This is a genomic window from Enterococcus sp. DIV1682a (assembly GCF_051711005.1).
Classification (GTDB): Bacteria; Bacillota; Bacilli; order Lactobacillales; family Enterococcaceae; genus Enterococcus_B; species Enterococcus_B hirae.
The window spans coordinates 1,571,717-1,629,387 of sequence record NZ_JBIOLT010000001.1 but is presented as its reverse complement, the minus strand read 5'-3'; the positions used below and the strand labels follow the sequence as shown (position 1 = coordinate 1,629,387).

General features: G+C 36.5%; 55 protein-coding genes, 1 tRNA gene, 2 pseudogenes and 1 riboswitch (2 of these 59 running past the window's edge). Of the genes and pseudogenes, 46 read left to right on the top strand and 12 right to left on the bottom strand.

Annotated features, from left to right (window positions below):
- From IGJ23_RS07425 to clpB, 29 genes are all read left to right on the top strand, one after another.
- Nucleotides 1-224 carry the 3' portion of a hypothetical protein gene (locus IGJ23_RS07425; RefSeq protein ID WP_010719021.1) on the top strand. It extends 214 nt beyond the left edge of the window, so the window shows 224 of its 438 coding nt (coding positions 215-438); its start codon lies beyond the left edge, outside the window; its stop codon occupies nucleotides 222-224.
- A 9-nt stretch (nucleotides 225-233) separates the two neighbouring features.
- The gene (locus IGJ23_RS07420) at nucleotides 234-902 is read left to right on the top strand and encodes a 2,3-bisphosphoglycerate-dependent phosphoglycerate mutase (RefSeq protein WP_438774787.1); all 669 of its coding nucleotides are present in this window, start codon (nucleotides 234-236) and stop codon (nucleotides 900-902) included.
- Between the two features lie 54 nt (nucleotides 903-956).
- On the top strand, nucleotides 957-1,580 hold the full coding sequence (locus IGJ23_RS07415; RefSeq protein ID WP_438775074.1) for an HAD-IA family hydrolase: 624 nt from the start codon (nucleotides 957-959) through the stop codon (nucleotides 1,578-1,580).
- Between the two features lie 50 nt (nucleotides 1,581-1,630).
- Nucleotides 1,631-2,026, top strand: a complete 396-nt coding sequence (locus IGJ23_RS07410; RefSeq protein ID WP_010719024.1) for a DUF1149 family protein — start codon at nucleotides 1,631-1,633, stop codon at nucleotides 2,024-2,026.
- 215 nt (nucleotides 2,027-2,241) lie between these two features.
- A complete protein-coding gene (locus IGJ23_RS07405) occupies nucleotides 2,242-3,633 on the top strand; it encodes an L-cystine transporter (RefSeq protein ID WP_010719025.1) in 1,392 nt (463 codons plus the stop codon).
- A gap of 239 nt (nucleotides 3,634-3,872) precedes the next feature.
- Nucleotides 3,873-4,244: a VOC family protein gene (locus tag IGJ23_RS07400; protein ID WP_010719026.1), complete on the top strand. Its 372-nt coding sequence runs from the start codon at nucleotides 3,873-3,875 to the stop codon at nucleotides 4,242-4,244.
- Nucleotides 4,245-4,545: 301 nt separating this feature from the next.
- Entirely contained in the window at nucleotides 4,546-5,487 is a 942-nt protein-coding gene (trhO, locus tag IGJ23_RS07395; RefSeq protein ID WP_367010319.1) for an oxygen-dependent tRNA uridine(34) hydroxylase TrhO, read from the top strand.
- 230 nt (nucleotides 5,488-5,717) lie between these two features.
- A complete protein-coding gene (locus IGJ23_RS07390) occupies nucleotides 5,718-6,449 on the top strand; it encodes a metallophosphoesterase family protein (RefSeq protein WP_010719028.1) in 732 nt (243 codons plus the stop codon).
- Between the two features lie 225 nt (nucleotides 6,450-6,674).
- Nucleotides 6,675-8,858 carry a Tex family protein gene (locus tag IGJ23_RS07385; protein WP_438774786.1) on the top strand — a complete coding sequence of 728 codons (2,184 nt, stop codon included), beginning with the start codon at nucleotides 6,675-6,677 and terminating at the stop codon, nucleotides 8,856-8,858.
- 1 nt (nucleotide 8,859) lies between these two features.
- Nucleotides 8,860-9,345 carry a SprT family protein gene (locus IGJ23_RS07380; protein WP_063627188.1) on the top strand — a complete coding sequence of 162 codons (486 nt, stop codon included), beginning with the start codon at nucleotides 8,860-8,862 and terminating at the stop codon, nucleotides 9,343-9,345.
- A 27-nt stretch (nucleotides 9,346-9,372) separates the two neighbouring features.
- Complete coding sequence (locus IGJ23_RS07375; RefSeq protein WP_438774785.1) at nucleotides 9,373-10,128, top strand: YdcF family protein; 756 nt, start codon at nucleotides 9,373-9,375, stop codon at nucleotides 10,126-10,128.
- Between the two features lie 181 nt (nucleotides 10,129-10,309).
- Nucleotides 10,310-11,644, top strand: a complete 1,335-nt coding sequence (gene murC / locus IGJ23_RS07370; RefSeq protein ID WP_010737682.1) for a UDP-N-acetylmuramate--L-alanine ligase — start codon at nucleotides 10,310-10,312, stop codon at nucleotides 11,642-11,644.
- Between the two features lie 224 nt (nucleotides 11,645-11,868).
- The gene (locus IGJ23_RS07365; RefSeq protein WP_010737681.1) at nucleotides 11,869-12,354 is read left to right on the top strand and encodes a MaoC/PaaZ C-terminal domain-containing protein; all 486 of its coding nucleotides are present in this window, start codon (nucleotides 11,869-11,871) and stop codon (nucleotides 12,352-12,354) included.
- Nucleotides 12,347-13,030 (top strand): Bax inhibitor-1/YccA family protein, encoded by a 684-nt coding sequence (locus tag IGJ23_RS07360; RefSeq protein WP_010737680.1) that lies wholly within the window; start codon nucleotides 12,347-12,349, stop codon nucleotides 13,028-13,030. The genes IGJ23_RS07365 and IGJ23_RS07360 overlap by 8 nt, the downstream gene beginning before the upstream one ends.
- Before the next feature lie 166 nt (nucleotides 13,031-13,196).
- The gene (polA, locus tag IGJ23_RS07355) at nucleotides 13,197-15,842 is read left to right on the top strand and encodes a DNA polymerase I (protein ID WP_438774784.1); all 2,646 of its coding nucleotides are present in this window, start codon (nucleotides 13,197-13,199) and stop codon (nucleotides 15,840-15,842) included.
- 69 nt (nucleotides 15,843-15,911) lie between these two features.
- Nucleotides 15,912-16,748, top strand: coding sequence for a DNA-formamidopyrimidine glycosylase (gene mutM, locus IGJ23_RS07350; protein WP_088775527.1), 837 nt, complete (start codon nucleotides 15,912-15,914; stop codon nucleotides 16,746-16,748).
- A complete protein-coding gene (gene coaE / locus IGJ23_RS07345) occupies nucleotides 16,712-17,347 on the top strand; it encodes a dephospho-CoA kinase (RefSeq protein WP_438774783.1) in 636 nt (211 codons plus the stop codon). Before mutM ends, coaE begins: the two co-directional genes overlap by 37 nt.
- Before the next feature lie 52 nt (nucleotides 17,348-17,399).
- A complete protein-coding gene (locus IGJ23_RS07340; RefSeq protein WP_010719038.1) occupies nucleotides 17,400-17,732 on the top strand; it encodes a hypothetical protein in 333 nt (110 codons plus the stop codon).
- A 444-nt stretch (nucleotides 17,733-18,176) separates the two neighbouring features.
- A complete protein-coding gene (gene nrdR, locus IGJ23_RS07335) occupies nucleotides 18,177-18,671 on the top strand; it encodes a transcriptional regulator NrdR (protein ID WP_010719039.1) in 495 nt (164 codons plus the stop codon).
- Nucleotides 18,672-18,711: 40 nt separating this feature from the next.
- Nucleotides 18,712-20,100 (top strand): replication initiation and membrane attachment family protein, encoded by a 1,389-nt coding sequence (locus IGJ23_RS07330; protein ID WP_438774782.1) that lies wholly within the window; start codon nucleotides 18,712-18,714, stop codon nucleotides 20,098-20,100.
- Nucleotides 20,100-21,026, top strand: a complete 927-nt coding sequence (gene dnaI / locus IGJ23_RS07325; RefSeq protein ID WP_081127514.1) for a primosomal protein DnaI — start codon at nucleotides 20,100-20,102, stop codon at nucleotides 21,024-21,026. Before IGJ23_RS07330 ends, dnaI begins: the two co-directional genes overlap by 1 nt.
- 497 nt (nucleotides 21,027-21,523) lie before the next feature.
- The gene (locus tag IGJ23_RS07320) at nucleotides 21,524-21,958 is read left to right on the top strand and encodes an LptM family lipoprotein (RefSeq protein WP_010737674.1); all 435 of its coding nucleotides are present in this window, start codon (nucleotides 21,524-21,526) and stop codon (nucleotides 21,956-21,958) included.
- Nucleotides 21,959-22,074: 116 nt separating this feature from the next.
- Nucleotides 22,075-22,773, top strand: a complete 699-nt coding sequence (locus IGJ23_RS07315) for a tRNA (adenine(22)-N(1))-methyltransferase (protein WP_063627171.1) — start codon at nucleotides 22,075-22,077, stop codon at nucleotides 22,771-22,773.
- Complete coding sequence (locus IGJ23_RS07310) at nucleotides 22,773-23,894, top strand: Nif3-like dinuclear metal center hexameric protein (protein WP_438774781.1); 1,122 nt, start codon at nucleotides 22,773-22,775, stop codon at nucleotides 23,892-23,894. The genes IGJ23_RS07315 and IGJ23_RS07310 overlap by 1 nt, the downstream gene beginning before the upstream one ends.
- A gap of 14 nt (nucleotides 23,895-23,908) precedes the next feature.
- Nucleotides 23,909-25,141, top strand: a complete 1,233-nt coding sequence (gene pepT / locus IGJ23_RS07305) for a peptidase T (RefSeq protein WP_438774780.1) — start codon at nucleotides 23,909-23,911, stop codon at nucleotides 25,139-25,141.
- Between the two features lie 132 nt (nucleotides 25,142-25,273).
- A complete protein-coding gene (locus tag IGJ23_RS07300; protein WP_025480176.1) occupies nucleotides 25,274-26,179 on the top strand; it encodes a diacylglycerol/lipid kinase family protein in 906 nt (301 codons plus the stop codon).
- Nucleotides 26,180-26,205: 26 nt separating this feature from the next.
- Nucleotides 26,206-26,478, top strand: a complete 273-nt coding sequence (locus IGJ23_RS07295) for a DUF1294 domain-containing protein (protein ID WP_438774779.1) — start codon at nucleotides 26,206-26,208, stop codon at nucleotides 26,476-26,478.
- A 10-nt stretch (nucleotides 26,479-26,488) separates the two neighbouring features.
- Complete coding sequence (locus IGJ23_RS07290) at nucleotides 26,489-27,532, top strand: lysylphosphatidylglycerol synthase transmembrane domain-containing protein (protein WP_053766821.1); 1,044 nt, start codon at nucleotides 26,489-26,491, stop codon at nucleotides 27,530-27,532.
- 215 nt (nucleotides 27,533-27,747) lie between these two features.
- Entirely contained in the window at nucleotides 27,748-30,360 is a 2,613-nt protein-coding gene (gene clpB, locus IGJ23_RS07285) for an ATP-dependent chaperone ClpB (RefSeq protein WP_438774778.1), read from the top strand.
- Between the two features lie 476 nt (nucleotides 30,361-30,836).
- Here clpB and IGJ23_RS07280 read toward each other — a convergent pair whose 3' ends face one another.
- Genes IGJ23_RS07280 through IGJ23_RS07270 form a run of 3 tightly spaced genes read right to left on the bottom strand, consistent with a single transcriptional unit; the run spans nucleotide 30,837 to nucleotide 33,226 of the window.
- The gene (locus IGJ23_RS07280) at nucleotides 30,837-31,502 is read right to left on the bottom strand and encodes a hypothetical protein (protein ID WP_010719050.1); all 666 of its coding nucleotides are present in this window, start codon (nucleotides 31,500-31,502) and stop codon (nucleotides 30,837-30,839) included.
- Nucleotides 31,495-31,989 (bottom strand): nucleoside 2-deoxyribosyltransferase, encoded by a 495-nt coding sequence (locus IGJ23_RS07275; protein ID WP_438774777.1) that lies wholly within the window; start codon nucleotides 31,987-31,989, stop codon nucleotides 31,495-31,497. The genes IGJ23_RS07280 and IGJ23_RS07275 overlap by 8 nt, the downstream gene beginning before the upstream one ends.
- A gap of 16 nt (nucleotides 31,990-32,005) precedes the next feature.
- A complete protein-coding gene (locus IGJ23_RS07270) occupies nucleotides 32,006-33,226 on the bottom strand; it encodes a GNAT family N-acetyltransferase (protein ID WP_010719052.1) in 1,221 nt (406 codons plus the stop codon).
- Between the two features lie 146 nt (nucleotides 33,227-33,372).
- Here IGJ23_RS07270 and lepA point away from each other — a divergent pair, with 146 nt between their 5' ends.
- Complete coding sequence (lepA, locus tag IGJ23_RS07265) at nucleotides 33,373-35,208, top strand: translation elongation factor 4 (protein ID WP_010737667.1); 1,836 nt, start codon at nucleotides 33,373-33,375, stop codon at nucleotides 35,206-35,208.
- A 140-nt stretch (nucleotides 35,209-35,348) separates the two neighbouring features.
- Here the strand turns inward: lepA and IGJ23_RS07260 are convergent.
- Nucleotides 35,349-35,594, bottom strand: a pseudogene (locus IGJ23_RS07260) (transposase); the annotation flags it as partial.
- 373 nt (nucleotides 35,595-35,967) lie between these two features.
- On the opposite strand from IGJ23_RS07260, the gene IGJ23_RS07255 reads away from it, so the two are divergent.
- Together IGJ23_RS07255 and IGJ23_RS07250 are read left to right on the top strand one after the other, a co-directional pair.
- Nucleotides 35,968-36,162, top strand: a complete 195-nt coding sequence (locus IGJ23_RS07255) for a hypothetical protein (RefSeq protein ID WP_010719054.1) — start codon at nucleotides 35,968-35,970, stop codon at nucleotides 36,160-36,162.
- 293 nt (nucleotides 36,163-36,455) lie between these two features.
- Nucleotides 36,456-36,653, top strand: coding sequence for a cold-shock protein (locus IGJ23_RS07250; protein WP_010718754.1), 198 nt, complete (start codon nucleotides 36,456-36,458; stop codon nucleotides 36,651-36,653).
- Between the two features lie 465 nt (nucleotides 36,654-37,118).
- Here the strand turns inward: IGJ23_RS07250 and IGJ23_RS07245 are convergent.
- Both IGJ23_RS07245 and IGJ23_RS07240 read right to left on the bottom strand, forming a co-directional pair.
- A pseudogene (locus IGJ23_RS07245) lies at nucleotides 37,119-37,310 on the bottom strand (tyrosine-type recombinase/integrase); the annotation flags it as partial.
- Nucleotides 37,311-37,403: 93 nt separating this feature from the next.
- On the bottom strand, nucleotides 37,404-38,453 hold the full coding sequence (locus tag IGJ23_RS07240) for a helix-turn-helix domain-containing protein (protein WP_438774776.1): 1,050 nt from the start codon (nucleotides 38,451-38,453) through the stop codon (nucleotides 37,404-37,406).
- Between the two features lie 153 nt (nucleotides 38,454-38,606).
- Between IGJ23_RS07240 and IGJ23_RS07235 the strand changes: the two genes are divergently transcribed.
- From IGJ23_RS07235 to IGJ23_RS07185, 11 genes are all read left to right on the top strand, one after another.
- Nucleotides 38,607-39,899 (top strand): PTS sugar transporter subunit IIC, encoded by a 1,293-nt coding sequence (locus IGJ23_RS07235; RefSeq protein ID WP_010737665.1) that lies wholly within the window; start codon nucleotides 38,607-38,609, stop codon nucleotides 39,897-39,899.
- 18 nt (nucleotides 39,900-39,917) lie between these two features.
- On the top strand, nucleotides 39,918-41,021 hold the full coding sequence (locus IGJ23_RS07230) for a DUF871 domain-containing protein (RefSeq protein WP_034698148.1): 1,104 nt from the start codon (nucleotides 39,918-39,920) through the stop codon (nucleotides 41,019-41,021).
- Entirely contained in the window at nucleotides 41,014-41,931 is a 918-nt protein-coding gene (locus IGJ23_RS07225; RefSeq protein ID WP_034698145.1) for an ROK family protein, read from the top strand. Before IGJ23_RS07230 ends, IGJ23_RS07225 begins: the two co-directional genes overlap by 8 nt.
- Nucleotides 41,928-42,767, top strand: coding sequence for an alpha/beta hydrolase (locus tag IGJ23_RS07220; RefSeq protein ID WP_438774774.1), 840 nt, complete (start codon nucleotides 41,928-41,930; stop codon nucleotides 42,765-42,767). Before IGJ23_RS07225 ends, IGJ23_RS07220 begins: the two co-directional genes overlap by 4 nt.
- A complete protein-coding gene (locus IGJ23_RS07215; protein WP_438774773.1) occupies nucleotides 42,745-44,190 on the top strand; it encodes a glycoside hydrolase family 1 protein in 1,446 nt (481 codons plus the stop codon). Before IGJ23_RS07220 ends, IGJ23_RS07215 begins: the two co-directional genes overlap by 23 nt.
- Nucleotides 44,191-44,192: 2 nt before the next feature.
- Nucleotides 44,193-45,062 (top strand): ROK family protein, encoded by an 870-nt coding sequence (locus tag IGJ23_RS07210; protein ID WP_438774772.1) that lies wholly within the window; start codon nucleotides 44,193-44,195, stop codon nucleotides 45,060-45,062.
- A 553-nt stretch (nucleotides 45,063-45,615) separates the two neighbouring features.
- The gene (locus IGJ23_RS07205) at nucleotides 45,616-46,920 is read left to right on the top strand and encodes a helix-turn-helix domain-containing protein (protein ID WP_438774771.1); all 1,305 of its coding nucleotides are present in this window, start codon (nucleotides 45,616-45,618) and stop codon (nucleotides 46,918-46,920) included.
- A 630-nt stretch (nucleotides 46,921-47,550) separates the two neighbouring features.
- Nucleotides 47,551-48,237: a WxL domain-containing protein gene (locus IGJ23_RS07200; protein ID WP_438774770.1), complete on the top strand. Its 687-nt coding sequence runs from the start codon at nucleotides 47,551-47,553 to the stop codon at nucleotides 48,235-48,237.
- The gene (locus tag IGJ23_RS07195) at nucleotides 48,224-49,258 is read left to right on the top strand and encodes a DUF916 and DUF3324 domain-containing protein (RefSeq protein ID WP_438774769.1); all 1,035 of its coding nucleotides are present in this window, start codon (nucleotides 48,224-48,226) and stop codon (nucleotides 49,256-49,258) included. The genes IGJ23_RS07200 and IGJ23_RS07195 overlap by 14 nt, the downstream gene beginning before the upstream one ends.
- Nucleotides 49,259-49,274: 16 nt before the next feature.
- A complete protein-coding gene (locus IGJ23_RS07190; protein WP_438774768.1) occupies nucleotides 49,275-50,399 on the top strand; it encodes an LPXTG cell wall anchor domain-containing protein in 1,125 nt (374 codons plus the stop codon).
- A complete protein-coding gene (locus tag IGJ23_RS07185) occupies nucleotides 50,324-51,682 on the top strand; it encodes a MucBP domain-containing protein (RefSeq protein WP_438774767.1) in 1,359 nt (452 codons plus the stop codon). Before IGJ23_RS07190 ends, IGJ23_RS07185 begins: the two co-directional genes overlap by 76 nt.
- A 477-nt stretch (nucleotides 51,683-52,159) precedes the next feature.
- On the opposite strand, the gene IGJ23_RS07180 is transcribed toward IGJ23_RS07185, so the two are convergent.
- The gene (locus IGJ23_RS07180; RefSeq protein ID WP_096709071.1) at nucleotides 52,160-52,762 is read right to left on the bottom strand and encodes a DUF4352 domain-containing protein; all 603 of its coding nucleotides are present in this window, start codon (nucleotides 52,760-52,762) and stop codon (nucleotides 52,160-52,162) included.
- A gap of 442 nt (nucleotides 52,763-53,204) precedes the next feature.
- Here IGJ23_RS07180 and IGJ23_RS07175 point away from each other — a divergent pair, with 442 nt between their 5' ends.
- Nucleotides 53,205-53,591, top strand: a complete 387-nt coding sequence (locus IGJ23_RS07175) for a DUF1093 domain-containing protein (RefSeq protein WP_010719069.1) — start codon at nucleotides 53,205-53,207, stop codon at nucleotides 53,589-53,591.
- A gap of 367 nt (nucleotides 53,592-53,958) precedes the next feature.
- Nucleotides 53,959-54,127, top strand: a riboswitch (M-box (ykoK) riboswitch).
- Between the two features lie 806 nt (nucleotides 54,128-54,933).
- Here IGJ23_RS07175 and IGJ23_RS07170 read toward each other — a convergent pair.
- A complete protein-coding gene (locus IGJ23_RS07170) occupies nucleotides 54,934-55,083 on the bottom strand; it encodes a hypothetical protein (protein ID WP_010719071.1) in 150 nt (49 codons plus the stop codon).
- Nucleotides 55,084-55,428: 345 nt separating this feature from the next.
- Here IGJ23_RS07170 and IGJ23_RS07165 point away from each other — a divergent pair, with 345 nt between their 5' ends.
- A complete protein-coding gene (locus IGJ23_RS07165) occupies nucleotides 55,429-55,629 on the top strand; it encodes a cold-shock protein (protein WP_010719072.1) in 201 nt (66 codons plus the stop codon).
- A 276-nt stretch (nucleotides 55,630-55,905) separates the two neighbouring features.
- Here the strand turns inward: IGJ23_RS07165 and IGJ23_RS07160 are convergent, their stop codons facing one another.
- The 3 genes from IGJ23_RS07160 to IGJ23_RS07150 are packed head-to-tail and all read right to left on the bottom strand — an operon-like array spanning nucleotide 55,906 to nucleotide 56,862.
- Nucleotides 55,906-56,292 (bottom strand): TIGR02328 family protein, encoded by a 387-nt coding sequence (locus tag IGJ23_RS07160; protein WP_053766832.1) that lies wholly within the window; start codon nucleotides 56,290-56,292, stop codon nucleotides 55,906-55,908.
- Between the two features lie 32 nt (nucleotides 56,293-56,324).
- Nucleotides 56,325-56,570 (bottom strand): helix-turn-helix domain-containing protein, encoded by a 246-nt coding sequence (locus IGJ23_RS07155; RefSeq protein WP_010719074.1) that lies wholly within the window; start codon nucleotides 56,568-56,570, stop codon nucleotides 56,325-56,327.
- Nucleotides 56,571-56,607: 37 nt separating this feature from the next.
- The gene (locus tag IGJ23_RS07150) at nucleotides 56,608-56,862 is read right to left on the bottom strand and encodes a hypothetical protein (protein ID WP_438774766.1); all 255 of its coding nucleotides are present in this window, start codon (nucleotides 56,860-56,862) and stop codon (nucleotides 56,608-56,610) included.
- Between the two features lie 406 nt (nucleotides 56,863-57,268).
- On the opposite strand from IGJ23_RS07150, the gene IGJ23_RS07145 reads away from it, so the two are divergent.
- Nucleotides 57,269-57,342: transfer RNA gene (locus tag IGJ23_RS07145), tRNA-Ile, on the top strand.
- 317 nt (nucleotides 57,343-57,659) lie between these two features.
- Here IGJ23_RS07145 and IGJ23_RS07140 read toward each other — a convergent pair.
- Nucleotides 57,660-57,671, bottom strand: partial view of an isochorismatase family protein gene (locus IGJ23_RS07140; RefSeq protein ID WP_010719076.1) — the 3' portion only. Its footprint extends 480 nt past the window's final position; only the last 12 of its 492 coding nucleotides appear in the window; its start codon lies off the right edge, out of view; its stop codon occupies nucleotides 57,660-57,662.

Genomic DNA, 57,671 nt, shown 5'->3' with positions numbered 1-57,671 from the left:
AAATCTATGTAAGAATAAATGAAAATCGTAAATTCATCGAAAAATCGAATCAAATAAAATTATGGTTTTCTCAGTTGAGAAAGCCAAAAAATTCAAAGAAAGTGATGGAGTACACGTTTTTTTCTTGTCCTACTTGTCACCAAAAGCAAAGAGCGCCACGAGGTAAAGGACGAATTCGAGTGACTTGTAAAAAATGCGGTACCCAATTTGAAACGAAAGTCTAGGTGAAGAGGATGAAGTTAGTCTTATTACGACATGGTGAAAGTGAAGCCAATTTTCAAAATTATTGGACTGGCTGGTTAGATGTTGCGCTAACTGAAAAGGGGATGCAACAAGCAACGGAAGCTGGACGAAAAATGAATGAGCAAGGATTGGTTTTTGATATCGTTTATACATCTGTACTAAAAAGAGCAATCAAAACGTCACAGTTAGCTTTAGAAGAAATGAATCAATTGTATCTTCCCGTCCAAAAAACTTGGCGGTTAAATGAACGACATTATGGGGCATTAGTTGGTAAAAATAAAACGGAGATGAAAAAAGAATATGGCGAAGAACAAGTCAAAAAATGGCGTCGTGGCTATCGAGAAGTTCCGCCACTCGTATCAGAAAACCATTTTGATCGACGCTATGATTCTTTAGATCCACGTTTGCTCTCCCATGGTGAAAGCTTAGAGATGACAGTTGAGCGCGTGGTTCCTTTATGGCAAGATGAACTTGCACCACACTTATTAGCTGGTAAAAATGTCTTAGTGGTTGGACATGGGAATAGCTTACGTGCGTTAACGAAATACTTAGAAGATGTACCAGAAAATCAGTTGGATACGATTGATATCCCGAATGCGCAACCGATCCAATACACTTTAAATAAAGAGTTAGAAATCCTCAGAAAAGAATTGTTATAAGAGGGACATGTTTTGTGGGAATATGAATAGATTTAAAGGAAAGAAGTTACGATGATAAAAAATTATGTTTGGGATTTTGATGGAACATTATTTGATACTTATCCAGCCATGGTCGATGGAGCGCTTCAAGCAATGGCTGCGTTAGGCATCTTAGCGGATCAAGAAACGATTTATCCGATCATGAAGAAATTTTCCACTCGTCAACTAATCAAAGAATACCAATTACCAGAAGAACAATTTACACCCTTGTTTCATCGTTATGAAGCAGCGAGTCAGAAAATTTCCAAGCCTTTTGTAGGCACCCAAGAAGTGTTACGATCATTGAAAAGCCAAGGTGCAAAGCATTTTATTTTGACCCATCGACTCTCATCCTCAACTTGGGGATTACTTGAGCAGTTTGATCTAGCTGATTTAATTGAAGAAGTCATCGGAATTGATCGGAATTTTCCTCGTAAGCCAGCGCCCGACTCATTAAATGATTTGATCCAAAGACATCAATTGAAAAAGTCGGAAACGATCATGATTGGTGATCGTCGTTTAGATATAGAAGCTGGTAAGAACGCAGGAGTCTTGACTTGTTTGTATGATATTGATCATTTTTTACAAGATATTCCTGCCGATTATGTTGTAGATGATCTCTTAAAAATCCTTGATATCAAGGAGAAAGCAATAAAATAGTATCCTCTTTCAAAGTGAGGTATGTTATAATTTGAATAAGGAGTGATCAAATGGAAATCAAAAGACAAAAAGAAGTAGTAGAGGCATTTCACTATGATTTTAAAAGGCCTGATCAAGAAGTTGAAACAGATTTAAAAGTAGGATTTTCTCCTCTGAAAGAGACGATTGAGAACTATCCGAAAGAACACAGTATCGTAGGGGCACGTTTAGAATTTCGCTTAGTCTTTGATACATATGTTTTATCAGGAAGCGTGAGTCAAATTAACCATATCCTTAATCGAAAGATTGAAGGACAAAATGATGTCACACAAGAAGAAGTGGATGAGCTAGTTGCGCCATTATTTGACATCGTCAAACGAATGGCCTATGAAATAACTGAGATTGCATTGGATCAACCAGGCGTGAAACTAAATTTTCAATCTGAAAAAGAAGAAAATGAAGCATAAAACGTGCTTAAAACCAGTAGTGATAGTCAAAGGCTATCACTACTGGTTTTTTTCTATTACTAATTGTAAGCAAAACGAATGTATTTTTTACATAAATAGTCTAGAATGAACGAGTCGCTGAAAAAAATATTTTCAGGAAAATGATTGAAGAATCATTTTCGGGAACCTTTACTTCCTTAGATGGACTTGTCATTAAAAATTAGAGGAGGAGTAAAATGACAACACTCATCACAGTTTTAGTGGTTCTAGTTTTTGCGGTATTATTATATGTTTTCTATCGCATGCAAAAGCGCCATGCAAAATTTTCAACAAGGGTTTATACAGCTCTAGCTATCGGAATCGTATTTGGTGGCTTATTACAATTGATTTTTGGAGTAGATAACCAAGTCATCAGTCAATCAATGGAATGGATCAATATCGTAGGTGAAGGCTATGTCGGCTTCTTACAAATGCTGATTATGCCATTAGTATTCGTCTCGATCGTTGGCGCATTTACAAAAATGAAAGTTTCTGAAAAATTAGGTAAAATCAGTGCAACAGTATTAACCTCACTGCTTGCAACAACAGCAATTGCTGCATTGATTGGAATTGGTACAACCATATTATTCGGTCTTCAAGGAGCGAAGTTTACCGAGGGCGCAGCAGAAACAGCTCGAATCTCGGAATTAGCCACTCGCCAAGAGAGTATCCAAGGATTAACGATTCCGCAACAAATATTATCATTCATCCCTAAAAATGTTTTTGCTGATCTAGCTGGTACACGTGCAACAAGTACGATCGGTGTTGTGATTTTTGCTGCATTTGTCGGGATTGCTTATCTAGGAGTCAAAAGAAAAGCACCGAAAGAAGCAGAATTTTTTGCCAATTTGATTGATAGTTTATATAAAATCGTTATGCGTATCGTTACCTTAGTTTTACGTTTGACTCCATATGGCGTCTTTGCGTTGATGACGAATGTGATGGCTACTAGTGATTTTGTTGCCATTATCAATTTAGGAAAATTCGTACTTGCTTCGTATGTTGCTTTACTAGCAGTCTTGATTGTTCATTCATTGATCTTGCTTTCAGTGAAAGTCAATCCGTTTGACTACTTTAAAAAAGCTTTTCCAGTATTGAGCTTTGCTTTTACTTCACGTTCAAGTGCAGGGGCATTGCCATTGAATATCGAAACACAGACCAAAGCGTTAGGTGTGGATGAAGCAACAGCGAATTTTTCAGCCAGCTTTGGTTTATCAATTGGGCAAAACGGCTGTGCAGGTGTGTATCCAGCGATGCTAGCCACGATCGTTGCTCCAGCTGCTGGAATTGATGTTTTTAGTATTGGCTTTATCTTGATGTTAGTTGCAATCGTCACGATCAGCTCATTTGGTGTAGCCGGTGTTGGTGGCGGCGCAACGTTTGCTTCATTGATCGTCTTAGGGGCGATGAATTTGCCAGTTGCCATCGTTGGCTTAGTTATCTCAGTAGAACCATTGATTGATATGGCTCGAACAGCAACGAACGTCAGTGGCAGTATGGTTGCCGGGATTGTCACAAGTGCTAGAATTAAGGACTTGGATCGTGAAGCAATCAAAGATGATTCAAAAGTCATTGATGTCAATGCTTAGTTATAAGCCAAAAACAGATTTCGTCTTTGAGACGGGATCTGTTTTTTTTATAAGCGATTGATACAGGGAATCTATTTTATTCCGAAAAGTGAAAACGAAATTCCATCCACTCCAAAAACTATGACAATAAGGGCAAGTATAAGAGTATAAAGATGGAGTGAAGATAGCTTTTCCGATCTTCGTATGCTAAAATAGTTAAGCTTATGACTTCTAAAACGAAGAAATGTAGGAGGATTTACATGTTTACCAATGAAATGAAAATCATGTTATATGTTGATGATGTGAAAAAAAACGTTGATTTTTGGACTGCGGTTGGATTCAAAGAATTAGATCGTCAAGAAATGGATGGCACATTGGTTGTAGAAATCGCCCAATCAGAGAAGGCGACTACTTCACTTGTCTTATACGATCGGGAATTCATTGAACAACATTCCCCAGAAGTTGCTGGAAGTTCCCCATCCTTGATGTTTTATAGCGATGATATTTTTGATTTATATAAGAAAATGCAAGCACAAGGTACGGTATTAGGCGAATTAGTCCAGTTAGGTGAAGAATACGTATTTAATTTTGCCGATCCTGATGGTAATTATTTTGCAGTAACAGGGAAATAAAGGAATGATTTGAAGGTAGTCTTCAGACACTCATTCTACTAGTAGTTAAACAGGTCATGTTTAGAGACTAGTAGAGTGGGTGTTTTTCACTTGGTAGAACCTAGTTTATGTAAATGGTCATTCCATCGTTGAGGTCATCTTATTCCATCTTTTATGTAGTAAAGTTTGCCTAAATAAAAAAACGATAATTATATTATGTTAACTGAAGAGTTTGAACATAAATACACAAGCATAAATATCGTCAAACGAACCTTACTTTTTTTATACTATTCTGGAGAGAAGAGAAGGAAGGAAAGAAAACATGGATTACCAAGTATTACTTTATTACAACTACACAACCATTGAAGACCCAGAGCAATTTGCGAAGGAACATTTAGCCTTTTGTAAATCGTTGAATTTAAAAGGAAGAATCTTAGTTGCCAAAGAGGGAATCAACGGCACATTGTCTGGAACGATCGAAGAAACTGAAAAATATATGGCGATGATGCATCAAGACGAGCGTTTTGCTGATACATTTTTTAAAATTGATCCAAGTGAAGGCCACGCATTTAAGAAAATGTTTGTTCGTGCACGACCAGAACTTGTTTCTTTGAAATTAGAAGACGATATCGATCCTCGCGAATTGACAGGAGATTATCTCTCACCAAAAGAATTCAAAGAGGCAATTTTAGATGAAGATACTGTTGTCATTGATGCCAGAAATGATTATGAGTATGATCTAGGACATTTTCGTGGGGCTGTTCGTCCTGATATTAGAAGCTTTAGGGAACTCCCTAAATGGATCCGTGATCATAAAGAAGAATTTATGGAAAAACGAGTGGTTACTTATTGTACTGGCGGGATTCGTTGCGAAAAATTTTCTGGTTGGTTAGTCCGTGAAGGCTTCAAAGATGTTGGTCAACTACACGGCGGGATCGCAACTTATGGAAAAGACCCTGAAGTTCAAGGAGAATTGTGGGACGGTAAGATGTATGTGTTTGATGAACGTATTGCAGTTGATATCAATCAAGTGGATAAACGAATCGTAGGCAAAGATTGGTTCGACGGTACGCCTTGCGAACGCTACATCAATTGTGGCAATCCTGAATGCAATCGTCAGATGTTGACTTCTGTTGAAAATGAAGAAAAACATTTAGGTTCTTGTTCGATCGAATGCGCAAAACATCCACAAAACCGCTACATCAAAGAGCATCAACTGTCTGAAAAAGAAGTAGAAGAAAAATTAGCTGCTTTTTTTAACTAGCATTTAGTGACAAGCTGAAAAATAAACATAGCAGGAGAAGCTGTTCTCCAATCAGCTAGCTCTAGTTGAGCGCTGAGTGAACAAGGGATTTCCTTTGCTATCTTTATTTTTGGCTTGTCTTTTTTTCTTTTTATTGAGAAAATCAGTATAGGAAAGGGAAAAACCTTTTCGATAAGTGTAAATCTATGCGAAAGATACGTTATACTACAATGGAAAGGGAGAGTTTCATCATGAAAAAGTGGGTGTATGCGATTGGCGATGTTCATGGAAAATACGATCTCTTTAAAAAATTGGTCAACGAATTTGATCCATTAAATCATCAATTAGTATTGATGGGGGATTTGAATGATAGAGGCCCTAACACGAAAGAATGTTTTTTACTAGGTATGCAACTAGTCAAAGAAAATAACGCGATTTATCTTCGAGGAAACCACGAAGAGTACTTTTTGCAGTTCCTCCAAAGTCCTGAAGACTGGTATGAGCCCTATTTACGGAATGGTGGCAAAGAAACATTTGACAGTCTTTTACACCCTGGGTCAACTGAAGAGTATTCGCCCACAGAGATTGCGTTGATGATTCGCTCACGATATGGCGAACTGATTGATTTTTTATGTGAGCGGCCGCTTTATTATGAATGGCATAATTATCTCTTTGTCCATGCAGGGGTTGACTTAACTAAAAAAGATTGGCATGATACAAACCCTCATGATTTCATCTGGATCCGCGAACCTTTCCATGAAGGTAAAAATAATACAGGAAAAACAATCGTTTTTGGTCATACCATTACTCCTATGCTACACGGAGATATGGAAACGACAGATTTATGGATTCACGATAAGAAAATCGGAATTGACGGTGGAGCAGTCTTCGGTGGATCGATGCATGGTGTGGTTTTTGATGAAACTGGTATCGTTCAAGACATTGAGTATCAAAACACTGAAGGACCGTGGCAAGGAAATTAATGGATCAGGATAACAGTACATGATTCTTTATAAAAGTATTGAGGAAACTCAAATTCCTCAACTATTATAGGGGATTTTTAGTGTGATTGATTTGTTTTGCTGAGAGCTGCTATAAGTACTGTTATCAAATATGATAAAATAAATAAGTATGTGAGAAAATCCACCATTTTTATTTAGAAACAGGGAATAATGAAAATGGCTTTAACTTAAAAAGGGAGTATATTGATGGCAGAGAATTTAAATCAAACAATTGTCCAGTTAGTTCAAAAAGAACTAACGATGTATCATTCAAAACAACTTACCACCGTATTGAATTTATTGAACGAAGGAAATACTGTCCCATTTATTGCACGTTACCGAAAAGAAATGACCGGTAGCTTAGATGAGGTACAAATTCGAGAAATTGAAGAGCGCTATGCTTATTTAGAAAACTTAGAGAAACGAAAACAAGAAGTGATTCGTTTAATCGATGAACAAGGTAAGCTAACGCCAGAATTGAAAAAAGACATTACTTTAGCAGTTAAAATGCAACAAGTAGAAGACTTGTATCGTCCTTATAAACAAAAACGCAGAACGAAAGCGACAATCGCAAAAGAAAAAGGATTAGAGCCTTTTGCCCAGTGGCTTCGTCAATTGCTCAATGAAGATGTCTATGCAGAAGCAAAAAAATACCTCAATGATGAAAAAGAAGTTCATACGGTCGAGGAAGTATTGCAAGGCGCTCACGAAATCATTGCTGAAGAAGTCAGTGATAATGCAACTTACAGAACGTGGGTACGCTCCTATACCTACAATAAAGGTTCTTATGTCAGTGTCGTTAAAAAGAAGGAGCTAGATGAAAAAGCGGTATATGAAATGTATTATGATTATGCCGAACCCATTCATAAAATCGTCTCTCATCGTATTTTAGCGACGAATCGTGGTGAAAAAGAAGGCATTTTGAAAGTCGGACTCCAAGTGGAAGAGGAACCTATTTTGTCTTATCTGGAGCGGCAATTGATCAACAACCCAGCTTCTCCCGCAACTATGTTTGTTAGGAATGCATATCAAGATAGTTACAAACGATTTATCCAACCTGCGATTGAGCGGGAAGTGCGCAATGAATTAACTGAAAAAGCTGATGAGCAAGCAATTGCGATCTTTGGAGAAAACCTCCGTAATCTATTGTTACAACCTCCTTTAAAAGGAAAAGTCGTTTTAGGATTCGATCCAGCCTATCGTACAGGATGTAAGTTAGCTGTAGTAGATGCGACAGGTAAAGTTTTGGCAATTGAAGTCATCTATCCGCATAAACCTGCTTCTCAAGCGAAACGTGAAGCTGCAGGACCTGCTTTTGTTCAATTGATCAACCAATACCAAGTAGATATGGTCGCAATAGGAAATGGTACTGCTAGCCGTGAATCAGAACAATTTGTTGCTGAACAATTAAAATCAGCTGATCATAAAGCGTACTATGCGATCGTGAATGAGGCGGGAGCTTCTGTTTATTCTGCAAGTGATATTGCCCGCAAAGAATTTCCTGACCTCCAAGTGGAAGAGCGAAGTGCAGTGTCGATCGCTCGACGTTTGCAAGATCCATTAGCTGAATTAGTGAAGATTGACCCTAAAGCTGTAGGAGTTGGACAATACCAACATGATGTTTCTCAAAAACGTTTAGCGGAACAATTAGATTTTGTAGTAGAAACTGTGGTCAATCAAGTGGGTGTGGATGTTAATACTGCAAGCCCTCAATTATTGCAACACATCTCTGGTTTGAATAAAACAACTGCTCAAAATATTGTGACTTATCGAGAAGAAAATGGTGCGTTTGAGACGCGAGCGCAATTGAAAAAAGTTCCTCGCTTAGGACCAAAGGCTTATGAGCAAGCGATCGGGTTTATCCGTGTACCAGGTGGGAAAAACATTCTTGATAATACAGGCATTCACCCAGAAAGCTATCCAATTGCAAAAGAAATTCTAAAAAGCAATGGGTTATCAGAGAAAACATTAGGTAAAAAAGAAGCAATCGAAACCCTATCTCAACTTTCTTCCACTCATTTATCCAAAACATTATCTGTAGGAGAAGAAACGTTAGCTGATATTCTTGAAGGGTTAACCCGACCTGGTAGAGATATGCGGGATGAAATGCCAGCCCCACTCTTGCGTTCAGATGTTTTAAGTATGGAAGATTTGAAACCAGGGATGGAGTTGAAAGGGACTGTACGGAATGTAATCGACTTTGGCGCGTTTGTTGATATCGGTGTAAAGCAAGACGGATTAGTTCATCTTTCTAAATTAAGTAAAAAATTTGTTAAACATCCTACTGATGTCGTTTCTGTAGGCGATGTTGTAACAGTTTGGATTGAAGCTGTTGATGTCAATAAAGGAAGAATCAGTTTAACGATGCTTTCCCCTTATGAGGCGAAATAAAGTGACAGAAATCGAATTGCAGCAACTCGTTGAAAAAATCTCGCTAGATAGTTTTTCATTGCCCTTTAAGCATCAAGCAAAATTCAATTCTCGTTTGCGATCTACAGGGGGACGTTATCACTTAAACGACCATCATTTAGATTTTAATTGGAAGATGTTTCAAGAAGTGGATGAAGCGACAAAAGTTGCAATCATTAAACATGAATTATGTCATTATCATTTGCATTTAGCTAATAAAGGTTATCGTCATCGAGATGCTGATTTTAAGGCTTTACTAAAAAAAACGGGTGGTTTAAGATACGCTCCTGCTCTTTCTGCTAAGAAAACGACTAAAATTGAATGGTATCAGTGTGCTAGTTGTACAACCGATATTTACCGCAAGCGAAAAATCGATACAAAACGCTATGTTTGCGGGAAATGTCGAGGGCATTTGATTTGGAAGGAAACACTGGATAAAGTGCCAAATGAACAGATTTCTAGTAAGTAAAAAATCTTAAAAAGGAGAAAAAAGCTCATGACGAATCAAGGGGAACAATTGAAAGATTGGAATTGTTTGCTATCCTTTTTGGCTGATGCAAGTGATCAAAGAACAAATGATTCGGCACCAATAGTGATTCTAGCAGGCAATGGCTTACCGATTCTTGCTGATAAGGCAGCTGAACTGTATTTGCAAGGACAAGTGCAGCAAATCTTTCTAGTCGGAGGAATCGGACATGCTACTAAGGTGCTTCGCCAAAATTTTGCAAAGCAAGGGGTTTTATTTGAGGATGGACTCAGTGAAAGTGAGATGTGTTTTCGTTACTTAACAGAAAAATACCACATTCCAACTGAAAGATTCATTTTAGAAACAACCTCGACGAACTCTGGGGAAAATGCACAACATGCCTTGACGATCCTTCAAAAAAAGGGCGCTTTACCTGAACGGATTTTTCTTATGAATGATCCAACATTACAGCGACGTACCAGAGCAACTTTTGAGAAGGTCTGGAAAGGCACAGGAGTAGAATGGTGTAACTATGTCCCATTTGTTCCCCAATTAATTGAACTAGCGGAAGAGTTACATTTTTCTCAGCCAGAGTTGAACGATCAATGGTCGAAAGATTATTTCTATGCGTTAGTTTTAGGAGAAATGGTTCGTTTGAAGGATGATGAACAGGGCTATGGACCAAATGGGAAAAATTATATGAATCATGTGGACATCCCTCAAAAAGTTTGGTCAGCCTATCAACGGATCCGTTCTTCTGTTTTAGGAACTTTCTTGCGTTCATGAGAAAATCATCCCTAGTAGACCAAACGAGAGCGTTAGCCAGTTTTTAAATTTGAACGATTTTTCAAGTAAGTAACCTCTTCAAATATATTTGGTTGAAATTTTTTTAGGTTTATATGATAATGAGGAACGTGTTGTAATAGAAAACAAAATAATGGATGATATTTAAGAGAAGAGGATTCAAATGGAAAATCAAAACAAATTATACCATTTTGTTGGTATTAAAGGATCAGGAATGAGCTCATTGGCACTTGTCCTACACGAGCAAGGGCTACCAGTACAAGGATCAGATATCGAAAAATATTTCTTTACACAAAGGGATTTAGAAAAAGCAAATATCAAAATTTTGCCTTTTGATGCAGAGAATGTTCAACCTGGAATGACGATCATTGCTGGTAATGCTTTCCCAGATACGCATGAGGAGATTCAAAGAGCGAAAGAGTTGGGATTAGAAGTTGTTCGTTATCATGACTTTATCGGCGACTTTATCCAAAACTACACGAGTATTGCAGTGACTGGTTCACATGGTAAAACGAGTACGACAGGATTACTTTCACATATGTTGACTGGCATTCGTCCAACAAGTTATTTAATTGGTGATGGCACAGGACATGGCGATCCTCAAGCAGAATTTTTTGCATTTGAAGCTTGTGAATATCGTCGCCATTTCTTAGCATATTCGCCTGATTATGTTATCATGACAAATATTGATTTTGATCATCCAGATTATTATACAAGTATTGATGATGTGTTTACCGCATTTCAATCAATGGCAAATCAAGTGAAAAAAGCGATCTTTGCCTATGGAGACGATGCTTACTTAAGAAAATTAGAAGCAGATGTTCCGATCTATTATTATGGTGTTTCTGAAGATGATGATATCCAAGCTCGGAATATCGAACGCACAACGACGGGGTCAGCTTTCGATGTGTACCACAAAGATGAATTTGTGGGACATTTCACTGTTCCTGCTTTTGGCAAACATAATATATTAAACGCATTAGGCGTGATCGCAGTTGCTTATTTTGAAAAACTAGACCAAGAAGAAGTAGCGAAAGAATTGTTAACATTCCCAGGTGTAAAACGTCGCTTCAGCGAAAAAATCGTAGCTGATATGACAGTTGTAGATGATTATGCCCATCATCCAGCTGAAATCAAAGCAACAATCGATGGGGCTCGACAAAAGTACCCTGATAAAGAAATCATTGCAGTTTTCCAACCTCATACATTTACCCGCACAATTGCTTTGATGGATGAGTTTGCAGAAGCACTAGATCTTGCAGATAAAGTTTATCTATGTGATATATTTGGCTCTGCTCGTGAAGAACAGGGCGATGTCAAAATTGAAGATCTTGGCAATAAAATCAAAAAAGGTGGTCAAGTGATCAAAGAAGACAATGTTTCTCCTTTACTTGATTTCCACGATGCTGTCATTATCTTTATGGGTGCAGGGGACGTTCAAAAATTTGAACAAGCGTATGAAAAATTATTAAGTAGTACGACAAAGAATGTATTGTAATCTATTTTTTAAGTAGTCGATTGTAAAGCAGTCTCTATCTGTTAAAGAATGAAACTTAACAGGTAGAGACTTTTTGTTCTTTCTGGTTTTCAAAAGAGGAATCAACATCGCTGTCTTCTTTCAGTTTCGTTAATAATTTCTTGTTTTAATCAGTGTAACTTGCCTTTTTGGACTGTTTTGATACAATAAGAAGTGATCAATATATAAACTGGAGGGTTACTAACTTGAACATAAGTAAACCACGTAAATTAGGAAAAACCATCAATGAACTGGAGGAAGGGGACTCGTTGTCTTTAACTGAATCGATTGAAGACAATCAGCTGTTATTGTATTTAGGACTAACAAATGATGCGAATCCACTCTACATCCAACATGATTTTGCGAAACAAACGGAGTACCAACAACCGATTGTGCCTTCTGTCATGTTGATGGGCATCATCACCAGTGCAATTTCAAAACATTTACCAGGTCCTGGGTCTCATGTAGTCAATTTTTCTGTCAATTTTATTGAGCCAGTTTTCCATTATCAAACATTGACTTTTCAGTTTGATATTATCAAAGTAGACAAAATGAAAAATGTCGTGACAATCTCTGTCGAAGCAAACAATAGCGAAGAAAATCGGGTATTGGATGCAGTAGTGATGGTTCAGCCACCGGTCGAACCAGAATTAGAGATTACTCTTGAAAGTGAAGGTGAAACATATGAATAATCAAGGTACTATTTCAACAGGACTGAATCGCTTCTATGCTAAGGTCTATGGTTATCTAGGAGGAGGTCTAGCATTAAGTGCGATTATCTCTTATCTCGCATTACAAGTATATCCTCAACAAGTTTTCTCGTTCATCAACAATTTCCCATTAGGCTTTATGGGTCTCTGGATCGTAGAGTTGATTTTAGTAGTTGTATTGGGCGTTAAAGCAGCTAAAAACCCAAGTTTAGCTATTGGTGGTTTTATTGCGTATTCGCTCTTGAATGGACTGACGTTAGCTGTCACATTAGCGATGTATGATATCGGTAGCATTACCAGAGCGTTTATTACAGCAACTGGAATGTTTTTAGGGATGTCCGTTGTAGGCTTGGTTACTAAAAAAGATTTGACAGGTGTCGGCCGTGCCGGAATGGCCGCATTGATCGGTGTCATTATTGCCATGGTCTTAAATGTCTTTATCTTACGAAGTAGCGCAGTAGAGTTGTTTATTTCTCTTCTTTTAGTCGTGATCTTCGCAGGAATTACCGCATATGACAACCAAAAGATCCGGTCAATCTATATAGAATCAAATGGGACAGCACACAGTGGAATTGCCGTTTTCTTGGCATTGCAACTATACCTTGATTTTATCAACTTGTTCTTAGCATTCTTAAGAATTTTCGGACGTAACAATTAAGCGATTGAATGGATCGTTCAGTTGAACAATAATTATGAGAGTGAAAAGCATTGAGTCTTTTCACTCTTTTTTGTCCAGTAAAGTGGTTAATTTGCGTTTTTCTTTTCGCTTTCCTCAGTATTCTTTGTTAGAATAAATAAGAACTTTACAGTAAGGAGTTAGGCAGATGACAAAAAATAAATTATTACTTGTAGATGGAAATAGTGTTGCTTTTCGCGCATTTTTTGCTTTACACAATTCATTAGAACGGTTTAAAAATAGAAATGGGTTGCATACAAATGCGATCTATGCTTTTAACACGATGTTTGAAAATGTGATGCAAAAAGAGCAACCTACTCATGTATTAGTTGCATTCGATGCAGGAAAGACGACGTTTAGAACCGAGATGTATGCAGAATACAAAGGTGGCCGTTCAAAAACTCCTGGAGAATTTAAAGAACAGATGCCTTACATTCGTGAATTACTCACAGGACTAGGTGTCCAATACTATGAATTACCTAATTATGAAGCGGATGACATCATTGGGACATTAGCCGAAAAAGTCAATAAAGAAGAATTTGATGTCGTTGTTTTATCTGGTGATCGAGATCTGACTCAATTAGCTAGTAATGAAATCAAAGTAGACATTACGGTGAAAGGTGTGAGTGATATCGAAAGTTACACACCTGAACATGTGGCTGAAAAATATGATGGGTTGACGCCAAATCAAATCATTGATATGAAAGGTTTGGCAGGAGACGCTTCAGACAATATTCCTGGTGTGACGAAAATCGGCGAAAAAACAGCAATCAAATTGTTAAAACAATATGGATCCGTTGAAGGGATCTATGAGCATATTGATGAAATGAAACAAAGCAAAATGAAAGAAAATTTGATCAATGATAAAGAACAAGCTTTCTTATCCAAACAATTAGCGACGATCAATACAGATGCACCAGTTGAAGTCTCAATTGATTCATTGAAATATGAAGGGAAAAACTTAGAGAAATTGGTGCCATTTTATAAAGAAATGGAATTTAAACAATTTCTGGCAAAGCTGGACCTTGTTGAGGAAGAAGTCGAACTTGAAGATATCCTATTTGAAGTAGTCCATGAATACCATGAGGACATGTTCACGACTGACATGGCTTTATATGTGGAGATGATGGGAGACAATTACCATACAGAAGATATCGTGGGTGTAGCTTGGGGGACGAAACAAAAAATTTATGTTACGAATGATCTAGCGTTATTTGAGAACGAAGCTTTTTGTGCTTGGTTAGCTGATCCAACACGGTTGAAAAAAGTCTATGATGCCAAACGGACCTATGTGGCTTTAAATCGGTATGCCATGAAAACAAAAGGGATCGATTTTGATGTATTGCTTGGTGCCTACTTGCTTGATACAAATGAGAAAAGTACGGATATTGAAGGAATCGCTGCCCATTATGGCTATCATGAAGTGCAGTCAGATGAAGCAATTTATGGAAAAGGGGCAAAAAAAGGATTACCGGAAGAGGAAGAAGTATTTTTTGCCCACCTTGCCAGAAAAGTATCTGCCATTAATGTTTTAACACCTAAGTTAAGTCAAGAATTAACAGAAAAAAACCAAATGGCCTTGTTCCGTGAGATGGAACTACCCCTTTCAATCATCTTAGCTGAAATGGAAATCACTGGTATCAAAGTTGATGCTTCTCGTTTACAAGAAATGAAAATCGAATTCTCCAATCGATTGAAAGAGATCGAGGAAACAATCTATCAAGAGGCTGGTGAATCCTTCAATTTAAACTCACCAAAACAATTAGGGGTCATTTTATTTGAAAAAATGGGGTTACCGGTGATCAAGAAAACGAAGACAGGCTATTCCACTGCGGTCGATGTTTTAGAACAATTAAGAGAACAAGCCCCAATCGTGGATGACATCTTGACGTATCGCCAAATCGCCAAGATCCAGTCAACTTATGTAGAAGGTTTGTTAAAAGTCATTCAATCCGATGGAAAAGTCCATACCAGATATGTTCAAACATTGACTCAAACAGGGCGTTTAAGTTCAGTAGATCCTAATTTACAGAATATTCCTATTCGCTTAGATGAAGGGCGAAAGATTCGCCAAGCATTTGTGCCTAGAGAAAAAGACTGGTTGATCTATTCATCTGACTATTCACAAATCGAATTGCGAGTTTTAGCTCATATCTCAAATGATGAACATTTAAAAGCAGCCTTTCTTGAAGGACAAGACATCCATGCAAGTACTGCTATGCGTGTTTTTGGGATTGAAAAAGCAGAAGATGTCACACCAAATATGCGTCGTCAAGCAAAAGCAGTCAATTTTGGGATCGTTTATGGCATTTCTGACTATGGTTTATCTCAAAACCTTGGGATTACAAGAAAAGCAGCACAACAGTACATTGATACGTATTTTGAGAAATATCCTGGAGTCAAAGAATATATGGAACGTATCGTTCGTGAAGCGAAGGAACAAGGATTTGTCGAAACCCTTTACCATCGCAGACGTTATTTACCAGATATCAATTCACGAAATTATAATATACGTTCTTTTGCTGAAAGAACCGCAATCAATACCCCAATCCAAGGAAGTGCCGCTGATATTCTTAAAATCGCAATGATCGAGTTGGATAAACGCTTAAAAGAAGAAAAACTATCAGCAACCATGTTGTTACAAGTACACGATGAATTGGTTTTTGAAGTGCCAGAAACAGAATTAGAACGATTAGACAAATTAGTAAGTGAAGTCATGGAACATGCCGTGTCCTTACACGTACCATTGATTACAGATAGTAGTTGGGGGAAGACGTGGTATGAAGCGAAATAGCTGATTGCCACTATTGAACCGATCTGTTCAATAAATAGATAAAAAAGCAAATAAGTCGAAGGTGAAAACATGCCAGAATTACCAGAAGTAGAAACTGTACGAAAAGGCTTGTCTCGTTTAGTCGTTGGAAAGAAAATCCAAAAAATCCAAGTCTTATGGCCAAGAATCATTGAACAACCAGAAACAGCAATCTTTGAAGCTTCGTTAGTTGGCGAAGAGATTCTGGCTATTGATCGAAGAGGCAAGTTTTTAATTTTTCGTTTGAGTCATTATGAATTGATCTCGCATTTACGTATGGAAGGAAAATACCAATTTGTTGAAAAAAATGAACCGATCGATAAACACACGCATGTCATTTTTTTCTTTGAAGATGGTAGCCAACTCCGATACCATGATGTACGTAAATTTGGACGAATGACATTAGTTGAAAAAGGAGCGAGTGATGCTTACAAAGGCATCATGAAATTAGGTCCAGAGCCGTTGCCAGATACATTTTTATTAGACGGCTTTCGTTTAGGCTTACAAAAATCTCATAAAGCGATTAAACCATTATTATTAGATCAAAAATTAGTAACAGGTTTAGGGAATATCTATGTGGATGAAGCGCTTTGGGAAGCGAAGATCCATCCAGAACAGCCAGCGGATACATTGAAGCCCAAAGAAGCAGAGTTGTTACGAAAAGCAATTATTGACGTGTTGTCTCGGGCAATCGAGGCTGGCGGAACGACGATCAGGAGTTATCTCAATGCGTTAGGCGAGTCAGGCAACTTTCAAGTAGCTTTACATGTCTATGGTCAGACTGGTCAACCATGTGTTCGTTGTCATACACCGATCGTCAAAACAAAAGTAGCGCAAAGGGGGACGCACTATTGTCCAAATTGCCAAAGACTAAAAATCAGCAAGTAGGCTATGTCTTAGGCTTAACTGGTGGGATTGCTACTGGGAAAAGCACTGCAGCAGCTGTTTTTAGCCGTCACCAAATCCCGATGATCGATGGAGATATCATCGCCCGTGAAGTCGTCCAACCTCAGACTCCTGGATTGGCGGCAATCGTTCAAGAATTTGGGGAAGAAATCCTTCAAGAAGATGGCTCGCTTGATCGAGTAGCTTTAGCCAAGATTATTTTCGATTCGACAGAACAAAGACAAAAACTTGATCGTTTATTAGACCCATTTATCCGTCAAGCGATTACGGAACAGATTAAGCAACAAAAAGCAAAATATTCTTTAGTTGTCGTTGATATCCCTTTATTATTTGAAGGTCATTATGAACAGGAAATGGATGCTGTAGCAGTCGTTTACCTTCCAGAAGAAATTCAATTGCAACGTTTGATGAAAAGAAATCAATTGACACTGGACGAAGCAAAGAAAAGAATACAAAGTCAGATGCCGATTGAAGAGAAGAAAAAATTAGCAGATATCGTTTTTGACAATTCCGGTAGTAAGGATGAACTGACTTGTCAAATCGAACGTTGGCTCTCGGACTTCAACAATCGATTTCTTTGAGTATATTTAGATAGTTTGCTATGCTGAATATAAAGAAAAGAGGGGGATTGGTATGGGGACTTTTAAAAATCAAAAAGATAAAGTAGTCGGTTCTGCAAAAGAAAAACTAGGAGAGATCTTGAATAAAGATGAACTGGTAGATGAAGGACGGGCACAATCAGAAGCTGCAAAAGAAAATGATGAACGCTACAAAGCCAGAGTCGATGAATTAGAAGACCAACAAGCAGAAAAAGAAGCCAAGGAGCAAGATCTGACACAAGAACGAAAAAAAGATGATCCAACACACAAAAAAACACCTTTACCAGAAGCCGATCATATTCCTGAACAACAAAAAATCGATGAACAACGAATGAAACATTATACAGGGATTGAAGAAAAACTTTAATGGGTATAACTTAGACTGTTGAAACAGAGAGTGAGACAAGTTTTGTCTCACTCTCTGTTTTTTTTGAAGTATTCACCTGAAAGAAGTTTTTAAGAAGCACTGTTTTACATGCAGTTTTCTCGAAAGTCAAGCCTAATTGTTTTGCTTTGGAACAATTTCGATCAATCGATTGAAAAAAAGGTTCTTCTAACGAGGTTTTTTATACAGGAGAGTCGCCTGTAAGAATTGTTTCATGTTATAATACAACTAGTTACATGTGTGAAACTTTTTTTATGAAAAGCAGGAGTGAATCATAAAAATATTGTTTCATACGTAATTATTTACGTAACTATTATCGAGTGAAAATTTATCCTTTGAATGTTCGTTGAATCAATACTATATAAATTGATTCAATATATTAAATGAATGTATATCAGAAAAATTTCAGATTAAGAGGTGAAAATAATGAGATGTCCTAGATGTCAACATAACAATTCCCGAGTGATTGATAGTCGACAAGCGGATGATGGTCGAGCAATTCGTCGAAGACGAGAGTGCGAAAACTGTTCTTTTCGTTTTACAACATTTGAAAGAATTGAAGCAGCACCTTTATTAGTGATCAAAAAAAATGGGGAACGGGAAGAATTTAATCGTGACAAGATTTTAAGAGGATTAATCCGTTCAGCAGAAAAAAGACCAGTTGCGATGGAACAAATGGAGCAAATCGTAAATCATGTTGAAAATCGGGTGCGAAGTCTTGGTGAAAATGAAGTATCGACGACGTTGATCGGAGAATACGTGATGGAAGATCTGGTCAATTTAGATGAGATTGCTTATATCCGTTTTGCCAGTGTTTATCGTCAATTTAAAGATATGTCGGTGTTTTTAAAAGAATTACAAGACATCGTTGATAAAGCAAAAGAGAATAATAAAGAGAATCATAAAGAAAACAACGAATAAATCAGAAATAAAATCAAGTCATAAAAGGAGGCCAAATTCCTTGGATAACGCATGGAAAGAGCTTCAACCTAAAAATATCTACCAAGGAAGAAAAAGCTATCCGCTAAGAGAAGAAGGGAAATCCTCATTACTTTATCTCTACCAGCCATTAATCGGCAGTGAAGCTTTGAGTTTGTATTTTACCTTACTATCAGAAATTCCTTTACAAAAAGGCGTTGGACCGGAAGGATTACATGCTGATCTGTTAAGTAGCTTGAATTGTGGTATTCCTCAGCTTTATGAAGCACGAAAAAAACTAGAAGGGATCGGACTTTTAGAAGTTTTTTTCAAAGAAGACCCTAGCTTAGGGGGATGTTTTATTTATGAGTTACTTGAGCCAATTGAACCGTTAGCATTTTTTAAAGATACATTATTGTCTTTTCTGCTATTAGAAAAAGTCGGTCAACGGCGTTTCGATCAGTTGATCCAACTATTTCAGCCGGAACATTTTTCGACGAATGATTATCAAAAGATCACGAAGAAATTTTTAGAAGTATATCGCTTTAATGAAAAAACTTATGCTGCAGATCAAGAGAAACTTGAGGAAAACAAACAGTCATTTACAACCAAATCAACTGATCTGGGGAAGTCCATGGAACAATCCACTCTTGATTGGCGCTTTTTGACAGATTGGTTGGCAAAAAAACATATCATGAATCTAGATGAATCACTGAAGGAACAGTTAACAATGTATCATTTGCTTTATGGCGTAGATGAGTTGACGTTAGGTGAATGGGTCGTACAAGCGTATGATTTTTCTGAGCAGACAGTATCTGTCAAAGAGCTTCAACGCATCGTATTGATGAACCAACAGACGAAGCAAACAAATACATTGGCTAATCAAAATGAAGAAGCAACCTCTGCCAATCAGAATGAGACACCTAAGGAAGCAACTGCTCTGACAAATGCGACACTACAATTAGTGAACGAAGCCAAAAGCATTCCGCCAATGAAATACTTAGAGGCACTGAAACAAGCAAAAGGCGGCTATGTCTCAAAACAAGAAACTTGGCTTTTACAGGATTTAGTTTCACAATCGGGATTGTCGAATAGTTTGATCAATATCCTGATCAATTATGTCTTAGTAATCAAAGATCGTCCTAGCTTAACCGCAAGCTTTGTCAACACGATCGCTAACGAATGGGCACAAAAAAAGATCATGACCCCAGAAGAAGCCATTGAACATATTCGGAAAACCAATAGCAAAGGCAAACAAAATACTAAAAATACGAACCAGAATTATTCAACTAATCGTCGAAACGTTCGTCGTGAGAAACTACCAGATTGGGTCAACCAGCCAAAAGAAGAGAAAAAAATCAGTAGTGAGAAAAAAGCGGAGATCGAACGACGATTCAAAGAATATTTTGCCAAGAAGGAGGGAGATAGCTAATGGAAGATGTAGGGAAAGAATTGAAGCGGATCATCAGCCAGCGAAATTATCAACAAAAATTTGCTGAAATGATCGAAGAAGTCCTCAACGATCCAGATGTGCAAGCCTTTTTGGCGGATCACAAAGATGAATTAACACAAGCAGATATCGAAAAAAGTTATGCAAAACTATATGAATTTGTCCAAGAAAAACGAAAATACCAAAAAAATGATCCTACGATGATCGCTCCTGGCTATGAGCCCAAGCTAACCTTGAATTTTCATTATGTCGATGTGACTTATGTTCCAACAGAAGCCTTATTGGCGAAGAAAAGACAAGAAGAAATCAGGAACCGGATCAAAGCTGTCGATATGCCAAAAGATATCCAAGATGCTTCTTTCAATAATTTTGAGCGTACCGATGGACGGAGCTATGCAAGTTTTGAAGCACTAGACTTTGTGGAAAATTATAGTGCAAGTCCCAAAGAATATCACAAAGGACTTTATTTAGTTGGTAGCTTTGGAATAGGAAAGACCTATCTTTTAGGAGCGACTGCCAGAGAACTAGCCATTAAAGGCTTTACAACTACACTTGTCCATTTTCCGACTTTTGCTGTTGAAATGAAACAAGCGATTGGAAAAGATCAAGTCGCAGAAAAACTAGATGCGGTCAAACGTTCACCGATTTTAATGATGGATGACATTGGCGCTGATGCAATGAGTAGTTGGATCAGAGATGAAGTCTTTGGTGTGATCTTGCAATATCGAATGCAAGAGCAACTGCCAACCTTTTTCTCTTCCAATTTTACAATGAATGAATTGGAGCAACATCTTGCTGTGACGCAGCGTGGAGATGAAGAACCATTGAAAGCCAAACGAATCATGGAACGAATCCGTTACTTGACGAAAGAAATTGAAATGACTGGACGCAATCGGAGAAATGGCTAGCGAAAAGAGAAAGCATAGAAGTCTTAATTGTAGGCATAGAAGATGTGATCGAGAAAGCCTTTTGCTGAATTAGTTATTGCCCTATTTCCTGCCTATTGCTTTGATGGGTAGGAAAATAAGCAATGCAAACAATTAATTGAGAGAAGTCTGCAAATAATTCTCTTTTCAATGACTCTCGATGTTCACTTAGTTATTCAAGATACTCATAATTTGAGATAAAAGTGTATCTGAATTCATACTTAACGCCACTTTTTTGATCGTAACAAGCTACAAAAGTGGTGTCATACTGGATAGAGTGATGATTACTGAGAAGCTTATGCCTGATCAATAGTCATCATGGTAACGAAAAAAGACAACCATAGATTTCTGATGAACAAGTATCAAAAACAAAATTGAACGACTAAACACAGAATATATTGATTATCGTCAACTAAATAAAAAGTCAAAGAACGATCATCAATTGAAGTAATGTAAATAATTAGCCGGAGGATAAAGATATGAAAGTGATTTTTTCTTGTTTGTTGGCGACAGGGTTACTTTTTTCGCTAACAGGTTGTGGTAATGGAGATAAAAATGAGGCATCGATCGATTCGATTAGTGCGGAAACAACGACTAAAGCGAAGGATTCTTCTAACGAAGGACAAAGTATTTTTAAGGGTGAAATTGAAAGTATTGATGACTCAGTCGATGATACCATTCAAATCAAAGTGGTCAATGTAGATGAAATCGAAGACCCCGAGAATATTGGAACCTCTTTTGATAATGATGGTGTAACACTAAATGTTTCGAATGATCAATTAGTCGGAGGTAAGGAATCTTTTCAAAAAGGTGACGAGATCAAGTTTACTTTAAAAGAAAAACCAATTATGACAATGTCAATCCCTCCACAAATTCCTGGTAATTCGATCGTTGAGGTAAGAGTTATTGAATAGTCAGTGTTAAACGTTTCGTAAAAGCAAATAGCTCATCAGGAGATTTGAAATTTTTCTTTTTCAAATCTCCTTCATTTATAGGGAAAATGTTATAATGAGGGGGAAGGAGTGAAGGTATGAACCACTTAGATTTATCGAAACGCTTAGCATTAGTGGGAGAACATGTCCCAACAGGAGCGTTTTTAGCAGATATTGGCTCTGACCACGCTTACTTGCCAGTTGCATTAATGTTAAAGGATAAAATTGAATTTGCTGTAGCTGGCGAAGTGGTGAAAGGCCCTTATGAGTCAGCAAAAAAACAAGTACAGAAAAATGGTTTAGAAAAGCGGATCGTTGTTCGTTTAGCTAACGGATTAGATGCGATTGAGCCAACAGATCAGATCAATGCGATCACGATTGCTGGTATGGGTGGGGCTTTGATTCGAGATATTTTAGAAGCAGGCGCCAAACAACATCGTTTAACAGGGAAGGAGCGTTTGATTCTCCAACCAAATATTGGCGAGCAAGCAGTGAGAAAATGGTTGCAAGACAATCACTATCAAATCATTGCAGAAGAGATTTTAGAGGAAAACAAAAAAATCTATGAAATCATTGTAGCTGAAAAAACATCGACGAAGCATATCTATAATGAGGAAGAGATTCTGTTTGGTCCATTTTTATTGCAAGGAAAAACAGTGGTCTTCCAAAAGAAATGGCAAAGAGAATTAAAACAAAGACAAGCGATTTTAAAACAATTGGCACAAGCACAGAACCAAGAAGAACGTGTTGAAGCGATAAAAAAAGAAATTCAGATGATCGAGGAGGTTTTAGCTTAATGGCGATCAACGGTAATGAATTTATTCGCAAATTTGAAGAATATTGTCCTCAATGGTTGGCTGAAGAAGGAGATCCTGTAGGGCTACACCTTGGAACGTTAAATAAACCGATTCAACGCATAATGATGACATTAGATGTTCGTCCAGAAGTTGTGCAAGAAGCTATCGAAAAAAAGGTTGATTTGTTAATTGCCAAACATCCTCCCATTTTTCGACCAATTAAACGATTAACAACGGATCATCCACAAGAAAAAATGTATGCTGATTTATTAAAACATGATATTTCTGTCTATGCAGCACATACCAATATGGATATTATCGAGGATGGATTGAATGATTGGTTTTGTGAAGCATTAGGAATCAATGTCGAAAATTATTTGTTAAAGACACATACAAGGCATTACAAAAAACTAGCTGTTTATGTACCGATCGAAGACGCTGACAAATTACGTAAGGCTTTAGCTGAGGCTGGTGCGGGTGAACAAGGTCATTACGATCATACAAGTTTTACCAGTATTGGCGAAGGTCGTTTTCGACCGAATGAACAGGCGCATCCCGCAATTGGTAAAAATGGCCAACTAGAAAAGGTAGAAGAAGCTAAAGTGGAAGTGATTTTTCCTGAAGACCGTGAGGAAAAAGTGTTATCAGCTATGTATCGTGTCCATCCTTATGAAGAAGTAGCATTTGATTTGTTTTCAATTGACGAACCGACTCAAACATGGGGGATCGGTCGAATCGGAGAATTACCAGAAGCGCTTGATTTAGATACCTTTGTATCTAAAGTAAAAGAAGCCTTCCAATTAGAAGGGCTACGAGTTGTTCGTCCAACTCATACAAAGAGCACTGTTAAAAGAATCGCCATTTGTGGTGGTAGTGGCGAAAAGTTCTATCCTTATGCATTAGCTCAAAAAGCGGATGTTTATATTACTGGAGATATCTATTACCACACAGCTCAAGATATGCAAAGTGCAGGCTTGATTGCGATTGATCCAGGTCATTATATTGAATCTTTATGTAAAGAAAAGTTTGTCGAAAAATTTGAGAAATGGAAACAAGAAGAAAATTGGACCGTTGATTTCTTTGTTTCAGAAACGGATACGAACCCATTTCAATTTAACTAAAGGAGAGCTGTTGTATGTACGAAAATCTTTTACCACGTTTTTTACGCTATGTTAAGACTGAAACCAGATCTGATGAAAGTAGTCAAACGACTCCTTCGACACAAACACAAGTCGCTTTTGCGCAAGTCTTAAAAAAGGAATTAGAAGATTTAGGACTAACCAATGTATTTTACAATGAAGAAAATGGATTTGTTATAGGAACATTGCCAAGTAACATTGAAAAGAAAGTTCGCTCGATCGGTTTCATTGCCCACATGGATACCGCAGATTTCAATGCAGTAAATGTTAATCCACAAATCATTGAGAACTACGATGGGGAATCAACGATTGTTCTAGATAGTGAAGAACATTATACATTAAATACCAAAGACTTCCCTAATTTGAAAAACTACGAAGGACACACATTGATCACAACTGATGGCAGTACGTTGTTAGGTGCGGACGATAAAGCTGGGATCGCTGAAATTATGACCGCAATGGAAATTCTGGTGAAAAACCCAACTATCCCTCATGGTGAGATCAAAGTAGCTTTTGGACCAGATGAAGAGATTGGGGTAGGAGCAGATAAATTTGATGTCCAGCAGTTTGATGTTGATTTTGCCTATACCGTTGATGGTGGACCTTTAGGCGAATTACAATATGAAACATTCAGCGCAGCTCAGGCTAATATTTCAATTCAAGGAAAAAATGTCCATCCTGGTACAGCCAAAGATACGATGATCAATGCATTACAATTAGCGATAGACTTCCATAATCAACTACCAGCAGATGAAGTCCCAGAAAAAACGACAGGTTATGAAGGGTTCTTCCATTTGATGGGATTAAATGGAAATGTCGAAGAAGCAACTATGAGTTATATTATCCGTGACCACGATCGAGAAAAATTTGAAGCACGGAAAGCGAAAATTACTGAAATCCAAGAAAAACTAAATAGTCGCTTCGATCAGACACGTGTGAAAGTTGATATGTATGATCAGTACTATAATATGCGAGAAATTATTGAAAAAGATATGAGCATTGTTGAATTAGCAAAACAAGCGATGATCGATTTAGAAATCGAGCCTGTGATTGAACCAGTACGAGGTGGAACAGATGGATCGAAAATTTCTTATCTAGGCATTCCAACGCCTAATTTGTTCGCAGGTGGCGAAAATATGCACGGCCGATTTGAGTTTGTTTCTCTGCAAGTGATGGAAAAAGCAACAGATGTGATTGTAAAAATTGCAGAATTGAATACAAACGTATAAAATCAAATAGGAACGTGGATGGATCAAGTAAGTGAACGAAGTAGATCTATCCTTTTAGCTGGGGGTGGGCGTATTCCAACAATGGAACGTCTGACCCCTTGGTTTTTGTGTAAAAATGGGAGGAAGAAAGAAATGGAAAAATTGCTAGTTTTTTATAATCAAAGCTCAGGACAAGATGAAGGTGAAAAATTAGCAAGCTGGTTTAAAGAATATGCCTTAAAGAAACGACCAGAACTAATCATCAATCTAACGGAAACAGGTCCTTCGATCAAGCATGAGACATTAGTCAAAAAAGCTGAAGAAACGCACGCAGATACCTTAATCGTAATCGGAGGCGATGGTACGATCCATCATATTGTACAGGCTTTTCAAGATAAACTTGAGCATTATCAAGTAGGACTACTACCAGGAGGAACAGTCAATAATTTAGCCCGTGTTCTCGGTATTCCATTAGAAAAGGAAAAAGCTGCAGACATTATCTTAGAGGGACAAATCCGTCAAATCGATTATGGAAAAGTCAATGATGAAGTCATTATCTCAACTTTAACGATCGGTATACTGGCAGATACAGCTGTTTGGATCAGTCAAAAAGAAAAGCAAAAATATGGTTCTTGGATTTTTATCAAACGGTTCATCAAGTTATTATTAAAAAAGAGAAAGTATCATTTAGATATCAAAACAGAAAAAGAACATTGGCGAGGAAAAACACAATTATTGACAGTCACAATGTCTAACTCAGTAGGTGGTTATACGAATTTTGATGATTCAGCTTCACCCGATGATGGTATGTTTCATGTCACAATCATCCCATCTTTAGATATTTTTCGATTTGTTTTTTATTTGCCTCGTTTAATCAAAGGAAAAATTTACTCTGTCCCAGGTATCAATTATTTGACTGCTAGTCAGATCAATATCCAAGCACGGGAAAAATCAGTTGGCACTCGTACAGATGGTGATACGACAGATAATCTGCCTATCGAATTAGTCGTAGTCAAAAAAGGGTTGTCGGTCTTTGCTCCTAAAGAAGAGCAAAAATGATGTGCTAGAGGTGGAGGAAAACACGTATGAAAGCTTTACTACACAATCCTTTGTGGTTTTATTTAGTGATCGTCAATTTATATTTATTTTGTTTGATGGGGTATGATAAGTATCAAGCAAAAAAAGGCGGTTGGCGCGTTCCAGAAAATAATTTGATTTTTGTTAGTTTATTAGGCGGTGGAATTGGCGGATTGATTTCTCGTAAAGTATTCCATCATAAAACGAGAAAAAAGAAATTTACAGTAGGATTTGTACTGGGTGTATTGGTGGATTTACTGTTGATTTATTTTTTTCATTAAGGAGTAATTGATGGCGACAAAAGGTGCAAAAACGAAAATAGCGTTAAATCTATTCTTATTGATTGGAATTTTTGCCATTATTTATTATTTGATCAACCAATCTTTTGCAGATATTTTCGCTGAATTGCTGTCTACAAGCTTTATCGTTCTGGTAGCGGCATTCTTGTTAGGAACGATCTATCAGGTGGCAGAAGGTCGTTCAATCAAAGAGATTGCCCAGCCGTTCGAACCAACATTTTCCACTTGGGATGGTTTTTGGACGTCTTGCTATATTGCATTTTATCGAATCGTTTCATTTGGAACGGGAACTTTGATTTCAGAAATTTATTTTTATAATAAAAAAGGAATGAAATACTCACAAGGTGCAGGTGTCACTGCGTTGCATATGATTATGTATAAATTAGCCGTGATTACCTATGCGATCATTGGTTTGATCATCCAGTTCTCTTTATTTTATTCCAAAGGACCAAACATGATTTGGTTCATTATTGCTGGCATTATTTTAACTGGGCTGATTATTGCCTTTTTATTGATGGTCTCAATGAGTCTGAATCTACAAATTTTCTTTGTGAGTATCTCAAACAAACTGTTTCGAAGTGAACGCATCAGAAGTTGGGTAGATACATGTAATACACAAATCTATTCGTTGAGAGAAACTGTCCAGACAATTGTCAAAGATCGAACAGCTCTATTACGCATCTATTTTTGGAATATGGTCAAACTTATTTTTTGGTATATCATGCCCTATCTCTTTTTGGTTGAAAACCATCCCACGATCGACTTTCTCTTGACCTTTTCATTTATCAGTTTTGCGGTAGTATTATCTGGTGTCATCCCTACACCAGCTGGAATCGGCTCATTTGAATTTGTCTATCTGTTGTTATTCAGACCACTTGTGGGAACCGTAGATGCTGTTTCTTCTTTATTACTGTATCGGTTTAGCTCATTTATCTTACCTTTTATTTATGGGTTATGTTACGTGATTGCTGATCGTCGAAGGGTAATAAAACAAGAAATCCAAGATGTAAAAAACAACAAAAAAGAATCAAATTGATTATTACAGCGATTGTATAGAGTCATTTTATTAGATCTAAAACACAACAGTAAGTCCATCCAAGTTGGTTCTGTTGTGTTTTTTTTTGATCACTTATTTCCGATAAAATAAGCGAGGTTATCTTTTGACCAAGACTGACCAAAGAGGTATAATGTTTATTGGAACGAGATGTATCATATTGAATATTGAAATTTTATATTCAGGAGGTAAGTAAAATGAACATTGAAAAAATGACAACCACGCTTCAAGAAGCGATTGCTGAAGCGCAACAAATCGCTGTCACAAGAAAACATCAAGAAATTGATATTGCGCATTTGTGGAATTTTTTTTTACAACCAAACCATTTTGGGCGCAATCTATACACTGATGCGGGAATGGATGTTGATACGTTTGAAAAGGAAGTAGATCGTGTATTAGATGAATATCCCACGGTTTCAGGGGGAAACGTCCAATATGGTCAGAATCTAAGCCAAAATCTATTCCGTTTATTAAATGAAGCAGACCAGTTAAGAGAAAGTTTTGGCGATGAATTTCTTTCAACAGAGATCGTAATTTTAGCCTTGATGAAATTAAAAAATTATCCATTGACGGTTTATTTGACCAAAAATGGTTTATCAGAAAAAGAGTTACGTAAAAATATCGAAGACATGAGAGGAGGAGAAAAGGTGACATCTAAAAATCAAGAAGAACAATACAAAGCATTAGAAAAATACGGCGTTGATCTTGTGCAACAAGTCAGAAGCGGGAAAATGGATCCAATCATTGGACGTGATGAAGAAATTCGGGATGTTATCCGTATCTTATCTCGTAAAACCAAGAATAATCCAGTATTGATTGGTGAACCTGGTGTCGGTAAAACAGCAATTGTAGAAGGGTTAGCACAACGTATCGTACGAAAAGACGTGCCAGAAAACTTGAAAGATAAAACGATCTTTTCATTAGACATGGGGGCATTGATTGCTGGTGCTAAATTCCGTGGTGAATTTGAGGAACGATTAAAAGCTGTGCTGAAAGAAGTCAAGAAAAGTGATGGACGAATCATCTTATTTATTGATGAAATCCATAATATCGTTGGTGCAGGGAAAACTGAAGGCAGCATGGATGCTGGAAATTTATTGAAACCAATGCTTGCTCGTGGTGAATTGCATTTAATCGGTGCTACTACATTAGATGAATATCGTCAATATATGGAAAAAGATAAAGCATTAGAACGACGTTTCCAAAAAGTCTTAGTCAAAGAACCGACAGTAGAAGATACAATCAGTATCTTACGAGGATTGAAAGAACGTTTTGAGATTCATCATGGAGTCAACATTCATGATAATGCATTAGTCGCTGCTGCAACTTTATCTGACCGTTATATCACAGACCGCTTTTTACCAGATAAAGCAATTGATTTGATCGATGAAGCAAGTGCAACGATCCGAGTAGAAATGAACTCTATGCCGACTGAGCTAGACCAAGTGACTCGTCGCTTGATGCAATTAGAGATCGAAGAAGCAGCATTGAAAAAAGAATCAGACGATGCAAGTAAAAAACGTTTGAAAAATCTACAAGAAGAGTTAGCTGATCTTCGAGAAGAAGCAAACTCGATGAAAATGCAATGGGAAACAGAAAAACAAGAAGTCAATAGCGTTTCTTCTAAACGTGCGGAAATCGATAAAGCCAAACATGAATTAGAAGACGCAGAAAACAACTATGATTTAGAACGGGCTGCCGTCCTAAGACATGGAACGATTCCTCAATTAGAAAAAGAATTAAAGGAATTGGAAGCAAAAGCTAAAGACAGTGAAATCAAAATGGTTCAAGAATCAGTCACTGAAAATGAAATTGCGCAAGTGGTTGGACGTTTAACTGGTATCCCAGTCACGAAATTAGTGGAAGGAGAACGAGAAAAACTAATCAAGCTCAACGAAACATTGCATAAACGTGTGATTGGACAAGATGAAGCAGTAGATGCTGTCAGTGATGCGGTCATTCGCTCTCGAGCAGGATTGCAAGATCCAAACCGCCCACTAGGTTCTTTCTTATTCTTAGGACCAACCGGAGTTGGGAAAACAGAATTAGCGAAAGCTTTAGCAGAAAACTTATTTGATTCTGAAGAACACATGGTGCGGATCGATATGAGTGAGTATATGGAGAAACATGCCGTATCTCGTTTGGTGGGGGCTCCTCCAGGCTATGTTGGCTATGAAGAAGGCGGACAATTGACGGAAGCCGTTCGCAGAAATCCTTATACGATCGTTTTACTCGATGAAATCGAAAAAGCCCATCCAGATGTCTTCAATATCTTGTTACAAGTATTAGATGATGGACGTTTAACTGATTCTAAAGGACGTGTGGTTGACTTCAAAAATACCGTTCTTATCATGACCAGCAACATTGGTTCTCAACTGTTATTAGAAGGAGTGTCAGCAGATGGCACTATCCCTGAAGAAGTGGAAGAACAAGTAAGAACGATCCTTCGAGGTCATTTCAAACCAGAATTCTTAAATCGAATCGATGATACGATTTTATTCACACCATTAAGTCTTGAAAATGTGAAAGGAATCGTTGATAAAATGGTGGCACAATTGGCAAAACGATTGGATTATCAAGAAATTCATCTAACAATCAGCGACGAAGCCAAAACATGGATCGCTGAAAATGCCTACGAACCAGCATACGGGGCTCGACCATTGAAACGCTTTATTACGAAAGAAGTAGAAACACCATTAGCCAAAGAAATCGTAGCAGGACACATCTTACCAAAATCTAAAGTAACGATTACCTTGCTAGCAGAGAAACTTCATTTCCAAACGGAAGAACTTGAAGACACGGAAGAGTAAAGAAACGGTTAACATTCGCAAGAAAACGGGTGTTGGCGAACAGTAAGTAGAATCGATCAAATTTTTTAGTTGAGCCACACACCATCTCAGCTCTCAAAAAAATAAAACAATAAAGTTAGGTCAACAACCTAGCTTTATTGTTTTTTTGTAATTTGGTCATAAGTCTGAATAAATCATTCATAAAATAAGTTGATCTCAATCGTTATCTCCAAGTTCATCTACTAAGGTAATGTTTTTATTCCCCATATAAATAGGAGTGGGCAGGTAAATATCTTCTTTGGTTCCCATCATTTCAACCCTTGTCACTAAGTACAATTTTCATTGGGAATGGTAACAAAATCACCGTAAGGGTTGATGATAAGAAATAAGTGGGTGAGACAAAATGAGATGCCACCTAACCATTGACGTTTTCACGCACAATTTTTAGGAAGCATCTCACTTTTGTCACAATTCTTTAATGTGATATTTTTTTTGCTCTATTTCAAAATTTTCAACCGATAATTTTCAAAATAATCACGATTGTTTCTTCCTTGGGTCCAAGCAAAGATTCCCATGACCAATGCACCAATCGTATTTGTGAATAAATCACCCATCGTGTCCATCAAAGCAGCTCGTCCGACAAATAAGGTGCCATCTGAAGCGGCAAACCGTTGGAGATTCATTCCTAAGAATTGATCACAGAGAAATTCCCAAAATTCCCAGAACACGCCACAGAGGCCAGCAAAGGCAAAACCAAACAGTAAAAACAACCATGGACTAGTCTTCGCAATTGGTGCATCTTTCAATAATAAGCCGATCAATCCGTAACCTAGGGCAGTCAATACCATAGGACTAACGGCGTGTAAAATTTTATCCCAGAATGAAATGATACTGATCAAATGCATACCGGTACCTAAGAACACGGAAATAAACAAGAAAAACCAATAAAATAAAACAATGGCATCTGGAACGTATAATTTTGCGATCTTTCTAACGATCTGAGGGAGAAAAATCAATAGAATCCCAGCTAAAGATTCGATGATGAAAGTAACTCCCTGAGTAGTTGAATATTTTTTAGTAATAAATTCATAAAGGTTATAACAAACCACAAACACACCAAAAGCAACAAGTGCAAGTTGGATTTTTTTCATTGTCTTATTCATGGCTCAAACCTCCATCTAAGTAAGTCTTTACTTGACTGAGTAACGCTTCTTCACTAGTTACGAGAGCGCCATTTAGCTTGATTAACCCAATCGTATAAAGATTTAAATAATGGAATTGGTTTTCAGCTACTTCTTGTAAAGCAGCAATTTTTTGCGGGTGGGTACCGCCTTGTTGCCGACTATCTGTATACAATCCAATGACAGGAATCCCTTTAGCATAGGCAACACCAATTTCGGATGCAACACCAGGATCGATCGTCAAACCATCTAATAGTGCAATCATCAAATCACTTTCCAACACCTTTTCTGTATCGGCTAAAGCAATCATCTGACTATCAGCATAGGCTGTTTTATCATTGATCGCTTCGTTTTCTTGCGGAAGATAAATGGTTAATTCATTGGAAAGACTCCTGATTTCTTCTACAAGTTTCGCATTATAAAATAAGTCACTTTTCGCAAAAAGTGGGGCAGCAAAATAAATATTCATTTTCATCGTCCTTTTCTTAGAAATAGTCACTGAAATAAGCTTCCATATTTGGAAGAATCAATTCAAGTGTTTTAAGTGTTTCATCATCTGTTTTGATTCGTTCGATCCTTGCAAGATAAGAAGGGCGACGATAATTCATCATCAAACAACTTAATGTTTGAATGGACAATTGGACCGATTGTCCGACAGGTTCGTCCACGACATCCAATTGTCCGTCTTCGTTCCAGACCAACCCAAAAACACCATTGTTCCATGAGGCAATAGGGTCCTCGACAACAAAGTGGAAAGGTTTCGCAGTAGAAACGAAGGGGAATTGCTTCAGAAACTCTTTGACATCTACGATTCTCGCCATGTAATAAGGCTCGATCTGTTCTTTTATTTGACTATCTTCGATCAAGAAAGCCAGTGGTTCATTTTTATAGATATCACCGTGAACCCAGTAAACCATTGAAAAGTGTGCTGAAATAAAATTCCATAGACCATTCCGAGCTTCTTGGTTCAAGTAAAACATTTCTTTAACATGAAAAATTTCTTCAGCGACCCAATAAAATAAAACACCAATTGGTTCATGCTCTTTCGTATAGTAGATCGCAGCTGTCCGTTCCTCTTTATTTTCAAAGCGCCAATATTCTTCCCAATGAAATTGGCTACGAAACAAAGCACCGTGATTTTGAGCCGCAAATTTCTGATACACTCGGTAAACATCTGGATGATCTACTGGTAATCGTTCAACCATTCCATCCACAGGAACATTCTTCGGTAATTGGGTATCACGAATTTTAAATGTCAACTTATCAGACATGATTTCCCAACCCTTGCGTCGATAATAAGGCACGCTATAGGGATAAAGATAAGAGATCCATTGTTTGTTTTTACGCATATTATCTAACGCAACCAAGATCAAATCTTGCATCAATCCATGATTTGCATATTCAGGATACGTTCCGACACCGGTAACGCCACCCATTTTGTATGGTTTACCGTGGATGTTGACTTCACATGGATAGATCGCAATTTGAGAAATCAATTTGTTATGGTGGAACCAGCCAAATACTTCCGATAGTTCCAAAATTGGGCGCTTGGAGCGAATAAATGCCCCTTTGCTTTCAAAACCACTTTCTTCGATGTCTGCTTCTGTTACTTGAAAGACATAAGACAATAACTCATTGAATTGATCAACATCTTTTTCAGTAACAGGTTTTAATTCAAGATTTTCTCTGAAATCTTTTTCATCCATTCTTTCATCTCCAATTATTTACTTGTTATTAGTATAGCAAATTTTCATAAAAAAAACTTCTAAAGCTGACTAGGTAAAAAGTCTTTAAATTCATGCTTTTCATTGATATAATGAGAGGTGCTGATTAAACGAAAAGAGGAGACGCTATGGATATAAAAAAAATGAAACAACGACAAGAGCAAATTCGAAATTTTTCGATCATTGCTCATATCGACCATGGAAAATCAACGCTGGCCGATCGTATTCTGGAAAAGACGAACACTGTGACGTCTCGTGAAATGCAGGATCAGCTATTAGACTCAATGGATCTAGAGCGTGAACGTGGAATCACGATTAAATTAAATGCTGTCGAATTGAATTATACAGCCAAAAATGGCGAAACCTATATCTTCCATCTAATCGACACCCCTGGGCACGTCGATTTCACTTATGAAGTATCAAGGAGTTTAGCAGCCTGTGAAGGTGCGGTATTAGTAGTTGATGCGGCACAGGGAATCGAGGCTCAAACATTAGCAAATGTTTACTTAGCTTTGGATAATGATCTGGAAATTTTGCCAGTCATCAATAAAATCGATCTTCCAGCTGCTGATCCAGAACGTGTACGTCAAGAAATCGAAGATGTTATCGGAATCGATGCCAGTGAGGCAGTCTTGGCTAGTGCCAAAGCAGGAATTGGGATTGAAGAAATACTTGAACAAATCGTTGAATATGTACCAGCACCATCTGGCGAGCTGGATGCCCCTTTGAAAGCATTGATCTTTGATTCCGTGTACGATAGTTATCGAGGAGTCGTTCTGAATGTTCGAATTACAGACGGTATGGTCAAACCAGGGGATAAAATCAAATTGATGAGTAACGGCAAAACATTTGATGTGACAGAAGTGGGAGTCTTTTCACCCAAAGCTGTTGCTAGAGACTTCTTGATGGTCGGTGATGTAGGGTATATCACGGCAAGCATCAAAACGGTCCAAGACACACGAGTAGGGGACACAGTTACGTTGGCAGATAATCCAGCAGAAGAAGCGCTACCTGGATACCGTAAAATGAATCCAATGGTATACTGTGGATTATATCCAATTGATACTTCCCGCTACAATGATCTGCGTGAAGCACTTGAAAAATTACAACTAAACGACGCAGCACTACAGTTTGAACCTGAAACCTCACAAGCCCTTGGCTTTGGCTTCCGTTGTGGATTCTTAGGTTTATTACACATGGATGTAGTCCAAGAACGTTTGGAACGTGAGTTCAACTTAGAGTTGATCACAACGGCACCTTCTGTAATCTATCATGTGAATAAAACAGATGGGTCTATGACAGTCGTCGATAATCCAGCAGATTTTCCAGAACCAGTAACGATTCAAGATGTTGAAGAACCTTTTGTGAAGGCACAAATCATGGTTCCAAATGATTTCGTTGGTGCAGTGATGGAATTATCCCAAAGAAAACGTGGAGAATTCATCACAATGGATTATTTAGATGATTATCGAGTGAATGTCGTTTATAATATTCCGCTTTCTGAAATCGTTTTTGACTTTTTCGATAAACTAAAATCCAGTACGAAAGGTTATGCTTCCTTGGATTATGAAATGTCCGGTTATCAAAAGAGCAAGTTAGTAAAAATGGATATTTTATTAAATGGAGAAAAAGTCGATGCGTTAAGTTTCATCGTTCACCGAGACTTTGCTTACGAACGAGGAAAAGCAATCGTTGAAAAACTGAAAAAACTAATTCCACGTCAACAATTTGAAGTGCCGATCCAAGCAGCTATCGGACAAAAAATCGTTGCTCGTTCAGATATCAAAGCATTACGTAAAAACGTCTTAGCAAAATGTTATGGTGGAGATGTCTCACGTAAACGTAAACTTCTTGAAAAACAAAAAGAAGGAAAGAAACGAATGAAACAAATCGGTAGCGTCGAAGTCCCACAAGAAGCCTTCATGGCTGTTCTGAAAATGGATGAGGATGAACCGAAGAAATAGCAAAGGGTCTAGCCATTGAGCTAGACCTTTTTTATCTGTTTTTCCCACGGTTTTCTCAGGCTCTTTGTCAAATGATGTTGGTAAAGAGAAATCTTAGAATAATTTGGGGCAGAAAGAAGAAAAACTTCTTTCTGTTCTTTTTATTTGGTTAAAATAGTTTTACCGTGTCGAATCATGATCCGTCGTTTTAATATTTTAATATGGTTGTTTAAACATTCGAGTGGTCCGTTTGAATAACTGTAGCGGAGGGCGTTTTGGATCTGTGGCAGAAACTTTTTAAATGTTCGCAAAGTTGTCGCCTAAGTTTCAGGTAGCCGGCTGACTTCTCTGGATAAACAGTCCTCAAATAGTGAATGATCTCTTTTCTTTTTAAGATTGATGACATCTATTCAGAGCTACTTGAAAGAGTAGCTCTTTTTAGTTGCTTTTGATTAATCTATTTTATAAAAATAGATTGTATTTCTATTCTGCCATTTTTGGTTAAATATAATGTTTTTTATTATCAGGTAATATTTTTTATATTAGATATAACAAAAACAAATAAAAAAACTTAATTTAATAGATTATAATTATAATGTGCTACAAGATATTTCATGTTGTATTCGCATTATTCAGGTTAAACTATGTAGCACAAAATAAATTTCGTAGTAACTACGATCAACCTCACAAAGATCTCCTGTATTTTACTGCGATTTATTATCTATGAGACTACTCATAAGAGTAGTCTTTACATAAAAAACTAATAAAGAAGGTATCACTATGTATTATGTAGAAGTACAAACACGAGGAGTAAAAAACAAACAATATGTCAAAAGTGTAATCAATAATTATCCACTATTAGGATCATGGAAAGAGGCTGAACCATTTTCAAAAGAATGTGCATTGCAAATAAAATCAGTTTTAGAACAAGAACTAATTTGTGGAAAAGCAATAGTCAATATAGTAGAAAAGTAAAATTTATTAAAGTTTTAAGTAAATGATGTAATATTGTAATTAGTGGCGTTAGTCGTTTATTTTCAAATTTTTCATCCTTTAATTAATCATTCTAAATATTTACTCCAAATTTTGTATTAAAAAGTGTATCAAGCAGTTATCCTTGTGTTACCATTGCATCCGTGTTATAGTAATTAAGTAATCTAATTTGAAACGTAATCTGAGCGATATATTCACACTATAAAAACTCCTTTTACCAAGTAATATTAATTGCAACAAAACACGTATTATATACGTATTAGGAGGAAATATATATGAATAACGGTACAGTAAAATGGTTTAACTCAGATAAAGGTTTTGGATTTATCACTGGTGAAGATGGAAATGACGTATTTGCACACTTCTCAGCTATTCAAGGCGATGGATTTAAAACATTAGATGAAGGTCAAGCTGTTTCTTATGACATTGAAGAAGGACAACGTGGTCCTCAAGCGGTAAATATCGTAAAATAATGTTGAACTTTAACCACCTCGATTGAGGTGGTTTTTTTATATAATGGCTCATAACCGTCCGGTCGTATCTTCGAGCCCTACTGGGGAAAAAATATTCTATTAAAGAAATAATTTCGCCGTTTTTTCGCCCCTTTATAAAATATCCATTATTATTATATGAGTATCAGCAAGTATTAAATAATAGGCTCTTGCTTAATATGAAAGTTGGTATAATAGGATTTATAATGATGTATAGATATTAGAAAAACTTTGTGAATAACACAATCTTATAGGAAGCCTTCATGGCTGTTCTGAAAATGGATGAGGACGAACCGAAGAAATAGCAAAAGGTCTAGCTCAATGGCTAGACCTTTTTTATCTGTTTTTCCCACATGCGAAGAAATAGCAGCGCTTGCTTGAAAATAGTGTAAAAATTAGACCATGTTTACATGGATTTGCCACCGGTGGTTTTTTGGGTGGCAAACCTCAAGAGTTCTTTCTAAGCTTCTCCATAATGTCGACCTTTTTATTCGTCACTTGATAGTAGGTGTCCATCGTAATAGAAATTCTGCTATGCCCTAGTCGTTCAGGAATTTCCTTCATCTTAGCACCATTTTCAAGAAGAGTAGCGTGAGTATGCCGCAAAGAATGAAAGTTGAATGAGAGGGGGAGTGCATTCTAGATTTAGTATTTCATTTCACTACACTTTGAATGATCAGTTTCATGCTTCCCCTAATCCTTGAACTGAGCGATTACTACTATTATCACTACTCAATAAGAATAATAGACACGATTGCGCTGATATTTATATGGGGTTATGCCTACGATCTTTTTGAATACGGTTGAGAAATGGCTCTGGGTGCTAAATGATAGTTCTTCGGCAATTTGATTGATGGATTTGTTAGAAAATAATAAAAAGTACTTGGCCTTTTCAATTTTCTTCAAATGCATGAAATCTTTAAAATGCATCCCAACTTCTTTATAAAATAACCTTCCCACGTATTTTGAATCCCGATTTAAAACATCGCAGATATCTTTTAAAGAAATAGCTTCATACAGATGATTTTCTACATAGTTAAGAACACATACAGTAACAGGGCTATAGGTTTTTTTAGGAATATTGGTTGGATGAGCCAAAAAGTCATGAATGGCTTGCTTAGCTAATGTTTCAAACTTATTGATATCACGAATTTCCTGTAAATACTGATAGTACTGAAACTGTCTATTAAAAACTTTGCTTACCGGTACACCTTTTTCAACTTCCACTCGTGTAAGTAATGTAATGAGCGCACAATAAAAACATTTAAGTTGATCGCTTGTAAGGCTCTTATAGTAATATTTGATAAATAATTCAAGTGTTTTTATTGCAGCTAATTTATTGCGATCTTTTACATGAGAAAAGAGCAGCAACTCTAACTTATAGTATTCTTCAATATCGTAAAAAGTATTATAAGAGAATGTTTGTGATTGGTAAAAGTCTTCTAGATTTAATTGCTTATCGTCGATTTTTTTTGGTGAATGATGATTTGCTAATATAAATAGATTTGTAAGGATTTGTCTGAATTCTTGTGTGGTATCCTCGGCCTCTTTTAAAACAAAATTTACCTCTGCCATGAGTAATGGGCCACAGGTAATCTGCATATAACCTGTCTCTGATGAACTGTCACTATATAAAAAAGTTCCATAGATTTCTCGTTTTATATTATACATTTGAATAGCAGAAAGCTGATTTTCTTCTGTTTTTAGTGTTTTTTCAACCACACTGACGGGAATGCCTAGTTTTTCTGTTATGGATATTAATGAAATAAGGATTGGCGACATACTAACACCTCCATTCAAAATATAAAACACTTTCTTAATAAAAGAAACACTTTTTTGGTATATCTATTCATAATCATTGTTTATACTATGGATGATTAAAGTACTTGATCAAAAAAACATTTATTTAAACATATTAGAATGGAGTATTGAGTAATGAAAAAATTCGAAGCGTTTTTAAACAATAATTTGTTGCCGCTTTCAGCAAAGATGCAAAACAATAATATCTTAGGAGCACTATCTGAAGGATTTATTCGAACAAGTCCAGCGACGATTGGCTCTGCGTTCATTTTAATTTTGGCAAATTTCCCGATTCCTGCTTGGCTTAAATGGTTACAGGATATGAACTTAGCACCTGGTCTAGCCGCTGTTAGTAATGCCTCTATTGGTCTAATGGGTTTATTTGCAGTTTATAATATTGCGTATGCATATGCGAATCGCTTAGGTGTCCATTCACAAAATGCAGGTCTAATTTCTCTCGCTTCATATTTTATTTTAATCCCTCAACAAGTTGTTACGCATGTCAACGATGGGGGAAAATGGGTGGAATCAACAGTCAACGCGGTGAAATTTGATTATTTAGGAGGACAAGGTATTTTCGTAGGAATGATCGTTGCAATTGGAATTACCAAATTGTATTCTATCTTGTCAAAGAAAAATTTTACGATCAAATTACCAGCATCAGTGCCACCAATGGTTTCTGATTCCTTAGCACCGACGTTTATTGTGACCACGATTTTCTTATTTGTATGTGCCATTCGGATTGCTTTTTCGTTTACTGATTTTGGAGATATCTTTACTTTTATTACAGAAATGATTAGTGCACCGTTGAATAGTTTGATGGCTAATCCAGTATCAATGATTTTTATTCAAGTATTGATTGCTTTCTTGTGGTTCTTTGGTATCCATAATGCTGTGTTATCTGGACCACTTTCAGCTGTAACCTTAACAATGATGACTGCTAATATCGATGCTTATACCAATGGCAGCACGTTGCCTTTCGCCATGGCTTCTCTCGTGTATGGTGTTTGTGGAGCTGCAGGAAATGCGCTTGGTCTGGTTATTTGTTTATTCTTCTCTAAGTCAGCTCGCTATAAAGAAATGTTTAAGTTAGGTGCGTTGCCAACGATTTTTAATATTACCGAGCCGCTAAACTTTGGGATTCCGACAGTAATGAATCCAATCTTTTTCTTACCATTAGTTTTAAGCCCACTTGTTGCAGGTTTTGTTTCTTGGGGATTAATGAGTACGATTTTGCCAATTCCCTATAATCCTACGGCAGAAGCGATTCCTTGGACAACACCAGGATTTGTTAAGTTTTCATTGATTGGTAACTGGCAATTCCTGTTGATTTACATTATTATCACGGCAATTGTGGCATTGATTTGGTTCCCATTCGTTAAAGTCGCTGATATGAAAGAGCTACAGGAAGAAATGAAAAATAAATAATTGTTAGGAGTAAATCCAGTGTTAGGAATTTCCTTATATCCAGAAAAAGCTTCATTTAATGAAATGAAAAACTATTTAGCTTTAGCAAAATCGTATGGCTTTCAACGTGTATTCTTGAGCTTGCTTCAAATTGATCGGAACAATGTCAGTGAGTCCATGGAAAAATATTTAAAAATAATCAAAGAAGCAAGAGAGCAAGAATTTGAAGTAGCCATTGATTTTATCCCACCAATATTTGATCTTTTAGGAGAGTCCTATAAAGACTTAACATTTTTAGCTGATTGGGGAATTAATTGTATTCGCTTAGATGCTGGTATGACAGGGAAAGAAGAAGCTGAAATGACTAAAAATCCCCATGGTATCAAGATTGAATTAAATATGAGCAATTATTCTCATTATCTTGATCAAATTTTGGATTATGGTCCGAATCGAAAGCAGCTTACTGGTTGCCATAATTTTTTCCCACAGCAATATACAGGGCTATCCAGAGAGCAGTTTAAGCAGTATTCAATAAAATTCTGTCAAAGTTATTTAACGACAGCAGCATTTGTTACTTCTCAGTCCGGGGAACATGGCCCTTGGCCATTACAAGAGGGGCTTTGTACCTTAGAGGAACATCGTCACCTACCAATAGGAATACAAGTGAGGGATCTTTTACAAAGTGGTCTAATAGATGATGTCCTGATTGGTACGATGTTTGCCTCAGAAGAAGAATTACGTCAAGTCAGTGAAGCTGCCAAAGATTCAATGAAAAAAATAGATATCACCTTAGTGGAAGATATTACTGCATTCGAACGACAGCTCTTATTTGACTACACGCATAACTATCGAGGAGACTCTTCGGATTATATGATTCGTTCAACTAGGCTTCGCGCTAAGATTGTAGATAAACCATTGCCTAGCAATCACCCAGTTCAGATGATCAAAAAAGGGGATATTCTCATTTTAAATGAGGCTTATGGGCAATATAAAGGTGAAGTTCAAATTGCTTTGAAAGATCGCCCTGGTGATAAAAAAATCAATCTTGTGGGGCATATTCCGGAAGATCGGTTATTTGAGATGAAAAACATACAACGCTTTGAAGATTTTAGATTTTGTGAGGTGAACAAACAGTATGACTAGCTATTACTTAGGTGTCGATATCGGGGGGACCTTTATTAAATTAGGGATAGTTGATTCTACAGGACAGATAATAAAAAAAGAAAAAATCACTAGTACAAATGATATGACACAAATTTTGACCGATTTGAAAAATTATTTAAACGAGCAACAACAGTATTTAGATATTTCTGGTGTAGGAATTAGTTTACCAGGAGTTATAAATCATGATGGAACGATGCAAACAGCAGGCTCCTTAAAAAAATTGATTGGCTTGAACGTTAAAGAAATTGCTCAAGACCATTTACAACTACCAGTGGAAATCATTACTGATAGTAAAGCGGTTGCCTTAGCTGAAGGTTGGCTTGGAAATGGGGCGAACTATAGTAATTATGTCTGCGTGACTTTAGGCTCCGCTATTGGAGGGGCGATCGTGATTGATCGTAAGCTTTATTGGGGGCAAGGTGGTTTAGCTGGTGAGTTCGGTGTTTCTTTAATGGGTAGAGAAAATCAGGAATATAAACTGGATTCTACTTCATTACATGCGGGTGTTGTCGGCGGTTTATGTCGCAAATACAGCTTAGCGATTGGGAAAGAAGTGAAGGATGCCAAGTATATCTTTGATTTGGCCGCACAAAAAGATGCATTAGCTAAAAAATATGTAGATGAATTTTTAGATGATGTTGCCCGACTTCTAACCAACATTAGTGTGTATATAGCACCCGAAGCTATTTTGATAGGAGGAGGGGTTAGTGGAAATTCTCAGATTATGGCGGAGATACAAGCAGCTTATACAAGAATTATTCATGAGTACCGAGTATTATCCAGCGTTCAAATGCCCCAAGTCATTCCTTGCAAATTGGCAAATGATGCCGGTGTAATTGGTTCAGTAAAACAAATCATAGATATGCAACAGATAGGTGATAATCAATGACAGCTCTTTTTGATATTAATTTTTTTTCCAAAACATTGAATATGAACACGACAATGAAGGTGATCGTCCCTCAAAGACAGAACCATTCAATCGGTGTGTCACAAGCTCCCGAATCTGAAACTTATAAAATTTTATATTTGCTTCATGGAATGACTGATGATCATACAATTTGGTTAAGGCGCTCTAATATCGAGCGTTATGTCTCAGATAAAAATATGATTGTAGTAATGCCAAATGTACACTTGTCATGGTATACAGATACAAAATACGGGCTGAATTACTGGAAATTCATTTCGGAAGAATTACTACAGATTTGTCATGAATTTTTCCCATATATTTCCTCAAAAAGAACTGATCATCTCGTTGCTGGACTATCAATGGGGGGCTATGGCGCGATCAAACTAGCGATGAAACGTAGTGATTATTTTGCCTATGGAGCTTCATTGTCTGGCGCATTAGATGTGGTTAACGGGTTAAAGAACAATAAGCAGCAGTCTTTGACTGGGCAACCATTGTCTGACCAGGAAAAACTCTATTGGCAAGGGATTTTCGGAAATTTTGCACAAGCGGAATCAGAAAATCTTTTTACAATGTTGGAAGCGGGTCTCGGTAAAGAAGCAACGAACTATTTTGCTTGCTGTGGCTATCAAGATTTTTTATATGACCATACAAAAGCTTTTGAAAAAGAATGTCACAAGAAAAAGTACCAATTGACAACCGATTATTCTAATGGAAGTCACGAATGGGGCTATTGGGATAAACAAATTTTTAAGGTACTAGAATGGTATGAAGAAAATGAAAAGGGTGTAGAAAATGGAACATCAAAAAATAAATGACTTCCCAAAAGACTTCTTGTGGGGCTCTGCTTCAGCTGCCTATCAAGTAGAAGGTGCTTATGATGAAGATGGCAAAGGAGAATCTGTTTGGGATAAATTCGTAAAAATTCCTGGTAAAACATTTAAAGGAACAACAGGAGAAATTGCTGTTGATCATTATCACCGTTTTAAACAAGATATTGCATTAATGAAAGAACAAGGCTTGAAAACTTATCGATTTTCCGTGTCATGGACTCGGATTTTCCCTAACGGCAGAGGAGCAATCAATCAAGCTGGTTTAGCCTTTTATCAACGTTTAGTGGATGAATTGATCGACAATGACATTGAACCTATGTTGACGTTATATCATTGGGATCTTCCTCAAGCATTACAAGAAGAGTATCAAGGATGGGAATCTCGAAAAATTATCGAAGATTTTACCAACTATGCCCAAGTATTGTTTGAAGCATTTCGTGGAAAAGTTCATTATTGGATAAGCTTGAATGAGCAGAACATATTTATTTCCCATGGGTATTTGTTAGCTGCTCATCCACCAGGAGTTAGTGATCCTAAGCGTATGTATCATGCAAATCATATGGCAAATCTTGCAAATGCAGCAGTAATCAATAAATTTCATGAATTAGAGATGCCAGGTAAGATTGGACCAAGTTTTGCTTATTCTCCAAACTATGCCATTGATAGTAATCCCCAAAACGTTCTTGCTGCAGAAAATGCGGAGGATCTACTTGCAAATTTTTGGATGGATATTTACATGCAGGGGCGTTATCCGCTAGCTGCTTTGCGCTATTTAGAAGAAAAGGGCTGGGCACCTGAAATTGAACCAGGAGATATGGCGTTGTTAGCAAGTGCCAAACCAGACTTTTTAGGGATCAATTATTATCAGTCAACAACCAATGGATTTAATCCGCTAACAGGAGTTGGTTTTGGTGAAATGAATACGACTGGTAAAAAAGGAACTTCTGGAGAAAGTGGTCTTCCAGGAGTCTACAAAAAAGTCCCAAATCCTTTTGTTGAACGAACAAATTGGGATTGGGAGATTGATCCAAGTGGGCTGAGAATTGCTTTAAGAAGAATTGCTAGTCGTTATCAAACACCCATCATGATTACTGAAAACGGGCTGGGGGAATACGATAAACTAACTGAAAATAACCAGATTCATGACAGCTATCGAATCACGTATCTCAAAAATCATATTCAAGCGATTCAGGAAGCTTTAACAGACGGTGTCGAAGTTTTAGGTTATTGTACTTGGTCATATACTGATTTACTTAGTTGGTTAAATGGCTATCAAAAGCGCTATGGATTTGTATATGTTGATCAAGATGAGTGGCAAAAAGGAAGCCTTAAGCGTTACAAAAAAGACAGTTATTTTTGGTATCAAAAGGTCATTGCAAGTAATGGCAGCAATTTGGAAGGGGTATAACCATGGTCATTTTAGCTTTAGATTTTGGGGGAACATCAATCAAATACGGACTTTGGAAAGAGGAATTGATTGAACAAGGTGTGACGCCACTGCCCAAAACTTGGGAGGAAGCTTTAAAAGCAATCGAAAAAATTTTGGAACGTTATCGAAACGATGGGTATCTGATTGATGGGATAGCAACTAGTGTACCTGGAGCTGTGAGTCAAGAAGAAGACAAAATTTACGGATTAACGGCAATTGATTACATTCATCACAGAAGTTTCACTCAGGAGCTATCTGATTATTTTCAATTACCTGTTACTATGGAAAATGATGCGAATTGTGCTGCTTTGTCAGAAATATGGAAAGGGCATGCAGATGATGCTCAAAGTATTTTATATTTTGTTTTTGGTACAGGTGTAGGTGGTGCTATTATCCAAAATAGACAAATTCAGGCAGGAAAACATCAATTTGGGGGAGAATTTGGCTATATGATGCTAAATGAAGAGGGTTCATTTAGTGAATTAGCAAGTATTGTTCGTACAACTGCCTTATACAATCAACGTCAAAACCAGTCGATTGATGGGCAAGAATTGTTCGTACGTGCAACAAATGGGGATGAATTAGCAAAATATTTAATCACACAATTTTGTCGGTATAGTGCTAGAGGTATTTATAATTTGATGATCAGTTTTGACCCAGATAAAATAATTATTGGGGGAGCCATTTCCAGTAACTCATTATTTATCACGAAGATGAAAGAAGAAATAGAATGTTTACGGACGCGGACAGGAGCACAGCGAGTGGAAACTGAGATTCTACCTTCAAAATTTGGAAATAATGCCAATTTAGTTGGTGCTGTGTACAATTTTATGATCAAAAAAGCTAAGTAAAAAATCGTCTATCGTTCACAAGTAATATTTTTTCATACTCAATATATCCGAATAGAGAGATGTCAGAGCTTCTTCACTGTAAGCGAAACACGTCTTGCTATTCGGATATTTATTTTGTTTGTGTGAAACGAATAAAAGATAAGAGAGTTAGAAAATCAAAAATTGGCAGCTGGAGTAGTTCGAGTTGTCCATCTAGTCTAAAAGTAATTGATCAGATTATAAATGGAATTAGAGCTAAAAGCATGTTTGAACTTTTGTTGACTATTCATAGTTTTGTTTTAGTTAATAAATCGTAGTTTTATAGAAAGAAAGAAAAAAATGGCTCTTATCTAGGGCTTTTTATTTTGGACAAAATATTATAAATAATGTTACCCGAATGGTAGATTTTTCTGATTGTCATGGGAGAATGGATTTAGCTTTGTGACTTGAAAAATGACTCGTTAATTTCATATGAATTGATCGTAAACCAGTGTATGCTATAATCCAAAACGTTAACGAACAATGTCTTTTGAATGTTAAGAAAGTTAAAAATATTTAAATTGGTGGTGATTGAATGCAAACTTTTTTGACGAAAGCCTCCCAAAAAAAAGTGAAACTAATTCACTTTTTACTTGAAGCGGACAATGGGTATACGATGGATGAGATACAGCAATATATAGGAGGATCTGTTAAATCAATTTCTCTTTATATGAAGGAATTATCAGAGCTGTTTGAACAGTTTAATGGGAAAATTGTTTTACAAAATGAGAATAATCAGCGCTTTTGTATCCAAAAGGAAGAAGACTTTCCCATATATAGTATTTATCTTCCCTATTATAAAGAATCATATAATTACCAATTAATTGATTTTATGTTCAAATATCCCGAAAAAAGAATCGAAGACTTTGCAGAAAAACAATATACGAGTACATCTACCGTTTTTAGATATGCTAAATTATTAGTTCCTTACTTTAAAAGATACAAGATCGGTTTTCACTCGTTTAAACTGGAAATAGAAGCCGAAGAGATCAATATCAGAAGTTTTTATTACTATTTTTATTGGGAATCAACACGAGATGGTCACTGGCCCTTTTTGATTGATTGTGACAGGATCATGAAGTATGTTCAATGTTTTGAAAAAACCTATGGATTTAAATTAGATGCTTTACAAACGAAAACGCTGAGTTTTTGGTTAGCGATTATACTTGAAAGAACTAAGAAGCAGATTATTTCACTAGATGAAGAGGTGAAATCAACAATCGAGAGTGATCCAAACTTTGAATTGGTCTCGATGTGGTTGAAAGAAAGCCAGTTACTATTGCCAGACAATGAACGATATTTTCTATATCGGGTAATCTATGCTTTCGGTATTGTTGAGGGAAAGGAGTACTATGAGCAACAAGCGGTGCGTGCTCATACAAAAAGTCAAAGTTTAGCCTATCGTTTAGTTGAATTGCTCAGTTGTTCGCTAAAAGAAGTCTTTGATTACGACTTTGATCGAAGGAACCAGAACCATTTGTTTAGCTTGATTGCGTTTTATGAAAGAAGCTGTTTTTTCTGGGGGAATCCCGATGTTTTTTTCAATAAATCATATATATCTGAAGTAGAAAAGCTTGATCCTCAAATTTGCCGAATGGTTCAGAAGTTTCATGACTCTATGATACAGATAGCTCCCGCAGAGTTATTACCCCATTTAAAGAACACGCACCAGCTGTTTTTAAATTATTACTATTTGCTGGATTATTATGGATTGTTACTCAAAAGTATTCAACCAATAAAAATTTTGCTCACGGATGATCTACATCGTCCTCATCGATTATGGTTAATGAATAAAATCAAAACATTGTTTAGTAATGTTTATGCTCTTTCTTTTTTTTGATTCTGAAACCAAATTTGAAGAGGTTGATTTAGTAATCTCAAATTATTTCTTGGATACGAAAAATACACCGTTACTGTTAATGAAAAACATTCCGACAGAACGTAACTGGCGAAATCTTGAAAAAATCTTATATGAGTTGCATAGAGAAAGAGCTACAAACAAATAACTATTTTTTTTAAACTTATCAACAATCAAAATTTTCAAGGGTTTATTTGTCAGAGTCTGAGACATAAAACTCACACTTTACTCTAAACGATGTTTAAGCATCAGCTCCTTGAAATAAGCCGAAGAATTCCAAAAATAGGAAAACTGTCTTTGGATTCTCCGGCTTTTTCTCAAATCTGGACATATCACGACCTCTTTTTAATTGAAAAATAGATTGAGTCAATCAGCACTTTTGGATTTGATCGTAAATGGCTTAGCTGAGAATAAGTCGAATTGGCACCTGTTTTCAATCAATTATTGCAGTATCAATAGGAAATCAAATGAGAGACGAAACGTTTTTCAAAAAAGTACTTCTAATTTTTTTCCAGATTCCGGAATTTTTTTACTGTTTTTTTCCTCATCAAGAAATGGAAGAATAGTTGTAGTCGCAATTGCAGACTAATTTTTATTAGGAGGAAGAGAATTATGAAGAAACAAGTTGTTAGTATAGCTGGACTTGCCTTATTGGCATTAGGGACATCTAGTTCCGTGGTTTGTGCAGCTGAAAATGAAGGACTAACAAGTCAAGTCACAAATAAAACAAATGTAACTTTGAAGGAAGGTTCGGGTAGTGATGTTCAGCCAGTGGTACCAGATGATACCCATGATGACGATCCAAGCACAGGAGCGAAAGGCTCATTGTCTATTCCTTTCGCATCAAACATTACTTTTGGTGAACAAGAAATCCAACAAGGAGATGCGGATTATTTTGCATTGAATAAAAAGCCATTTGTCCAAGTGAATGATACTCGTGGGGGAGCGAAAGGCTGGACATTAGGTGTATCTATCTCACCATTTACTTCAACAGATAAAGATCACTCGGAGTTGACAGGCGCACAGCTATCTTTAAGCAATGGTCAAGTAGTAACGAAAAACAACTCATCCAAAGCACCTCATTTGGTAGAGTCAAAAGCTCATACATTTGTTCTAAACGAAGTCAATCAAACCGTTATGTTGGCTCAACCAGGCGAAGGTGCAGGGGCTTTTGCTGCAGTATTCGAAGGAACAGATGGCAAGAACGAAAATGTGAAATTACATGTTCCCCGGGCAGGTGTGGAAGCAAAAAATTATACAGCTGAGATTACTTGGACGTTAAGCGATGCTCCAGTATAAATTTAGGCCGGGATGGGGCTGGATAGTCTCCATCCTTTTTATGACAAGTTTACTGTTTGCTTGCCACCCTGCCTCAGTTTTTGCTGAAAAAACAGAAGTGAACTTTGAAGCTAAGGCTGTCTTGCCAGAGAATCAACGTTCAGAAGTAAGCTATTATGATCTTAAAGTTGAGCCTAACCAGTCCCAAAAGTTGACGATAAAGCTTAAAAATACCAGCTCTGAAAAGATAAAAGTCAAAGTAGCAGCCAATAATGCGACTACCAATAAAAATGGGGTGCTAGATTATTCACAACATGATCAAAAATTATTAGGTGGTCCTTCTTTAGAAGAACTGGTTTCAGGTCCTCAAACAGTTGAACTGAATCCGAATGAAGAAAAAGATGTCGTGTTTCAATTAAAGATTCCGTCAACTGGATTTGAGGGGACGATTCTGGGTGGTTTTTATTGCTATGAAGAAAAGAATAAGGCAGAGGATCAACCAGCTGGATTTAGCTTAGCAAATAAATTTGCGTATACAATTGGTATCCAACTCCAATGTTCAGACAAAAAAATTGCTCCTGAACTAAAACTCTTGGAGGCGAAGCCAGGACTTGATAATGGTTATTTAACAGTCTATGCAAAATTGGCAAATCCACAACCAATGATTATGAGTCAATTGGATCTTCATGCTTTCATCACAAAAAAGAAACAGAAAGAAGTACTACACGATGTTAGTAAGCTGGTTTCTTTAGCACCACGAAGTACCTTCAAATTACCGATTAGTTGGGAAAATGAACCTTTAAAAAAAGGAGAGTATACGTTAACTACCGTTTTGAAAGAAAAGTCGGGGAAAGTTTGGACGTTGAAAAAAGACTTTACGGTAAAAGGAAAAGATGAAAGTCTTAACGACAAAACGGTTAAGCTTAAAAAATCGAAGAACAATAACTACCAATACTTATATGGGGGGCTAATTGTTTGCTTACTCATTATTGGCTTGTTACTGTGGCATATTACAAAATTGCGAAGGAATAAAGGAAATTAAAGGAAGTGGCACATTGATGAAAAAACGATGGCTCAATATACTCTTACTGGCTTTCTTAGTTGTTTTCCCACGAATTGGTTTAGCTGATAGCCAGGTCAATAGTCAGGTAGGGATTCGTTTTTACCAACCAACGAGTGCGCACCAAATTGTCCCGATGGAAAAAGTTCTTAATCCAAATGAGAGAAATAGACCAGTTACTGATGGACAAGCGAAGTCTGAAGAAGTTGGAAAAATAAAAATGTATCCCAAAACAAACCAATCTAACCATCATTTATATCTCTTTATTGGTGTAGCTCTATTGACTTTAATCATCCTGTATTGGTGTAAAAAGAGAAAGAAATTTGTTCGTAAGTTTAATAAAATTTGGTTACTTCCTTTTTTGTTAGGGTTGATTGGCATATTTCCAAAAGAAGTTCGAGCAGCTGGAAGTATTACAAATCTTCCGTATTTCAGATATGCAAATACGATAGAAACTCCCGCCAATAACACATTTATGATGCATTATGGTAGTTTTACAACTGTGGAACAAGTTAAAGGTCAGTATTCTGGGAATTGGCTGGTTGTCAATCAGGAGAATCCAGAAAGTAGTGCGTTGATCAAAAATGTTGGCTTTTTCAATGGGAAACCAGTAGATGTTAAAATAATAATGAAAAAAAAGGATGGACAAGCAGGAGGAGAGATCGGTATTGGCAATCCAAAGAGTTTTTTAGATATCGATATCTCTGGCGAAGTCTTTCTTACTTATGAATTTTTCGATCAAGCGGGGAATGCCTTTCCAATTGAAACTTCTTTTAATTATTTTGGGATCAATCGAAACAAGTATATCGGCTATAATCATATCGGTAAGGTGGCAAAATATCTTGTTGCGAATAATCCAACAGATATCAGTTACCATACGTGGAGTGATGATCATTCTTTCTGGACGTATTTTGAAAATAATTTTTCGAAACCATGGGGGCATCCTACACAAGAGTTCCAGATTATCACTAAACCAGTAACTAAAATAGAAACGGTTGTTAAAAACTTAGATAATACGCATCCTCTCTCATGTATGAAACAGATTTTTTGGCTAGTCCAGAGTTTCCTGCTGCTGAAGCAGTGGATAAGCGTTTTGATAAGGAACAACAAAAGGTTACTTTAAATGCGATGCAAACCATACCGAATGTGGGGCATGGGAATAAAATGAAAGATTTATCTGTGACTTTTTCATTGGATGATGTGACAGCTCACTCACAATATAAAATTAAAGATTTTAACGTAGTGAAGTTTGATGGGACGGACATTAGTGATCTTTTTGTGGGGAATCAAAAAGATGATCATTCCTATCAACTAACGTTAAAAGACCCTAATAATGAAAATCTTTATGATACAGTTTTGAATTATCAACTTAATCTTGAGTGGATTGGGAGTAAGCAAAATCCGATAGATAAAACGAATTTGAAAGAAGACTATTTAAACATTCCTTTCACTGTTACTACACAGATTAATCACAAACAGAAAGGAACGAGTTCTGCCTATTCTTCTGTATACTACGTGGGGAAGGTCATACTGAATTACTTGGATGAAAATAACCAACAACTTTCTGATCCTAAAATCATTTCAGGAATCATAACAGATTCTTTTGATCTATCACAAGAATATCCAGAATTGAACGGATATTATCCAGTCAAGGAAATAGTGGAAAGGGATCAAGGAATCTTTACTCCAGAAGAACAGCAATTCGTTCATCATTATAAGAAAGGTTCGCCAATTGAATTTACTTTGATGCCTAAAGAAAATCCTTTACTGTTTTCTCGTTTCTCAAAAACAAGAGAGGTGACGATTCATATTTCTTATGAAGAGAAACAGAATTTATCATTTATGGCGAAATGTGGAGATGAAGTCTTAAGGTTAAAGGACTATCCAAGTTCCGAAAACGAGATCCAAGATAAAGTGAATGTTCAGCTTCCTGAAAATTGGTTGAACAAGGAAGTTGCTTTTTATATGGAAAACGAAAAAGGACAAAAATCAAAGGAAGAGAGCCGTCAGGTTTTAATTGATCACGGGGTTAAGCTTAGATTACCGGAACAGTTGACGTTTGGGGAACAACAGATTCCGGGTCAAGATCAATCGGTACAAGCAACGAATCAAAAAGAAATTCAGCTTATCGATGAAAGTGTGTTGGAGAAGAGTCATTGGCATGTTAAGTTAAAAGAAGAACGACCTTTAACTAACCAAGAGAATGACCAGTTGCATAATGCTCTTCATCTGCAGAGGAGTGGAGTGGATCAAACGATTAATGCAGAAGACCAATTGGTTTGGCAAGGAGAGAGTAGTGCAAGCTTCACTGACCATCATAAGATCCAGTTAAAATTACATCCTTTTTACAAAACTGGGGCATATCAAGGAAGCCTAATTTGGACACTAGAAGATGCGCCAGGATAAGATGGTTTTGACCAAACGATTTTTTTTTTATAGTCCCTCATAAGAAAAAGGATAAACGCAAAGGACACGAGTCAGAAAATAGTTGATTCGTGTCCTAAGCTTTGGTTATCAAGAGACTTATCAAAGACTTTGTCGTTCGATTACTCCAACTAGAAGAATACAACCGAGGTTTATAAAATGATATGCGGGAACTATGAAATACGATCGAAAAATTAGTTCACTTATGTAATATAAATTTTATGTAATATATAGAAGTTAGTATTAGGAAGGATGAGATGAAAAAAACTAAACAAAACTAAATGAACGCAAAATACACAAACTGTTCAAAGCGATAACAGATAGTGACTATTTAAAAGAAGGACAGTAGATACTCGCTATTTCTGAACTTGTTTTTCACCAAAAAACGACGGTTAACCATATCAATAGCTAACCGTCGTTTAACTTTTTTCCTAAAATGGCCTGATATGAATCTATAAACTAGACTGTTGCTTTAAATTTAGCCGCTTTTTCGATAGAAACTAATGGGCTAAACTGAATTTCGATGTCTCCAGTTTGATTCAGACAAAAATGAGCAGTACAATCCATTACTTTATCAGGAGCAACTGATCCCATTGTATTATCATTTGGATAAGAAGAAGCTTTTTTATCGTCTGAGCCATAAACTTCTACATCCATTCCTACAGGAAGGTCATTTTGACCATTGTTTTTAATTGTGTAAGTAATCTTGACTACTTGAGCAGGTTGTTCATCTGCAAATTGATTTCTTTCGTCAGTAAGTTCCACACTGTTTAATGTGTACTCAGCATCGCCAACTTTTACAGTATCCCCAACTTGGTAAAAACTTTCTTGCGCTTCTTTTGAAGAAGAGCTTGATGTAGCTTCTTTAGTAGAACTTGTTTTTGTCACTTTTTCTCCGCCGTTATCGCTTGCTTTATTGTCATCTGAGCCACCCAGTGCAGATCCAATTATTGCTACAAGAATGATTGCTAGTACCCAAAACCAAACTTTTTTATAAAATGGCTTTTTCTCCTTTACTACGTAACGTTTGCCATCTTCCCCTACAACACTTTTTTTAACCATTGTTTCCTCCATAATAATTATCTAATTTACTCCCACTTAATGGCAGGTAGTGATAGTCGCCAAAATATAGATATCTTGTGTTTCATTTATTAAGACATCTTTACTACCAAATATTCAGTTTTTCACAAATGAAAAGCTTCAAAAAAACACCTAACAGTTCGCATCAAATAAGAATATTCATTTTTTACTTACATATAGTAACATGATGTGTTTGATTTGGAAATATGTAATTATAAAATTTGTTATTTTTTATTATTCGAAAGATCATGTTAGGTATCGAGAAAGTAATAGAGAAGTAGGATTATCAAAAAAATGTAGGAGATGATAAGCATCTATTGATAAGTGGTTAATGTCATTTATGTGACAAATTTGAAAGATAAATAAATGGAAAAAAAAGCTCAAAAAAGATAAAATAAGTTAAATTTATTGATGAGGTGAGTTTATGAAAAAGGGAATATTCGGGGTTATTGTATTAATTTTATTAGGAGTTGGAGGATTTTTCGGTTACAAATATTATAGCGAAACGTATAAAACAACTACTGCATACACTAAGATTCCAACAGAAGTGCCAGAAAAAACGAAATCAAAGAACAGCGATGGGAAAATCATTGCGGGTGAATATAGTTACCATTATGACGTGACTTTTGTAAAAGCTGATGGCAAAGCAACTAAACGAACATTTAGTGTGAGTGGAGAAGCACCACAACCATTGAAACCAGGTAGTTACGTGCAAGCTGACATCAGTGACAAAAGAACAAGTTCTCCTAGAGTAATTGCAGAAGAAAAGATTCCTAAAGAAATCAAAAATAAAGTAGACGAATTAAATTAGTTTTCAAAAAAATGAAAGAGACGATAAAAAGTCTGATTCAAAATCAACTATTAAATCTAGCCGGAGCATGTACTGGTTAGATTTTTTTGTTGGTCAGTTATTCCATGTGATGGAGCATTGACGCAATTTGATGGAGAAATAGATTAGCAGGGGATTGTCCAAATACGCATTCTAGGATTCACGAATGAAATTTTGACAAAAAATCATTAATATGGTTTATTAAGAATAGAAAGATGAGGTGAATGAAATGGATAATGACCAGAGGTACTCTAAGCTTGCTAAGGATAAAACCTTTGTAACTTGGGGAATGATTCCGGTAGTCGGCTTTTTTGGACTTTTAGTGTCGTTGATGATTTTCATTTAAATATCTTCAAATAGTTAGGTGAGGCTTCTATGTAAACATAAGCTACTGCCCAAAAATGTCGAGAGACGCCAATGGGTAGAACAGGGATTGTCGATAGCAAGGCTTTTCTTAAGGTAGCTAAGTGCAAACTTTACGTTGCATAGTGCCAAAGCTCAAACGTGACGTAAGTCAAACGAAAACGGTAGCAAAAGCATCAATCAGTTCTTCAGACAGGATAAAAAAATGAAACGTTGGTAGACGTTCAACATTTATCCTGTCTGAAGAGCAGATGCTGGAGCGCCGTTTATTTGTTATTTTGCAGCAGGTGTTCCAAAAATTTTTTTACTAATTTTGTTTAGGTTAGTTTTTTAGGCTGTAAGATTATTTTTATTACATCGATTGAATATCGCTGGACACCTTGCATAGTTTTCTCTGTTAGAATGCCAGTAGTTACAGATTTTAAAAAGTGAAAAATAATATTCTTGTCATTAAAACAAGTGAGCTATTTCTTCTTTTTGATAATAATGAAAACAAGAATGGAATAGAAGATGGTGGAAAAAGCGAGTCCTTTAAGATAGAAATCGAATAATTGAACAGGTTGACTATAGGAATATTCTAAAATTTGGATCATAAAATAGATAGACGGAAAAGAGGAGAGAAGCATTAGTATGTCATATTTGTTCCATTTTGTATAAAGAGACAAAAAAAGAATAATACCAATAAAAGGGATCCAAAACAGTAATTTACTCATCGTAATCATATGACCCATCCTTATACAGCCTTTGCATAATTTAGATAATAGCACGTAGTATATAACCGACAAAGAGTTTTGTATTACCTTGTCCAATTTTTAATTGTATACTCATTAATGGCGGAATAAGTTAAGGAGAGAACTGAATAAAGTGAGGTAAATAGACGACAAAAAAGCACCTACCATTGAATGAATAGGTGCTTTTAAAGTGAACTAGAACTGTAATCGTTCATTTGGGGTTTTCACTCCTATGCGGATTTTTTCAATTCTTGCACTGCTTGTTCAATCGTCACTCCAGTGGCTACTCGATTTTCATTTGTTTTATCAAATACCACAAATAGATTCAAATCAGTATTTAGAGTTACACGATATTGTAAGTCTTTGTTATAGAATGTCATAATCATTCTCCTTTCTTAAATTCTTGCGAAAGGCAACGAAACGTTGATAACGAAATTCCATTTATTATTATAGCATAAAGAAGAAAACTTTGCTAATTAAGGATTGTTTAACTTTATATAGAAGATAAGATAAACAGGATAGAAATAGCCTATTCGCTTTAATTAAAAAACTATAAAAAAAGTAGAGGTTTATTCTTGTGTTTCTCATTTATCTATGCTATATTAAGTAAGTAATCTATTTTGAAACGTAATTTGAGCTAACTATTTTAGTTTATGACTCCTTTTGCCTATCAATAATTTATTGCAATAAAATCGTACGTTGATACGTATTAGGAGGAAATATATATGAATAACGGTACAGTAAAATGGTTTAACGCAGACAAAGGTTTTGGATTTATCACTGCTGAAGATGGAAATGATGTTTTTGCACATTTCTCAGCTATCCAAGGTGACGGTTTCAAAACATTAGACGAAGGTCAAGCAGTGACTTTTGATATTGAAGACGGTCAACGTGGCCCTCAAGCAGTAAACATCGTAAAAGGTTAATACTGTCATAATAAAAACTACTCTTTCATTAGAGTAGTTTTTTTGTTTTTTCTTAGTAAAGAAAAATGCTGCTCTGCCGCTCAAGTGAAGACTATTGAGGAAGGGATACGGACCTCTCCCTATTCAATAGCGAAGAATCGTGATCGACGAATGAATGTGTCAGTCAGACAGTTTAAATGAATCCTAATATAATGAATATGAGAGTGAGAAAAGGTTCATACTCTCATATTCATTGCGTTTATTTGAATCAATAAATGAGGAAAATCTGATGAACTTTTAAGAATCCGTAGCTTTTATATGGATTAAATCAATTCCTTTTTGTTTAAGGTTTGTTAAACAGATCATCAGGTAGTCTTCGTCATGCTCAGGATAAATAGGTGAAGTTTGTTTTTGAGGAGAAAGATAAGTATAAGGATCACAGGCTTTCCCACGGTACTCCGGGACAGACCATTCTGGAGAAGGAAGATAATGGCGCTTTTTCATTTCAGTAAGAATAAGTTGGTGATACTGATAAAGCTTGTAAGGGGAATGTTGGAAGACATAATCAACTGTTGCATGCTTTCTTCCCCAACCATTACCTCTTAATGCACAACATTCTCTATGTTGACCTAATAATTGTTTTCTAGGAAGCAAAGGGATTAATTCTTCATGCCATAAGCGCATTTACTCACTCTCTTTCATTTAGATTAGATGGTTTAATTTACGCGGTCTGGTTTTTCTGATCGTCCGATCAAATAGTCAACAGATACATTATAAAAATCCGCAATAAAAATTAGATCGATAGCGCTCGGACAACGTTTTCCCTGCTCTAATTGTAGATAAGTTTCCAACGGGAGTGAGGTTTGTTCAGCCACTTCCTTAACGGTTAAATTCTTTTTTTTTCGGAGATAATCCAGCCGACAGCGTAGTGTATCTAATAAAATCGCTTCTTCAATACTCATAAATTCGCTCCTTTTGTCATTCAAATAAATTCATCGATCAATGCTTTCTATTTAAATAAACCAAATAAGCAATTGGTAATAACAAAGCTAGAATCAAACCAATCAGTTCTGCTACTAATAATTGATCTGGTTCAAAATACTGATAATTTAAGATTTTATATGAAAAAAAGATTGCTGGTAACGTAAAAAACGCTAAAATTAGGCGTTCCTTGTTCCAGTTGATTAAGTAACAAATAATAGGGATAAGAATTAAGGTAGGAATAAAAAAAATAAGTCGACTCAATGTTATCATAGTACTAACTCCTATAGATTTCGTATTTAAATAATCATTGATTTTCAGTCGTAGGTTAACAACGAACAACCACTTATACTAAGAGGTGGAAAACACTTCGAAAAGTGATTACGACTTAAATAATCATAAGAATAAAAAAACAACCCAAATACAAGATAGCACGTTCCGAGTAACAGAACAAATAATATGCTACGTGTTTGAAAAAACAAATGATTCAAACAATTCATATACCAAGTGATAGAGCATTTGTGGTGAAGAGGGAGGGAAGAGCTGGAAATCGTCTGATCCAAATAGAATATTTGTTATTTAATGGGATGCTTTTGGATTTTTATTAAATAAGCTTGTTTCGGATTTTTATTCATGCTATAGTAGATATAAGTTATTTTTGTATCTTAAAATTTTTACTGTACCCTTAGCTCAGTTGGTTAGAGCTGACGGCTCATAACCGTCCGGTCGTAGGTTCGAGTCCTACAGGGTACATATTAAAGCGCTCGTTTCTTTAAACAATGATTAGATAATCATTGTTTTTTTATTTTGAAAAGTTGCATGCTTTTAGAAATGACTAATAACTGATGTTTCAACTATTGTTTATTGGAGATGGGGAACCTCATTTGATATTTTTTATAAACGCTATAGGAAGTTTATTAGTAAGAAAATCCTAACCGTTACTTTCCACAAAGTGAGGGAACGATCAATACAAATTTTAGGAAATAGATAGTACGAACAAAGAAAAGCCTTTAGTAAATAACGAAATAAAACGCCCACAAAGTTAAATGTTGTGGGCGTTTTATTTTCGGTTACTTCAACTC

What these genes read in the sequence shown, in the direction of transcription:
- IGJ23_RS07225 (WP_034698145.1), top strand. Translation starts at nt 41,014, where the DNA reads ATGACTAGCTATTACTTAGGTGTCGATATCGGGGGGACCTTTATTAAA.
- IGJ23_RS07155 (WP_010719074.1), bottom strand. Translation starts at nt 56,570, where the DNA reads ATGAGTATTGAAGAAGCGATTTTATTAGATACACTACGCTGTCGGCTG.
- nrdR (WP_010719039.1), top strand. Translation starts at nt 18,177, where the DNA reads ATGAGATGTCCTAGATGTCAACATAACAATTCCCGAGTGATTGATAGT.
- IGJ23_RS07235 (WP_010737665.1), top strand. Translation starts at nt 38,607, where the DNA reads ATGAAAAAATTCGAAGCGTTTTTAAACAATAATTTGTTGCCGCTTTCA.
- pepT (WP_438774780.1), top strand. Translation starts at nt 23,909, where the DNA reads ATGTACGAAAATCTTTTACCACGTTTTTTACGCTATGTTAAGACTGAA.
- IGJ23_RS07190 (WP_438774768.1), top strand. Translation starts at nt 49,275, where the DNA reads ATGAAAAAACGATGGCTCAATATACTCTTACTGGCTTTCTTAGTTGTT.
- clpB (WP_438774778.1), top strand. Translation starts at nt 27,748, where the DNA reads ATGAACATTGAAAAAATGACAACCACGCTTCAAGAAGCGATTGCTGAA.
- IGJ23_RS07420 (WP_438774787.1), top strand. Translation starts at nt 234, where the DNA reads ATGAAGTTAGTCTTATTACGACATGGTGAAAGTGAAGCCAATTTTCAA.
- IGJ23_RS07200 (WP_438774770.1), top strand. Translation starts at nt 47,551, where the DNA reads ATGAAGAAACAAGTTGTTAGTATAGCTGGACTTGCCTTATTGGCATTA.
- IGJ23_RS07310 (WP_438774781.1), top strand. Translation starts at nt 22,773, where the DNA reads ATGGCGATCAACGGTAATGAATTTATTCGCAAATTTGAAGAATATTGT.
- IGJ23_RS07215 (WP_438774773.1), top strand. Translation starts at nt 42,745, where the DNA reads ATGGAACATCAAAAAATAAATGACTTCCCAAAAGACTTCTTGTGGGGC.
- IGJ23_RS07300 (WP_025480176.1), top strand. Translation starts at nt 25,274, where the DNA reads ATGGAAAAATTGCTAGTTTTTTATAATCAAAGCTCAGGACAAGATGAA.
- IGJ23_RS07150 (WP_438774766.1), bottom strand. Translation starts at nt 56,862, where the DNA reads ATGATAACATTGAGTCGACTTATTTTTTTTATTCCTACCTTAATTCTT.
- trhO (WP_367010319.1), top strand. Translation starts at nt 4,546, where the DNA reads ATGGATTACCAAGTATTACTTTATTACAACTACACAACCATTGAAGAC.
- IGJ23_RS07175 (WP_010719069.1), top strand. Translation starts at nt 53,205, where the DNA reads ATGAAAAAGGGAATATTCGGGGTTATTGTATTAATTTTATTAGGAGTT.
- IGJ23_RS07255 (WP_010719054.1), top strand. Translation starts at nt 35,968, where the DNA reads ATGTATTATGTAGAAGTACAAACACGAGGAGTAAAAAACAAACAATAT.
- IGJ23_RS07220 (WP_438774774.1), top strand. Translation starts at nt 41,928, where the DNA reads ATGACAGCTCTTTTTGATATTAATTTTTTTTCCAAAACATTGAATATG.
- IGJ23_RS07410 (WP_010719024.1), top strand. Translation starts at nt 1,631, where the DNA reads ATGGAAATCAAAAGACAAAAAGAAGTAGTAGAGGCATTTCACTATGAT.
- IGJ23_RS07170 (WP_010719071.1), bottom strand. Translation starts at nt 55,083, where the DNA reads ATGACATTCTATAACAAAGACTTACAATATCGTGTAACTCTAAATACT.
- IGJ23_RS07375 (WP_438774785.1), top strand. Translation starts at nt 9,373, where the DNA reads ATGACGAATCAAGGGGAACAATTGAAAGATTGGAATTGTTTGCTATCC.
- IGJ23_RS07405 (WP_010719025.1), top strand. Translation starts at nt 2,242, where the DNA reads ATGACAACACTCATCACAGTTTTAGTGGTTCTAGTTTTTGCGGTATTA.
- IGJ23_RS07400 (WP_010719026.1), top strand. Translation starts at nt 3,873, where the DNA reads ATGTTTACCAATGAAATGAAAATCATGTTATATGTTGATGATGTGAAA.
- IGJ23_RS07390 (WP_010719028.1), top strand. Translation starts at nt 5,718, where the DNA reads ATGAAAAAGTGGGTGTATGCGATTGGCGATGTTCATGGAAAATACGAT.
- IGJ23_RS07385 (WP_438774786.1), top strand. Translation starts at nt 6,675, where the DNA reads ATGGCAGAGAATTTAAATCAAACAATTGTCCAGTTAGTTCAAAAAGAA.
- IGJ23_RS07250 (WP_010718754.1), top strand. Translation starts at nt 36,456, where the DNA reads ATGAATAACGGTACAGTAAAATGGTTTAACTCAGATAAAGGTTTTGGA.
- mutM (WP_088775527.1), top strand. Translation starts at nt 15,912, where the DNA reads ATGCCAGAATTACCAGAAGTAGAAACTGTACGAAAAGGCTTGTCTCGT.
- IGJ23_RS07205 (WP_438774771.1), top strand. Translation starts at nt 45,616, where the DNA reads ATGCAAACTTTTTTGACGAAAGCCTCCCAAAAAAAAGTGAAACTAATT.
- IGJ23_RS07290 (WP_053766821.1), top strand. Translation starts at nt 26,489, where the DNA reads ATGGCGACAAAAGGTGCAAAAACGAAAATAGCGTTAAATCTATTCTTA.
- dnaI (WP_081127514.1), top strand. Translation starts at nt 20,100, where the DNA reads ATGGAAGATGTAGGGAAAGAATTGAAGCGGATCATCAGCCAGCGAAAT.
- IGJ23_RS07360 (WP_010737680.1), top strand. Translation starts at nt 12,347, where the DNA reads ATGAATAATCAAGGTACTATTTCAACAGGACTGAATCGCTTCTATGCT.
- IGJ23_RS07295 (WP_438774779.1), top strand. Translation starts at nt 26,206, where the DNA reads ATGAAAGCTTTACTACACAATCCTTTGTGGTTTTATTTAGTGATCGTC.
- IGJ23_RS07210 (WP_438774772.1), top strand. Translation starts at nt 44,193, where the DNA reads ATGGTCATTTTAGCTTTAGATTTTGGGGGAACATCAATCAAATACGGA.
- IGJ23_RS07270 (WP_010719052.1), bottom strand. Translation starts at nt 33,226, where the DNA reads ATGGATGAAAAAGATTTCAGAGAAAATCTTGAATTAAAACCTGTTACT.
- murC (WP_010737682.1), top strand. Translation starts at nt 10,310, where the DNA reads ATGGAAAATCAAAACAAATTATACCATTTTGTTGGTATTAAAGGATCA.
- IGJ23_RS07160 (WP_053766832.1), bottom strand. Translation starts at nt 56,292, where the DNA reads ATGCGCTTATGGCATGAAGAATTAATCCCTTTGCTTCCTAGAAAACAA.
- IGJ23_RS07275 (WP_438774777.1), bottom strand. Translation starts at nt 31,989, where the DNA reads ATGAATATTTATTTTGCTGCCCCACTTTTTGCGAAAAGTGACTTATTT.
- IGJ23_RS07340 (WP_010719038.1), top strand. Translation starts at nt 17,400, where the DNA reads ATGGGGACTTTTAAAAATCAAAAAGATAAAGTAGTCGGTTCTGCAAAA.
- IGJ23_RS07280 (WP_010719050.1), bottom strand. Translation starts at nt 31,502, where the DNA reads ATGAATAAGACAATGAAAAAAATCCAACTTGCACTTGTTGCTTTTGGT.
- IGJ23_RS07240 (WP_438774776.1), bottom strand. Translation starts at nt 38,453, where the DNA reads ATGTCGCCAATCCTTATTTCATTAATATCCATAACAGAAAAACTAGGC.
- IGJ23_RS07180 (WP_096709071.1), bottom strand. Translation starts at nt 52,762, where the DNA reads ATGGTTAAAAAAAGTGTTGTAGGGGAAGATGGCAAACGTTACGTAGTA.
- IGJ23_RS07320 (WP_010737674.1), top strand. Translation starts at nt 21,524, where the DNA reads ATGAAAGTGATTTTTTCTTGTTTGTTGGCGACAGGGTTACTTTTTTCG.
- IGJ23_RS07315 (WP_063627171.1), top strand. Translation starts at nt 22,075, where the DNA reads ATGAACCACTTAGATTTATCGAAACGCTTAGCATTAGTGGGAGAACAT.
- IGJ23_RS07165 (WP_010719072.1), top strand. Translation starts at nt 55,429, where the DNA reads ATGAATAACGGTACAGTAAAATGGTTTAACGCAGACAAAGGTTTTGGA.
- lepA (WP_010737667.1), top strand. Translation starts at nt 33,373, where the DNA reads ATGGATATAAAAAAAATGAAACAACGACAAGAGCAAATTCGAAATTTT.
- polA (WP_438774784.1), top strand. Translation starts at nt 13,197, where the DNA reads ATGACAAAAAATAAATTATTACTTGTAGATGGAAATAGTGTTGCTTTT.
- IGJ23_RS07195 (WP_438774769.1), top strand. Translation starts at nt 48,224, where the DNA reads ATGCTCCAGTATAAATTTAGGCCGGGATGGGGCTGGATAGTCTCCATC.